The following is a 57,671-nucleotide window of genomic DNA, read 5'->3' on the forward strand; positions in this document are numbered from 1 at the left end:
TTCGTTCTACTGAGCGGACTTTACCTGAGCCCTTATTTTGCGGCTTTATCCATGGCGGTATGCCTGATTTTGCGCTTGCTGATCGGCGGCTTTGCCGTTGTTGTCAGCCCGTCTTTCGGTTTCCTTATTGCTTTTATCGTGGCGGCTGTTGTTATAAGTAAGGTTCGGGGCGATAAAAAATTGAGTTATGTCAAGGCTGTCGGGTTGTTGGTAATAGGCGAGATTATCCTGTATCTCATCGGCTTACCTTACATGACGGTGATTTTGAATGTCTACCTTGCTAAAAATTTAAGCGCTTTTACGTTGTTGAAAGTCGGCATGCTGTTATTTATTCCGGGTGATATTGTGAAATTACTTTTGGCGGCTTATGTCTATAAATGCTTGCCGCAACTGAAATTTTTGCAAAAATAAGGGCTTAAAGCCATTGGTCTTTTAATTCGGCCAAACATTTGGTCAGACTGAATAAGTCGGCAACGCCGCCGGAAGACAGATTGTTACTGAGATAGTAATTATTCAAGTCTTCGGCGGCTTTTATTTGTTCTTCTGCTGTTAAAAGCAGAATTTGTCCGGCTGTTTGCTGCACATAGCGCAATTTTTCCAAACCGCCGCGTTTGAAAGTCGTGGTGTCGTCCGTTGTGGCGATGAGATAAAGTGTCAGTTGTAAATCGGACCAATCGGACTGCAGATACAGTTTTACAGTATTAAGCAACGGTCTGAAACCGGTGAGGGGCAAATGCCGAATGTCGGCCAAACCGGCGAGGTGAGAGAGACTGCTTCTGGAATAAGGCATTTGCACATAGTCTTTTTGTAAATCTTGCGCGAAATTGCTGATGTGTTCGCTCAGTGCCGCCCAACTTGTATTACTGACCCAAGCCTGCCAGAGGAAAAGTACGAGAAAAAGTAAACCTTTTTGCGTATTGACACCGCCGGTTAACTGCAGCAGCCGCTGCTCACAGTCCTGTCCCGCTTGCCGTAAAGTAAGAAAAGAGGCGGCAGCCGTCTGCGGCATTGTTGCCAATTCCTGACAGATAAAGCGCCCCGATTGCTGAAAAAGTTGAAAGTCCATATCCGTATGACAGCCGGAACTTACCGAATTTACACAACCGAAAGACAAATTGCGCAGTAATTCTGCCGTCAAAGCGTTTTCCAAAGCGGCGATGAAAATTTTCAAAGAGGAAGTTCGGCAGTCGACAGGAGAATTTGAGCTTGAGCCGGGAACGGATAAATACATTAATTTGCCTTCTTTGCTATACTGATTTTCATAATTTAACATAAGGAGAGATTACATGACAAGCGAACTTTTTGCTGCAGGAGAAGCTGTGGATTTACTGACGGTTTTGCAGCGTCGGGAAGAAAGAGTGGCCGTATATGCCGCAATCTGGCGGAAAATTCCGACAGCTACTGTTATTTCTCTTAAACTTAATTTACCCGGTCCAATTAAAAATAATCATTTAATTCTGCACTGCTTCGATAAATTGCTGCTGCAGGCGGAAAAAGCGGCGGCAGAGGCCGGATTGACATATCAACAAATGACAGATTGGCGCAAGGCAATTACCGGACCGGAACTTATCTGGTGGGCGCAAGGCGCCGCTTCGGCCTGGAAACAGTGGGCGATAAATTTGGAAACAGCTACGCCGGCCGGTCGCCTGCTGGATATCGACGTTCTGACAATTAACGGGGCGCTCAGCCGCAAAGACTTGGGTATTGCGCCCAGACGTTGCTTTTTATGTCAGCAGGAAGCGAAAGTTTGTGCCCGCTCCCGGAAACATACGGTAGCGGCAATGCAGGCGCAAATTGATTTAATTTGTCGCCGGGACGGATTGTTTAAGTAAATTCTTTTTTTAGACAAGTTGTACAAAAGCCGTGTTTTTTCAATGCTTTTTCTCAGACATATTTGCTGTCGCTCCGTTTGAATAAGGGTATTTCTCTCTATAATGAAATGACACAAATACTTGTAAGGAGGCAACAAATTATGAAATTGTTGCAGGCTTCAATGGCCGGTACCTTGGAATCCAGTGATGCTTTAGTCACTGTGGAACCGGCAAAAGCTGAGGAGAATGAGGTTGAGATTGATAGTTCCGTTTACGCTCAATTCGGTGAACAAATTCGGCAAACCGCATATGATGTATTGACAAAATTAGCTGTCAGCGGTGCTAAAGTGCATATTCAGGACAAGGGTGCGTTGGATTGTACTTTGCGTGCCAGAATAGAAACGGCGTTATATCGTGCCAGCGGGCAAACGGAGAATTTACCGTGGGGGACTGAATTATGAGAAGAGAAATTCGTCGAACCATGATGTTTTTGAATTGCCAAAAAGCTTCTCTGGTTAAAGATCCTTATATTTATGAACCTGATTGTGTGATCTTGGATTTGGAAGATGCCGTTGCGGCGCAGGAAAAAGATTCTGCCCGTTTCCAACTTTACAATACTTTGAAATATTTAGATTATCGCCAAACAGAACGCTGGGTACGGATTAACGGTGTCGATACGCCTTATTTTAAGGAAGATATTCGAGCGGCAGTTGCCGGTAAAGCCGACGGTATTCGTATCCCTGTCTGTGAGTCGGCAGCCGACGTGAAAGTCGTGGAAAATCTGGTCAGTGCGGCGGAAGAAGAATTCGGCCTGCCTGTAGGTAGTACGCTTTTAATGGCGGCCTTGGAATCACCTAAAGGTGTACTGAATGCTTTCTCTATTGCTGCAGCTACTCCCAGAATGATGGGAATTGCCTTGTCGGCCGGCGATTTTACCAGAACAATGCATGCCAAACATACCAAAACAGGCGAGGAACTGTTTGCCGCCCGCGGTCAAATTGTTTTAGCGGCCCGCGCTGCCGGCGTGATGTGCTTTGATACGGTGCATACGGATTTGGATGACTTGGACAGCTTGCGCCGGGAAACGGAATTAATTTGTAATATGGGCTTTGACGGCAAGTCGGTAATTAATCCGAAACAAATTGCCGTTATTCACGACGTTTTCAATCCTACAGCCAAAGAAATCAAGCATGCCGAACATATATTGTTGGCGCTGAGTGCCAATAAGGCTAAAGGTATCGGTGTCATGGTTGTTGACGGCAAGATGATTGATATTGCCATGAAGGAAGGCGCCGAAAGAACGCTTAAACTTGCCAAAGTGACAGGATTGTATAAGGGAGATTTAGTATGAAAAATAAAGTCGGGCGTGAAATACCGGAAGAGTTTTTGCAAAATGGAGTTGAGGTCTTTCAAGGGCAATATTATCGGGATAATTATGAGTATACTAAAGCCGCACCGACAGTTAGAGCTTATGTCAAACCGGATCGCAATAAATTGCAAAACAGTTTAAGAGAAACGATTCTCGCTTTGAATCTCAAAGATGGGATGACGCTCAGTTTTCACCATCATTTTAGAAACGGTGACTACATTTGTGCGCAGGTTATGGAGATTATTCACGAACTGGGAATTAAAAATTTGTTTATCTGTGCCTCAAGTTTAGGTAAAGCTCAGGCTAATTTAGTGCCGATGTTGGAGGATGGTACGATTACAGGTATATCTACCAGCGGCGTTCGGGACGAAATCGGACGGGCCATTTCGGAAGGCAAATTAGCTGAACCGGCTTGGATTCGCACCCACGGCGGTCGCGTCAGAGCCATTGAAACGGGGCAGATTAAGATTGATGTGGCTTTTATCGGCGCGGCTTCCTGTGATGTTTACGGCAACGCTTCCGGCAAAGGAGGCAAGAGCGAATGCGGCGTTTTATCTTACGCCGATGTTGATGCTAAATATGCCGATAAAGTTGTGGTGATTACCGATAATGTCGTTCCCGGTGTTAATATGCCGGCGTCCATTAAGGGAATTGATGTCGATTATGTCGTTAAAGTGGATCAAGTCGGTGATCCGGCCAAAATTGCCGGCGGTGCAATTCGGATGACAAAAGATCCGCGCGAGCTGAAAATGGCTGCATATTGTGCTCAGGTTGTAGCAGCAACGCAGTGGTTCAAGGACGGCTTTTCTTTCCAAACCGGTGCCGGCGGTGCCTCTTTGGCCGTGACGCAATTTTTGCGTTCCTATATGGACGAAGCGAATATCAAAATGGGCTGGGGCATGGGCGGCATTACGGAGCCGATGGTCGATATGCTGCATCAGGGATATATTCGGGCCTTATTGGATGATCAGGCTTTCGATATTCCGGCAGTCAAATCGGTGCATAGCGATCCGACCCATTATGAAATTTCCTGCTCCGAGTATGCCAATCCTCTGAATAAGGGCGCTTATGTCAATTACCTTGATTATGTAATTTTGGGCGCTTTGGAAATTGATACTAACTTTAATGTGAATGTTGTTCAAGGCTCAGACGGCTTGATTCAAGGTGCACCCGGCGGCCATCCGGATACGGCAGCAGGAGCAAAATGTACGATTATCGTCGCCCCGCTTTTGCGCAGCCGCTTAGCTACCGTCAGAAGAGAATTAACTTCCGTTACTACCCCGGGTGAGAGTGTAGATGTGCTGGTGACCGATTACGGAATTGCCGTCAATCCGCGCAGACAGGATATTTTACAACAACTGCAAAAGACCGATTTACCGTTATGCTCGATTGAAGAACTGGTAGAGACGGCGGAGAAAATCTGCGGTCGGCCGGAACCGATTAAATTTACGGATAAGGTTGTCGCTTTAGTCGAATATCGTGACGGTACATTGATCGATGTAATTCGGCAGGTAAAAAAATAATTTGATTAAGAAATATTGAGAAAAAACACGCATGCAGCGTCGGAGGTCAGCTGCATTGTGCAGGAGGATTTTATGGACGAAAAGAGGATTAATGCAGCCAAAGGTTTGAAACTTTTCGGCGCACCGTGGTATATAACTATAGTTGCCTGTATTGTTGTTTGGGGCGCTATGTTTACCGGTGTTTTAGGAACGGATATGTCGTCAACCATGGCTTTGATGTTGGCGATCGGTGTACCTCTTTATGAAATAGGTAAACGGATTCCTATTTGGAACAGCTATATCGGCGGCGGTATCTTATTAGCTTTCTTAGGTACGGCGGTTTTGACGCATTTTGCGGTTATTCCGGACAAATACGTTAAATCTATCGATGTATTTACGGGCAAAACCGGTTTTCTGACCGTCTTTATTGTCATTTTAATTACCGGCTCGGTTCTGTCATTAGATCGGCATACGCTTTTGAAAAGCTTTGTCGGTTATTTCCCGGCAATTTTAGGCGGCGTGGCGGCGGCTATGATTTGCGGAATAATAGCCGGACTGTTCTTTAATATCAGCCCTTATCGGATTATAACGCACTATGTTCTGCCGATTATGGGCGGCGGTAACGGCGGTGGAGCTGTGCCTCTGTCACAAATGTATGAAAGTGTTACCGGCAGAAGTAAAGATGAATATTATAATTTTGCTGTTATCATTTTGACTATTGTGAATATTTACGCTATTTTGACCGCTGCTTTTTTGAACAAATTAGGTAATTATAAGAAAAGCCTGACGGGTGATAAATTCACTTTATTGCGTAATGACAAGGCGGCTGTTAAAGAAAAGAAAGAGGAAATTGTTCCGAGTCTTGCCGATATCGCCGGCGGTTTCCTGTTATCTTTCACCGCTTATGCTGCCGGTTTACTTTTAAGTAAATATATTTTGCCGCTGGTAACAACGGCTCTCTTCGGCAAAGCAGTAAAAATTCACGCTTTGGCCTGTATGATTCTATTGGTTGTTATTTTGGCAGCGACCGGTGTAGTGCCGGAAGGTGTACGGATGGGCGCTAAGAGAATTCAAAACTTCTTCTCCGGCAGTATGACGTTGGTTATCATGGTCGGCGTCGGTGTCGATATGAGTATCGACGAATTGATTAACGCTGTTACTTCCTTGAGCAATATTGTAATTCCGCTGTTTATTGTTATCGGCGCAATTATCGGCTCGGCAGTAGTAGGATATTTTGTCGGATTTTACCCGATTGACACAGCCGTCACCGCCGGATTATGCATGGCCAACCGCGGCGGTTCGGGAGACTTGGCTGTTTTGGGAGCTGCTGAAAGAATGGGCTTAATGGCTTATGCTCAGCTCTCCAGCCGTTTGGGCGGCGCAATCATCCTGATTATCGGCTCGATTTGCTTTGCCTTTATGTTGTAAACTGTTATCAGCCCATAGTTTGCTTGGAGCTATGGGCTATATTGTGAAGGAGTGTTATGACAGAAATTTTTATCAATGATGTTACCGTGCGTGACGGCAATCAATCGCTTTTAGCAACCAGAATGGAAATGGCGGATATCCTGGCTTTAGTCGGCAAATTGGACAAAGTCGGTTTCCATGCGTTGGAAGTTTGGGGCGGTGCAACTTTTGATGCCGCTTATCGCTTTTTACATACTGATGCCTGGGATAATCTGCGGGCCATCAAAAAAGCTTGCCCCAATACTAAATTATCTATGCTTTTGCGCGGCCAGAACTTAGTCGGTTATCGCCATTACGACAACGATACTTTAGAGAGATTTATCAAACTGGCAATTCATAACGGCATGAATATTATTCGTTGTTTCGACGCTTTGAATGATCCGGAAAATGTAAAAAACGCTTTTAAATTTATTAAGAAGCATGGAGGCGAAGTGCAAGCGGCAATTGCTTATACACTCAGTCCGGTACACAATAATGACTATTATGCCGATTTGGTTAAAAAATACATTGCATTAGGTGCAGATTCTATTTGTATTAAAGATATGGCCGGTATTCTTACCCCGCAAAATGCCTTCGAGCTTATCAGCAGCTTGCGGAAAATTACTGATTTGCCGCTGGACTTGCATACACATGCGACAGCCAATACAAGCAGCCTGGTGATGGAGCAGGCGCTGGCAGCAGGCGTCGACATTGTGGACGGCTGTATCTCACCTTTTTCCGGCGGTACGGCTCATTTAGCGGAAGAAACCATTCTGGAAATTGCCAAATTAACGCATCGCAGCTGTAACTTGAATTTGTCAGCTTTATCCGAGGCTTATGACCTGGCCAATAAATTAGCCGATAAGTATATTAAGCGCGGCGATTATCGGACCAGAGCTTTAATACCCAATCCCAAAATTCTTACCTATCAGGTCCCAGGCGGCATGCTGACCAACTTAATCAGCCAGTTGGAGCAACAAAATGCCGTTCAACGCCTGGAAGAAGTGCTGCAGGAAGTGCCGCGGGTAAGAAAAGATTTGGGCTATCCGCCTTTAGTCACACCTTTGTCGCAAATGGTCGGAACGCAGGCGGTTCTGAACGTTTTATTAGGCGAACGTTATAAAATGGCACCTAAAGAAATTAAAGATTATTGTCAAGGATTTTATGGCCAGGCTCCGGCACCTTTGAATCAGGAAGTCAAAGAAAAAATCTTAAAAGGAGTAAAACGGGAAGTGCCTGTGCCCGTGGACGATTTGCCGTCGGCTTATCCGGCAGCTGAAGCGGAATTGACAGCTGAATTGGGACGGCAGGTAAGTGAGGAAGAAGTTGTCAGCTACATTGTTTTCCCGCAACAAGTTCTGTCTTACTTAAAATCACGCAATCAAACGGAAGCTGCTGTCGCCGGACAGGAAACGAAAAAAAATGAGGCGGGCGCGACGGAAACTTTTAATTTGTATTTGCCGGAAGGAGGAGATTGCGCATGATCAATTTGAATCATATGACCGTTCTTGAAGGCTTCGTCCTGTCCTTATTTATTATCCTGATTGTTTTTCTCATACTGTGGCTGCTGTCGCTGATCCTCAGTTTGTTGAAGTATTTACCGTCTGCAGCCGGCACTGAAACTGCCGAAAAAGCGAAAAAAGGCGGCGCAACGTTGCAAGCGGCAGCTGCCGGTGATACGGATCGGGAAGAATATATGGTTGCGGTATTGACGGCAGCCTGTGTGGCGAAACGGACGTTGCAGAAAGATGTTCGGATTATAAGTTGCAAGCGGATAAAGTAATGCAGTAAGAGATAGGAGTAAGAAATGAAAACATACAAAGTCAAGGTAAACGGTAAAGAATATTTAGTAGAGCTGGAAGAAGTCGAGAATGCTCCGGCAGCGACAGCTGCGCAACCGCAAGCGGCAACGCCGGCAACCAGCAGCCAAACAACGGCTCAAGGTGAAGTTGTCAAGGCCCCAATCCAGGGAACAGTTTTTAAGCTGTTGAAGCAGCCGGGAGATACAGTCGCAGCGGGCGACGCAGTCATGATTATCGAAGCGATGAAGATGGAAAATGAGATTCCGGCACCCCGTGCCGGCAAAATTACCGCAATTATGGTAACAACCGGACAACAGGTTGACAACAACGCTCCGCTTTTCAGCTTGATGTAGGTGACTGTATGATTAATATGTTGTTTGATTTTGCCCGTTCAAGCGGCGTGGCGGCTTTGACCTGGGGCAAACTTTTGATGATTGCCCTGGCCTGCTTCTTCCTTTTCTTAGCCATCAAGCGCGGATATGAACCTTATCTACTTATCCCGATCGCCTTCGGCATGCTTTTGGCCAACTTGCCTTTATCCGGTTTAATGGACAAAGGCGGCTTGCTGAATCTGTTATATTTGGGGGTGAAGTACGGTATTTATCCGCCGCTTATTTTCCTGGGTATCGGCGCTTCAACCGACTTCAGTCCGTTAATTGCCAACCCTAAGAGCATGTTATTGGGGGCGGCGGCGCAAGTAGGTGTGGTAATTGCCTTTTTGGGCGCCTTGTGTCTGGGCTTCAGCCCGAGAGAAGCGGCATCTATCGGTATCATAGGCGGAGCTGACGGCCCGACAGCCTTATATTTGACGCAACGCCTGGCCCCGCATCTGTTGGGAGCCATTGCTATAGCTGCTTATTCCTATATGGCTTTGGTGCCTGTCATTCAGCCGCCTATCATGAAAGCTCTGACAACTAAGGCTGAAAGAAAAATTCATATGAGCAACTTACGTCAAGTGAGTAAAAATGAAAAAATCATTTTCCCGATTGCCGTCACGATTATCGTTACTTTGCTCGTACCGTCAGCTGCGCCCTTAATCGGTATGCTGATGTTGGGAAATTTGTTGAAGGAGAGCGGAGTTGTACCGCATTTGGTGGAAACGGCCAAAAATGCCCTACTGTACACTGTAACTATTTTATTAGGTACGACAGTCGGAGCTACAGCCTCGGCCGAACGCTTTTTGACTTTGCAGACTTTAGGTATTGTTGCCATGGGCTTGGTAGCATTCTCCGCCGGAACTGCAGGCGGTGTGCTTCTGGGAAAATTGATGTGTAAACTCAGCGGCGGCAAAATTAATCCGCTTATCGGCGCTGCCGGTGTATCCGCTGTGCCCATGTCCGCCCGTGTAGTACAGAAAGTCGGCCAACAGGAAGATCCGGGTAACTTCCTCCTGATGCATGCTATGGGCCCGAATGTTGCCGGTGTTATAGGCTCGGCAGTGGCAGCGGGTTTACTTTTGAATCTTTTCAGTTAAAATTGTAAATAAGGGGCTGAAGTGTGACAGCTCCTTATATTTATAATTTTATGAATCGGAATAAAAATGGCAAAGAAATTGGAGAAAAGCAAATCCGCATCTTTACAAAAGAGTGATTTATTGTCCGACAGCATTTATGTGCAGTTGCGCAGCAAGATTATCAGCGGTGAATGGCCGATTGCTATGCGACTTAACGAAAAGCAGATTGCAACTGATTTGTTCGTCTCCCGGACGCCCGTGCATCGGGCCTTGGAGGCGCTATATGCGGAAGGTTTGCTGGATTACAGCAAAAATTGGGGTTACTTTATTAAGGCTGTCAGCCGGCGGGATATAGAAGAGATTTTTAAGATTCGTACAGCCTTGGAAACCTTGGCTGCCTGTGAAGCGGCCGTTAAAATGACGGAAGATGATTTTGCCGAGCTGGATCGGATTAACGAAGCGGCGCTGGCTGCCTGTCGAGGCAACTGCAATGAATTTGAAGAGTTATACGCGCTTTCAGGAACTTTTAACGCTAAAATCAATCAATTCTGCTCGATGCCGCGCTTGCATCTGCTGCAGGAAGCTTTAAGAGAATATCTGCTGCATTTCCGCACGCTCTCTTTCGAGCAAAAATCCCGGCGGCGCGAGCTGGCCGTGCAGGAGCATCAAGGAATAGTCCGAGCGATGCGCACCGGGGATGAGAATTTGATTAAGGCTAAAGTCAGAGAACATTTGCAGCATGCACAAGAATACATTTTAAGTTATTTACCGGCTGAAGCTGAAACTGAAAGGCACTGAGTCGGATTTGGACCGAGTTGCCTCGAGCGGCTTGGTTTTTTTGTGCTTGTTACTGTTGACATTATCGGTATAGCGCAATAAAATTAAACGCTATTGTAAATTTAAGGAGTTATTATGAAAAATGTAGTGAAGTCTTATGTACCGGTTTTATTGGCAGTTTTGCTGATTTTTACGGGCAGACCGGGCAATGTTGGCGCTTCGGAGCCGACAGGAGAAAAAACGGGAGTAATTCGCAGTATTTTCAACGCCGATAAATCAAGGGAAAGTGCCGTGACTCTCGACAGTAAGCCTAAAGGACCTGTAGATAAAGTGGGAGAAATTGTTGTTGCCGAAGGTCAGACGGTTACAGACGAAGGCTTTATTAACACTTTTTGGCGAGACGAAGATTTTGTCGGCAAATTGCAGTACGGCACGATGACTTTTTCAACATCAATTGCTGCCTATTATGATGATTCTTATAAAGACCTGGAAAATGGTCCATTAGACATGGGATATATGGACAGCTTTCGCCCGGAATATGATTCATCCGTCAGTGTTAATTATGATCTGAAAAATAATACCGGCGGGACAACCCCGATTAAATATTCCTTCATAGGCAAGAAATCCACGGGGAATAAGTATATTTATCTTTATTTCCATTATACTCTATTAGGTAAGGCAAAAAACGGTCAGCAGATTGCGGCTAGAGGTTATTTAGGTTATAAAATCAAAGTTGTACCTAATGAATATTCCGCTTTTTTAACTTATAATGCTAACGGCGGAAAGATAAATGGCGTCCCTGTTTACAAAGATGAAGCGAATAAACAGTATTCGGACAAGTTGGATACGGTACACGTACCTATTATTAAAGACTTACCTGTAAGAGATGGCTACAAATTTGTTGGTTGGTACGAACCGATTAGTTATAAATTTTTAAAAAACGTTTATAACAATGAGAAAAACCTGTTGGATACTTCGATTTATCCTGTGCCTAAAGAAAAAAATTTGACAGAATATGATCTTTGGCCCGAAGCAGGCGGAAAAACGAAAGAAATATTCGCAGCTTGGGATAAAATGTACCAGTTGACTTACGATGCTGACGGAGGTGAAACAACACCGCCTACGCAAGTGGGAACTTTCGGGCTGGATATGTCAAATATGACGCAACAGGAAACGGATAAAAAATTGCAGGTAGCACCCGCTATTGCTAAAAACGGTTTTGTGTTCAAGGGCTGGAAAGCGGAAGACGGCACGGTATATCAAGCCGGCAGTGATTTTATTATTAAATTTGCTGCGCCGGAGCAAAAACTGACAGCAGTTTGGGAACGCACCACACAGCCGCAGCCGCCTGTTGTTCCACCTGCACCTAACCCTGTGACTCCGCCGGTAACACCAGTGACACCACAGCCGCAGCTAACGCCACAACCGTCTACTATGCAACCGAGTGCAGGAAACGGAGAACCGGAAGTTAGTGCCGGGCATAAAGCTTATACTGTTGCTAAAACAGGAGAAACAAAAGCATTTTCTGTTTCATTAAGCTTAGTCATCTTGGCACTTACAGCTTTAGCAGCTTTAAAGCGTAGAGAGATTTAATCACTGATTTAGCAGCGGGACAGCTTCCGGTCTCGCTGCTTTTTTTACCTTCCTTATTCAGTGCGCGCAATCGTCGTAATCGCCGTAATCGCAGACTCGGGAAAACAGAATTGACAGCGAGCTGCAGAATGCTTAAAATTCTAATTAATCAATTCGAACAACGTTCAACAGCTGCACCGGCATTCAATATCAGCTCCGACGACCTACCGCAAAGTCCCGCAGTGACAGGCGAAACAGTCAGGCTGTATTAGCCGCTGATTCGTAGCCGGCAGATAAACGAAAATAATAAATATTTAGAAAGGTGAAAAATGAATACAGCTGTAACTTCAAGAGAAGAGATACTTACCGTGTGCCGTCAACTTGTCGCCGCATCCGGTTTGGCCGCTGTCAATATGAGAAAAGTAGCGCAGCAGTGTCAGGTGGCATTAGGTTCGCTGTATTACTATTTCCCTTCTAAAGATGAACTTCTATTGGCGACTGTCGAGAGCGTTTGGGACGATATTTTTAACTGTGCAGCACCGACGGATGCGGCTATACCGTTTGATCGCTATATTACGAATTTCTTTGAAAATATTAAGCGGGGAATCCTGAAATATCCCAATTTCTTTACGGTTCATTCGCTCAGTTTTTCTACGCGCGGACAGGCCGAGGGCCGGGCGAAAATGCAAAAATATTTGGCGAAGATGAAAGCGCATATGCTGCAAGTTTTGCAAAAAGATCAGGCGGTACGTCCGGATGCCTTCAGCGCTGCTTTTACAGAAGATAAATTTGTAGATTTTATTATTATGCACGTGATTTCGCTGCTGCTGCAGAAAAATTTTGATTGTACGACTTTGACTGAAATAATTAGACGAATTATTTATTGCAACTGAGAATTTTCCCGTTTTCCGGTTCGGCTGACGGCGAAAATTTTATTTTACAGTAAATTGAACATTGTTCAGATGATAAGGAGGAAAAAATGCAAGCTGTTTTTGAAACAATTTTTGATACGGCCTATTTGGTAACAGTAATCTGTGCGGGCCTTAAGTTAATTAAAGCAGCCGGTAAAAGCAAACAATTCCGTTTGTGCGGGATTATGGCGCTGGTTCTGGGTGGAGGAGATGCCTTTCACCTGCTGCCGCGGATAATTGCCTTGAATACATCAGGTACGGCCGCTTATCCGGCAGCCTTGGGCAGCGGAAAATTGATCACGTCTTTGACCATGACGGTCTTTTATCTGCTGCTTTACTACGTTTGGCGGGAACGCTATCAAATTAAGCGCCGGCAGGGCTTAACTTATTTCGTGCTGTTCTTGGCGGCGTTGCGGATCTTATTGGTGCTTTTACCGCAAAACGAGTGGTTAAGCGCAAACCCGCCTTTAATTTGGGGGATTTATCGCAATATCCCTTTTACTTTGCTTGGCTTGCTGTTGCTGGTCTTATTTTACCGTTCCGCCCGGCAGCAAAAAGATGCGGATTTTCGTTATCTTTGGTTGACAATTGCACTCAGCTTCGCTTTTTATTTGCCGGTAGTCGTGGCATCCGGGACCTTCCCGGCAATCGGGATTTTGATGGTTCCGAAAACTTGTGCGTATATGTGGTTAGTTCAGATTGCTTATAAATCTTGGAAAAAAGAGAGAAAGGAAGTTTTATTATGAACAGAAAGTATTTTAATTTAGCTTTGGGTTATGCGATAGCGGCGGCAGTTGCCGGCGTTTTTTATCGTGAGTTTACCAAATACTGTAATTTCAGCGGGATGACAAGTTTAGGTAAAGTGCATACACATCTTTTTATTTTAGGCATGTTTGTATTTTTGCAATTAGCTCTCTTTACCCGGACGCAAGTGTTGGAGAAAAGCAAAACTTTTCGCCTCTTTTTGTATATTTATAATCTCGGCCTGCCTTTGTTGGCATTGACTATGACCATGCGAGGCATCATTCAGGTCGCGGGAATTACAGTTTCGCAGCGACTGTCGGCAGCTTTGGCGGGCTTTGCCGGTATTTCTCATGTACTTGTCGGCGGCGGAATTGTTTTGTTGCTTCTGACTTTAAGAAAAGCGGCAGCGGCAACTTTCCCGGGAAAGCAGGGGGAATAGCCCCCGTGTCCGCCCTCTACGGAGTTTTATAAAAATGTTCAGAACAGCTGTACATGGGCAGCCGCACAGGCATCCAAAGTCGCCTGATCCCACAAGGAACATTGCACTTCGCCGATATGCGCTTTCTTTAAAAGTAACATACATAGACGGGATTGGCCGATACCTCCGCCTAAAGTCAGCGGTAAAAGTCCGTCGGCCAATTGCTTGTGGAAGGGCAGCTGCAAACGCTCCGAACAGTTGGCGGCGGCCAGTTGTCGCTGCAGGCTCTGCGGAGTCACTCTGATACCCATGGAGCTTATCTCCAGCGCCAGATCCAAAGGCTCGTGGTACATTAATAAGTCGCCGTTAAGTTGCCAGTCGTCATAATCCGGCGCTCTGCCGTCATGCGGCAAACCGTTGCTTAAAGGTGCGCCGATGCCGATAATAAAGACGGTTTTATATTCTTTAACTATTTTTTGTTCTCTTTCTTTCGGAGACAAAGCGGGATAAAGCTGCAAGAGTTCTTCCGCCGTAATAAATTTGACCTCCTGCTCCAAACGGCAGCGATTTTGCGGATATCTGACTTCCAGAGCTTCGTTGGTCCTGATTATGGCGGTGACAATGGCGCGGACAACGGCTTTGAGATAATCGAGATTACGGGTTTCAGGGGTGATAACTTTTTCCCAGTCCCACTGGTCGACATATATGGAATGGATGTTGTCCGTTTCTTCGTCTCTTCTGATAGCATTCATATCTGTATAAAGACCTTTGCCGGGGTGAAAAGCGTAACGGTAGAGGGCCAGACGCTTCCATTTAGCTAAGGAATGGACAACTGCAGCAGTTTTGCCGGAAGATTTGATATCGAAGCTTACCGCCCGTTCAGTCCCGTTCAAGTCGTCATTAATTCCGGAATTCGGGTCGACAAATAAGGGAGCCGAGACGCGGCGCAAGTTCAAAGCGCGGGCGAAATTTTCTTCAAAATCGGCTTTGATCAGACTGATAGCTGCCTGAGTTTCGTATAAATTCAAGGATGCGCGATAATGCGGGGGGATATAAGTTGCTGCCATATAAACTCCTTAGCTTCAACTGCTGATGCAGGTTAAGTAGATAAGCGCCATGCACCTTCAATATATGGAGGCGCAATCAGGGTCGGTATACAAACAGGGAAAAATAAAAAAATGGACTTGGAGAGGATCGAACTCTTGACCTCTGCATTGCGAACGCAGCGCTCTCCCAACTGAGCTACAAGCCCATAAGTTTTATTTAGCAACAATTATATTGCTACTGTTGACCGAGTGCAAGTGCTCGCTGCAAATTTGTTGTTAAGCTGTTAACAGAAGAAAAGATAAAATAAATCGGCGCAGGTACGGGCAGGGACGGAGAAAGCACACACTTTGACTTTTTTTGTTGAAACTTTTTATCTCGCTTTTTATTAATCTTAAAATAAATAAATGTAAAGATTGCTTAACAGGTGATTCGCTTTTCCCTCAGAGAACTATAATACGGACTACTGGAGAAATGGAAGTGGATATTATGAAAAAAATCAAAAAAGCAAAATCAATGATGAGTTTCGGTTTGGCGCTGGCATTAGCAGCAGGCTTGAATTTCGGGATGAACAAAGTCGCTGCCAAAGCTGATAAACCGGCTCCCAAACAACAGCCTGTCGTGGCTCAGAATGCTCCGATCGACGATACAACAGTCGGCGCCCTGGGTGACTTGGGATTATCTGTGCAGGAATTGGATAAGTTGTTGAAAGACCAACATAAAACTATTACTGAAAAACAACGGCAGGAATTTGTTAAGCGGGCGAATATTCATCGGGCAGCTCAACAAAAACCTTATGAGGAGGCAGTCGTAAATTCCCGGATTATTAATGAAGGCAAGGTAGCAGCGACAGCAGCTGAAAAATCTGCAGCTCGCGCATTCTTGCAGGTGCAGGCCGGTTTCAGTTCGAAAAAATTTGCCGAATTTACTTCCGCTGAAGCTAATAAAGCCGGCAGTGAAGCTCTTAAGTTCAATTCGCAGTTATCGGCAAAACTGAAGAAGGCCTTGCAGGAATATAAGAAAAAGGCGGGAACTGAACCGACTGCAACTAAGACAACAGGCTCACAGACTTCCGGCCAAAAAACGACTAATACCGGAAAAGTCGGTAAAACGGGTGAAACAGCCGCAACTGCAGGCTCGGAAATTTTAGGTATTGTCAGCCTCTTGGGTGCTGCTGTCATTAAACATAAGAAAGAAAAATTTTAAGGCGGCAGCTTGACAGCTGAAACGTTTTAACATAAAAAAGCTCGGGTCGGATCCGGTACTTGCTTCAGGTGCCGTTCCCTTCCGGGCTTTTTTCGGCTCAAAAACCCGCGCCGAGAAGTGATCGGAGACCTTGTAAGTTTCACGTTTAGTGTTAATATAAATATTGAAGAGATTGATGTGAACCGGATAATGAATTGAACAGGTTTCAGTTAACTTCAGATTGAATGTTTTTAGGAATATAGAATAGCTTGGATTAGCGGTATTCGTGCCTGAAATATAGGTCTATGAGGTCGGATTAAAGGTACGTTGAGATTCCTTTATTTATTTTTACTGTAAAAATAATTTTAATATATAAAATAAGAGGCTGAATAATGAGATTTATTTTTAAGTACGTCAGAAATTATAAAAAAGAAGTGCTTTTTTGTCTAGGCGGAGCTATAGCTTTAGTTGCAATTCTGCTGGGATTGCCACTGCTTTTAGCCGAATTCATCGATAAAGGAATTATTTTGCATGATGAAAAAATTCTGCAGGCGACAATTGTTAAAATGACGGTACTGGTTGTCGGCAGCTCGATTTTTCTTTTGCTTTCACGTTACGGTCTGGCAACTCTGTCTTCCGGTGTCACGCGGGATATTCGCAACGATGTTTATCAAAAAATGATTAACCTGTCACAGCACGAGTTTCAGGAGTTCGGCGTATCAACGCTCAGCAACCGGATAACTACCGATGCTTTTATTATTTTGCAGTTTGTGCAGAATATTTTCGGATTGGGATTGACGGCACCGTTGGTGATGCTTTTTGCGATCGGGATGATTGCCGAAATTTCTTTGCCTTTGGGTTTACAGCTTCTGCCGACTTTGCCGGTTTTCGTTTTGATGATTTGGCTTTTAAGCAAAGTAACTTTGCCTATTTCCGGCGAATCTCAGAAAACTATTGATGATATTAACCGGAATCAAAGAGAGGCAATTCGCAGCTTGCGAGTCGTTCGGGCCTTTAATCGGCAAGATTATGTCGCCGAGAAATTTGCGCTGATCAATGAACGTTATCGCTGCTTAACCGCGAAACTTTTCAAGATTCTGGCCGTACCGCCGGCAGCTGCCTGGCTGATTATCGATCTTTCGCTTATTTTGGTTATTTTTTCCGGGGCGCAATTTATCTCTTACGGCGACTTGCAATTGGGTGACTTGGTTGCTTTTATTCAATATGTCATGGAGGCTTTATTCTCTATTGCCTTATTTATTAACGTTATAATAATGTATCCGAAAGCTATGGTTTCGGCCGACCGCCTGCGGGAGGTACTGGAGACTGAAATTTCAATTAAAAATTGTGCCGCCCCGATTATGGCGACGGATAATTCGGGCAGATTGGAATTCAGGAATGTGAATTTCATCTATCCCGATGCGCAGGAGCCGGTTTTGCGCAATATAAGCTTTACGGTTAATCCGGGAGAAACTGTGGCCTTTATCGGTTCTACAGGCTCCGGCAAGTCGACTATTGTGAAACTTATTCCCCGTTTCTATGATGTTTCCGACGGCGAAATTTTGTTGGACGGAATTAATATTAAAGACCTTGATTTACATGTTTTACGGGCAAAAATCGGTTATACGCCGCAAAAGGCCAATTTGTTCACCGGGGAAATACAGGATAACTTGAAATTCGGTTATGAATTTGCCGGAATAAACGATATGTTGTATGCCGTTGATATAGCACAGGCACGGGAATTTATCGACAAAACGCCGGAGGGGTTTGAAACTTATCTGTCCGAAGGCGGCAATAATCTTTCCGGCGGGCAAAAGCAACGCTTATCTATAGCCCGTTCGATTATCGGCGAGCATGAAGTTTATATTTTCGACGATTCGTTTTCCGCTTTGGATTATAAAACCGATGCTCAGGTGCGCAAATCTTTGCATGAACGTATAAAAAACGCTTCAACAATTATTGTGGCGCAGAGAATTGCGACAATAATGCAGGCGGACAAAATAATCGTTCTGGATCGCGGTACCATTGCCGCTCAGGGTCGGCACGAGGAGCTTTTACAAACATCGCAATTATACAGAGAAATTGCACACTCACAGTTAAGCGAGGAGGAATTAAATGCCTAATTCGAAGGGAATAATGCGCAAGCTTGCCAAATATATTTTTCAATACAAATTACGTTTGTTTATTTCGTTGACCTGCGTTTTGCTTATGACCGTCTCAAGTGTTTTGCAGCCTTATATTATCGGTCTGGCCATTACCGGCATCGGGAAAGACCTGATGGAGGTGCATGCGGGCTTGCGTAGCGGCATTGACTTCCGCTATTTAGGAAAAATTTTATTGCTTATTTTTTTTAACGGAATAATAAATGTTCTGACCAATTTTTTCAGCCTTTCACTTATGGCGGATATTGTGCAGAAAGCGATGCGGGATTTAAGGCGGGATATCTCGCTGAAAATAAACAGAATTGCCGTCAGTTATTTTGACAGCAATAAATTGGGCGATATTCTTTCCCGGGTAACCAATGATGTTGATACTATTTCCAATGCCTTACAGCAGGGGGCGGTCAATATCATGCTGAATATTTTGTCCATTCTTGCGTCCATCTTGATGATGACTATATTTTCGCTGAAGTTTTCCTTGCTGATTTTAGCGGCTATTCTGCTCAACTTTTTGTTGGGAAAATATATCATAAAATTTTCTCAGCCGATTTTTCAAAAGCAGGCCAATGCTTTGGGCTCACTTTTCGGTTTCGTGCAGGAGCAGCTTTCCGGGCAGGCGGAAATTTGTGCGTTTAATAAGGAGCAACTCTCGTTTGAGGTTTTTGTGCAGAAAAATAAAAAATTGTTTCTGCTCGGCCGTAATTCCACCTTTTTCTCGCAGATAATAAGTCCTCTGAGCTCTTTGGTGCTGAATTTGGCGTATATTGTTGTTTTTTATATAGGTGCGAAAATGGTTTATGCCGGTCTCTTTACAATCGGTAATTTGCAGGCTTTTATTTCTTATGTCGGCAATATCAAGGGAGCAATTAACAGTTCTACCGGTTTGATTCCGTTGCTGCAGGCCGCTTCGGCTTCCGGTAAAAGAATTTTCGATTTCCTGGAAACGCAGGAGATGCCGTCGGAGCTGCAGTGTGAAAAATTGCCGCAGAAGGTGAACGGGGCGGTAGAATTTCGCCATGTCGCTTTCGGTTATCGTCAGGATAAAAAGTTGATGCGGGATGTTTCTTTCAAGGTAAATCCGGGTGAAAAAGTCGCTATTGTCGGGCCGACGGGCGCCGGTAAGACTACTTTGGTAAATTTGTTGATGCGCTTTTATGAAGTTGATCAGGGGGAAATATATATCGACGGGATAAATATTAAGGAAGTGAACAAGGCGGATTTGCGTTCGCATATGGGTATGGTTTTGCAGGATGCCCGTCTTTTCGCCGGGACTGTAATGGAAAATATTCGCTTCGGTAAATTAACTGCCGGCGATATGGAGGTCAGGGAAGCTTGTCGGATAGCTAATGTTGATAGTTTTATAAAAACTTTGCCGGGAACTTATGAGATGAAAATTACAGAAGGCGGGGCAAATGTGTCTCAAGGGCAAAGACAGCTTATGACTATTGCCCGGGCACTTCTTGCTGCTCCGGATATTTTGATTTTGGATGAAGCGACGTCATCTGTCGACACGCGCCTGGAACGTTTAATTCAGGAAGCGATGGACAGAGTTACTGCCGGGAGAACCAGCTTCATCATTGCTCACAGATTGTCGACAATTAAGAATGCCGATTTGATTCTGGTTCTGCAAGACGGAGATATTATCGAGACGGGTAAGCATGAGGAGCTTATAGCGCGAAAAGGTTTTTATTACGAGCTTTACAATGCGCAGTTTAAGCAGGCGGAAGAACCGGCAGATATTCATATTACATATTGATTACAGCGAACAAATTCAGCCCGAAAATTCGGCTTTATGTAAAGACTGTAAATTTTTTTGCGTTGCAATGGGGCGAGCGCCCTTGTTAAAATGTGAAAGTAAAATTGTATAAAATCTGATCGAGGTAGACGATGAAAAGAAGTAGATTAACCGTATCCATATTGAGTTTGAGTTTGGCTGTATTAGTAGGTGCAGCCGGTATATTCGGCGGGGCTGAAGTAGTTGTTGCTGCAGAGACACAAACAGCAGCGGCCGAGCAGACTGTGAAAGTCTTAAAGCAGGTGAAATTCACTTTTCAGGTGAACGGTAAAGATTATCAGACCCGAGAAATAGCTGAACTTTATCAAAAGGGTGATAAGTACGGTTTGGAGCAGAACGATATTCAGTATACGGTCGCTCAAATTATCGGCGGCCTTTTAGCCGGTGTCCAGAATGATATTATGCAGGATAATCAGGGTAATTTACCGATGATTCTCGATAATATCAAGTACCCTGAAACTATCAATGACGGTGAAAATAAGCTCACGCTTGCAATTATCAAAGAATCGGATTTAACCGATGCGGCAGTAGAATCTCTGGCCGCTTCCGGTATTTCACCTGAACAATTGGCAGAACTTTTGCAGAAACAAAATAAAAAAATTTCTCCGCGCCAGATGCAATTATTCTCGGCTGTCCCGATTCAACGTCTGGCCGCCCTCCAAAAGTTGTACAAGGAAGCTGTGGAATCGGCACAATTGATTGCTGCCGGTAAAGTTCAGGCAAGCGACTCGGAGAAAGCGGCTGCCGCAGAATTGCTGCAGGTCAAAGCCTCTTTCGGTAATAAAGAAGCGGCGAAGTTCACTGAGGAGGAAATTAAGAAGGCAGGTGCTGCCGCGACAACTTTCAACAGCAAAATATCTGCTACCTTGAAGGCTGCCTTGCAGGCTTATAAAGAAAATCCAACTGCCGAGGGACAGGAAAACGGCGGTAATCCGGCACCGGTACCTTCACCGGCTCCGGCTCCGGCACCTACTGACACAACTGAAACACAGAAAGTGACTAGCGGTTCGAGCGATAAGAGCGTCGAACTATTGGAAAAAACGTCCACACCTGTAACGCCGGACAACCCTTTCATGGCTCGCTTTGCCGCAGAACCTTCAGACCTGACAGAGGTCGAAGTCGATGGCGAAAAGCTTAACCGGGGCCTTGATTATACGGTTACGCACGGCAGCACCGTGATTACTTTGACCAAGAATTATTTGCAGACTTTGACTGCCGGTGAACACACTTTAACTGCTGTGTTCTCTAACGGTGTCGGCTCGGCCTCTTTCGTTCTTGCTGAAAATCTCGCCGGTATGAAAACTACCCAAGCGAAAAAACAGGTTGCCAAAACCGGTGAGCTTGCAACAAGCGTCGGTGCCGGATTCATGGGAATTATCAGCTTGCTCGGGGCAGCTGTAATTAAAGGAAAAAAAGATAAGCTCGTAAAATAAAATTACGGGCCGGGCATAAATAATACGCAAAATAAAAGCTTGCTTATAGTTCCGATAACGGAATGAAGGCAAGCTTTTTTCTTGACCGGACAATATCGCAGTTACTTGGCGTAGATAGGGAATTTTGCCGTTAAGTCCAACGCTTCGGCCGCCAACGCCGTCAGAATGCTATCTGCAGTCGGATTACTTAAAGCTGTCACAATCATTTCAGCTACTCTTTCAGCCTCTTTTTCCTTAAAACCTCTGGTTGTAATCGCCGGTGTGCCGATACGAATACCGCTGGTGATAAAAGGCGATTGTGTTTCGCCGGGGATCGTATTTTTGTTCACGGCAATATGAATACTGCCGAGAATTTCCTCTGCGTCTTTGCCGGTTAAATTAAATTTAGTAACATCCAGCAGCATTAAATGGCTGTCTGTTCCGCCTGTTATAATTCTGGCCGGATTATTACCGTTAAAAACTTTCGCCATGGCTTGAGCGTTTTGCAGTATTTGGCGGCAATAGGTAGTGAACTCAGGTTGTAAAGCTTCATAAAAAGCAACAGCTTTGGCAGCAATTACATGCTCTAAAGGTCCGCCTTGACAGCCGGGGAATAAAGCTGAATTCAGTTTGCGGGCGTATTTTTCCCGGGCGAGGATCAGGCCGCCGCGCGGGCCTCTTAAAGTTTTGTGCGTGGTAGAGGTGACAACATCGGCGAAAGGTACAGGATTAGGATAAAGTCCGGCTGCAACCAAACCGGCTACATGGGCCATATCCACCATTAAAACGGCCCCGACTTCATCGGCAATCCGCCGAAATTCGGCAAAATCAAGCTTGCGGGAGTATGCGGAAAAACCGGCGATAATCATTTTGGGACGACATTCCAAGGCGGTTTGGCGCAGCTTAGCATAATTAATTCTCTCTGTTGTCGGATCAAGGCCGTAACTGACGGCGTGATATAGTTTACCGGAGAAATTGGCACTCGAACCGTGGGTCAAATGACCGCCGGCGCTCAGATCCATCCCCATGAAAGTATCTCCCGGCTGCAAAAAAGCCTGAAAGACTGCATTGTTCGCTTGGGAGCCGGAATGCGGTTGGACGTTGGCATATTCGGCGGAGAACAATTTTTTGGCCCGCTCAATCGCCAATTCTTCGATTTGATCGATAATTTTGCAACCGCCGTAATAACGTTTGTGCGGATAACCTTCGGCGTATTTATTGCTCAGAACGCTGCCTTGCGCCTGCAATACCTGACGGGAGACATAATTTTCGGAGGCAATTAATTCGATTTCCTCTTCCTGTCTTTTGCTTTCGGCGGCAATTAAATTAAATATTTCCTGATCTACTTCCTGATCGTGCTTTCTTTCTTCCGGCATCTTGTTTCCTCTTATTTCATAGATTTTAAGTCTATTATAAAGGAGCGTTGTGTATGAAAGAAAGATAAGTTTTGAATAATCAGCCGGCAATACCTATTTACAAACGGCGGGAGCGGAACAGGCCCGATGCGCCGGCTTTTGTAATTGGTGCCAAAGAAATAAGGTCTATTTTGTTATACAATTTAAAGGCTGTATTTCAGAGGCTGTAAATATCATTACACAGAACGCTGAAAGTTTATTAAATAAGGAGAAAAGCATGATCAAAATGCGACTTGTCCGGCTCTTGCAAGGAGCAGGGAAAAATATAATATATCAAATCATTTGGCAAACTGCGGTACTTATCGCGCAAATAGTGATAGTCCAAGCTTTGGCCGATTTTATCGCTGCCATCAGGCAAGAGGAACTACTCGGGCAGCAAATAGCAGTAACATTAATAACAATATTAATAGGCAGCAGCATTTGCTTTTTCGGGCACCGCTTATATTCTCGGGCCGGCTATCGGGCGACGCGTGACGTTAAACGCCTGCTGCGGCAGAAAATTTACGAAAAAGTCCTGCGCTTGGGCCCGTCCTACAAAGAGCAGAGCAAAAGTATCGCTATTGTGCAAATGGCAGGAGAAGGTGTAGAACAGCTGGAGACGTATTTCGGGCAATATCTCAGTCAATTTTTTTATGCCCTGATAGCGCCGTTAATTTTATTCGCCTACCTGTCATTTACCGTCAGCGTAAAAGTTGCGCTTACCCTGTATGTAACAGTTTGGCTGATTCCGCCGGTAATTATGATTGTGATGATCGTCGCCAAAAAATTATTGAGTAAATATTTCAAATCTTATTACAACTTAGGCGGCAATTTCCTGGAGAAGCTGAGAGGCATGACAACCTTGAAAATCTATCAGGCGGACGAAGCGGCAGCGGCGAGCATGGACGAAGAAGCGGAAAATTTCCGCAAAATTACCATGAAAGTATTATTGATGCAGTTAAACAGCATTTCAGTAATGGACGCTATTACCTATGTCGGTGCTTGCGGCGGCATAATTGTAGCTTTGCATCTCTTTGCCGCCGGTACAATTTCTTTGGCGGCGACAATTGTCGTGCTGTTTTTAGCCTTGGAATTTTTCTTGCCGATGCGGGCTCTGGGCAGCTTATTTCATATCGGTATGAACGGAATAAAAGCCGCAGACAGGATCTTTGCTTTCCTGGATTTGCCGGAACCGACTACGGGAGAAAAAGAATTAACGGCGGACAGGATTGCAATTGAATTGCAGCATCTCACCTTTGCTTATGAGCCGTCGCGGACAATTTTGCAGGATGTCAATATTGCGATTGCTCCCGGTTCATTTATCTCATTAGTCGGAGTTTCCGGTTCGGGTAAATCGACAATTGCATCTTTAATAATGGGTAAGCATCGGACATATAACGGTCAAATTAAATTTAACGGCACTGAACTGAGCGATTATACCTGTCACAGTATTATGGACAATATTACCTTAGTCGGCTCGAACAGTTGGATATTTCAAGGAACAGTCAGAGATAATCTCCTGCAGGGAAAGGCGACAGCAACTGTGGCGGAGATGGAAAAAGCTTTAGAAGAAGTTAATTTGCTTAACTTTGTCAGAGAAAGAGGCGGCTTGGATATGCCCGTTATGACCAACGGCAGCAATCTCTCCGGCGGTCAGAAACAGCGCTTGGCCTTGGCGCGGGCTTTGTTGCATGACACGCCTGTATATATTTTCGACGAGGCGACATCCAACGTGGATGTGGAAAGTGAAACTCTGATTATGCAGGTCATTCATCAGTTGGCAGCAAGGAAAACAATTCTCTTTATTTCGCACAAATTAGCTAATGTTGCGGACAGCGACAAAATTTATCTGCTGCAGAACGGTAAAGTTGCAGAAGCGGGAACACAGGCGGAATTAATGGACTTACAGGGAACATACTATAAATTGTTTACGGAGCAAAAAAGGCTTTTACGTTTCAGTACGACAAAGGAAGGTGAACAGGCATGAAAGAGAGAAGATCGGGCTTAGCGATTATGCGGCGTTTGATTGTTTTGGTCAAACCTTTAAGCGGGGTGATGGCTTTAGCGATTTTATTAGGTGTTACAGGCTTTTTGTGCGCGATATTTCTGCCGATATTAGGAGCTGTAGCTGTCGGTGATATAGCGACGGCGGCCGAATATATAAATTCGCCTTTTGCTTTCAGACTGTCATGGCGGCAAATAGTGCTGATAATGGTAATTATCGCAGCTTTAAGAGGCGTTTTGCATTACGGCGAACAATATTGTAATCATTACATAGCATTCCGGCTCTTAGCTCTCATTCGGCATCAGGTCTTTGCCAAATTGCGCCAATTGTGCCCGGCTAAGCTGGAGGGTAAAAATAAGGGTGATTTAATTGCCATCATCACAGCAGATATCGAATTGTTGGAAGTCTTTTTCGCCCATACGATTTCACCGATTGCGATAGCTTTTTTGACCTCGTTGATCATGTTGCTGTTTATCGGGGCGCAACATTGGCTGGCCGGAATAATCGCGCTGGTCGCTTATATTGTTGTCGGCGTCATTCTCCCTTTGTGGAACGGTAAACGCGGCGCGCAAAACGGTCTGGCTCTGCGTAATACGGTAGCTGATTTGGACACTTTTGTTCTCGACAGTTTATATGGTATGGATGAGATAATTCAGTACGGGCAGGGCGAGCAGGAACAGGCGAAATTAACGGCAAAAACGCAAAAATTGTCGCAGTATCAACAAAAAATGAGTGAGTTTAGCGGTTCGGAAAAATCAATCAGAAATTTGATTATCCAATTTTTCTCCTGGCTGCTGTTTTTCGTGATGTGCGTGCTTTACAAGCAGGGAACGGTATCTTTTACCAACGTACTTTTAGCGACAACGGCTATTTTCAGTTCTTTTGGACCGTTAGCGGCTCTATCTTCGCTTTCTAACGGCTTAAATCAGACTTTGGCAAGCGGCGAACGTGTTTTGAGTTTGTTGGAGGAAAAGCCGGAAGTTGAGGAAGAGACACAGGGCTTGGAGATGAATTATACCGGTACGGAAATTAAGCAAGTTTCCTTCGCTTATCAGGAAAAACCGGTATTGAGCGATGTTTCACTTGCAATTAAACGAGGGCAAGTATTGGGAATTTACGGTGCCAGCGGTTCGGGCAAGTCGACCCTGTTAAAATTATTAATGCGCTTTTACGATGTAAATAGCGGCGAAATTCTCGTTTCACAGGAAAATATTAAAGCGATTAACACAAGTTCTTTGCGCCGCATGATGAGCTATGTAACTCAGGAAACGCAGATTTTTTCTACAACAATTCTTGATAATATTAAGGTTGCTAAATTAAACGCTACAACGGCGGAAGTAGAAGCGGCAGCGAAAAAAGCCGGTTTGCATGACTTTGTGCTGAGCTTGCCGCAGGCTTACCGCACGCACATCGGCGAATTAGGGGATACGCTGTCCGACGGGGAAAAGCAGCGAATCGGTTTGGCGCGCGCTTTTTTGCATGCAGCCGATTTGATTTTACTGGATGAACCGACAAGTAATCTGGATGCCCTGAACGAGGGAATTATCCTGGATTCATTGGAGTCCGCTGTTGCCTCGGCAAGCGATAAAACTATCGTATTGGTTTCGCACAGACGCTCAACTTTGTCGATTGCCGATCGGATTTTTACCCTGAAAAAAGCTTGAGCCGTTGCTGCAGCCTCTGTCCCGGCCGCCTTTTACTTGAAGGAGAGAAGTATTTTTATACGCTATGCATATAAATAAAACTTAAGACTTTCTAATGGTTATAGCGGTTACCGTTACAAAATTATTCTTTTGTGCTAATATGGTTGGCGATATATTGCTGCGAACCGAAATTAGGCGGTTGGCAGGGAAAAGAGGCAGGTTGTATGAACAAATTACAGACGTTTTTGCGAAAAAAAGATGTAATTATTTCTTGGAAACGCTACGGCATTGACGCTTTGGGTGCAATGGCTCAAGGCTTGTTTTGTTCTTTGTTGATCGGAACAATTATTAACACAATCGGCACACTGTTTCAGTTGCCTTTTCTCACGCAAACTATTGCTACCATTTCAAAAGTTAATTACACTTTGGGCGGCTTGGCGATGGTTATGAGCGGCCCGGCGATGGCTGTTGCAATCGGTTTTGCTTTGAAATGTCCGCCGCTGGTCCTGTTTTCCTTGACGACAGTCGGTTTCGCATCCAATGCCTTAGGCGGTGCCGGCGGTCCGTTGGCAGTTTTGTTTGTGGCTATTATTACGGCTGAAGTGGGTAAGTTGGTGGCCGGAGAGACTAAGATCGATATTCTGGTTAGCCCTTTGGTCACAATCGCCGTGGGTACTTTTCTTTCCTGGTTGATTGCCCCGTCGCTGGGTAAATTGGCGATGTCTTTAGGACGAGTAATTATGTGGGCGACGGAATTGCAACCTTTATTGATGGGAATTTTGGTTTCCGTTCTGGTCGGCGTAGCTTTAACTTTGCCCATTTCTTCCGCCGCTATCTGTGCTGCGTTGGGCTTAACGGGTCTGGCAGGTGGAGCTGCATTGGCCGGTTGCTGTGCGCAAATGGTCGGATTTGCCGTTATTTCTTTCAAAGTTAACGGTTGGGGCGGAATTGTTTCGCAAGGTATCGGAACTTCGATGTTGCAGATGCCCAATATTGTGAAAAATCCGAAAATCTGGCTGGCACCGACTATAACATCCGCAATTACCGGCCCGTTGGCAACTTGCGTTTTCGGTTTGCAAATGAACGGTGCAGCGATCAATTCCGGGATGGGAACTTGCGGATTATGCGGCCAAATCGGGGTATTTACCGGTTGGGTCAAAGATATTGCCGGCGGTGTGAAGGCGGCGATTACACCTTTTGACTGGCTCGGCTTAATTCTGATCAGCTTTGTTTTACCGGCAGTAATTGCTGTTATTATTAACAGTATTTGTAAGAAAATGCACTTGGTGCAGGATGCCGATTTTAAATTGTAAAATAAGGCTTCGAGCACTTATGCCGGCGGCACATGGATGTGTCGCCGTTTGCAAATGGCTTAATATCCTTTATCATAAGGATATTATTTAAGACGGGAGTAATATTGCAATGGCGCAAAATGAGACGATTTATTTAGCCGGCGGCTGCTTTTGGGGTTTGGAACATGCTCTTAAAATGTTGGACGGAGTGAAGGAGACTACGGTCGGCTATGTCAACGGTCAGACTGCCGATCCTGATTATGAGGCTGTTTGCAGCGATACCACCGGTTACAAAGAGGCGGTTAAAGTTATCTATGACGCGCAGGTTATTACGCTTGAGAAGATTTTGCGGGCGTTTTTTATTTGTATTAAGCCGGAGCAGAAAGACGGTCAGGGCTATGACACGGGTACGCAATATCAGACGGGTGTTTATTATATTGACCCGCAAACAGCTGCTGTCTGTGCCCGCTTTTTTGCCGCCGAGCGCCTCAAACATCCGGCGTTCTTCACGGAACTTGACGCTATGCATAATTTTTATCCGGCCGAAACTTATCATCAGGATTATTTACAGAAAAATCCCGGAGGTTATTGTCATATTTCCCAACATGAATTTGCTGCGGTTAAAGCTTTAAATCAAGAGAAATAGGACGGGGCGCCTTCTGCCTTCTTTCGATTAAAGTATAATTATGATACAATTGACTTAAATCTGCGGCAGACAGGCATTAATATTGCCGTTTGCCGGAAATTAGGAGCACGGGGGTGGAATTTATGAGTGATTATCAGAAATTTCAGGCGGAAATTCTGGACGTCAAATTGACCGTAGAAGCGGCAAATACTTTTACAGCTGATTTTATTAATTGTAATGCAGCTGATTTTGCGATTGAAAAAGTCGGCGACACGATTAAACTTATTCAGAAAAAAAGAGTGCAAATTAATCGTAATTGGCACACTTGGATTATCGAAGGTATGTGCGAAGTGAAAATTACTTTGCCGGCGAGTTTGGAATTTTGCCGGATTGCAGCGGCAAGCGGCATTGTTATTGTGCAGGGCCTGCAACTTAAGCAATTAGAGGTTGAAGTTAGTGACGGGACGGCGACAGCTAAAGATGTTCAGGCGGATGATGTGAGCTTGTTTTGCGAGGACGGCATCGCCAACGGCAAAAATATTATTGTCAGAAAGTTGTGTAAAATCAGCACCGATAACGGGGTCAGTAAGTTGAGCGGCAAACTGAATTTTCCTTATGAGCTCAGTGTTGTTTGTGAAAACGGCTTGACGGACAGCGAGGAAGAAGAGCAGCGGGAGCTTTATGCGGCGGATAATCTGCCGGCTGCGGCAGCTATAGGCGGAACAGCGGCAAGCCCGGCGCAATATCGGGTTTACTGCGAGAACGGCATCGCCACTTACAATCTGATTTAATTCTTTTCGATATTTATTTTTTATAGGAGCGGAAATCCGGTCGGCGCCCGGTGTTTCCCTCTTTTTTTATATTTTGCGGCGGTGAATGTTACAGCCGAATGATTGCGCGGGCAGTGCAAATAAGCGATAATTGGGAGGGAAAATTAATATGAAGTGGTGATTCGATGAGCAAGTTGAAAAAAACGGCAGTTATTTTTGCCCTGATTACATCTATTATTTTAGGTGTTTTAGGCAATTTTGCGGTTAAGGCGCAAGAGCCCGATACCGGTAAATATACTTTAAACTTGGAGTACACTGATGATCAGCAGGGACAGCCGATTAATAAACTCAGTATAGCTGATGAAAGCAGAACGTCAGTTACTGTTGATATCAGCGGCAGCCGCACAAGTTTGGAAAAACCCTATATCAGTATTCGCGGACCTAAGGCTTTTATTAAGAGCTTGAGTGTCACCGATATTCCTTCCAAGTCTTCTTCTTATACTTTAAGTTTAGTGAAAGAAGGCGATAATACCTGCTTGCAGATAACTTTCGCTAAATTGCAGGGAGGCGATAAGTTCAGCTTTTTCGTCACAGGCAAATATCGGGAGTATTTTACCCCCGACAAGCAACAGGTTCCGTTGGAGGCGGAATTGTTTGACGCTAAAGGCCAAAGTCTAGTCAAGTCGCAAGTTTTAACGTATACGATTGAGGTGAATAAGCCGACTTTTACTAAGAGCGTTGACAAGCAGGAACAGGAAGCGGGAGAAGATGATAACGGCTATGTAAAAAGCGGGACGGAGCAGGCAATTCCGTTCAAATTTAACTTTGGCGGCAAGGAGTTCGGCATGGACATCGACCGCGCAATTACTGCCGGCGAAGTTAAGGATATTTTGCCGACCTATACGGATAAGAACGGGCAATTGCAAGTAGCAGAAGTAGATACGGCGAAAAGTAAAGGTTGGAAAGTAAGCGCGGACAAAAAAACGGCTGTCTACAAATTTGAAAAGACTTGGGATCAACTTTACGGTTTTACATCCTATTACGATATTGAAGTTGCGCCGTTGTATCTTAAATTCCCGCTGGCAAAATTAAACACGGCAGTCAGCAACAAGGCAAATTATAAACTGGTTCCGAGCTCCAAACAGGCCGGTGAAAACGATTATACAGGCGAGAGTGTCTGCCAAGTGACTTTAATTCCAGTAGCAGCGCAAAAAGAAGTAAATATCACACTTTATAAGTATGCCGATAAAGATCAAGTCCAGGATACGACAGCGGAGAAAGCCAAAGAACAGACGTGGACCGTCAGGTATGAGGCGGATCAGGAGTCGCAGAATGTTATCATGTTGGAAGAGCCTGATAAACGTTTGTATATTACTGAAATAAAAGACCAAGGCTATCCGGCTAAAATCGTTCCGGCAATTACTAAAGTTGAAGGACGCTTGGCTGACGGCAATTGGGAAGCAGCCGAGAAAAAAAGCAGCGGCTGGTTCCTTTTCGGCAACGACAATACGTACAAAATTAAGGATGCGAGCAAATATCAGGCTTTGAGAATCAGCTTTAAGAAATTGCCGCCCAATCTGCAGCAGTTCGGCACCGATGCTCCGATTTTGCAAATTAAGACGAAATTCCGGGAGCCTGATAAAATCAAGGCGGAAGCCGACGATACGGCGAATATTTACAAGAATACAGTAAAAATCAAGGACAAATCGGTTGAAGCAAGCTTCAAATTGCAAGCCTTCTCCGCCCCTTTCGGCTTTTCTCTCACATCGGAAAAAGCCGGCCAAAGCGTGAGTAACGGCGAAGAAATAAAAGCGGAAATCAAATTTGCCAACACCGTAGCGGAGCAGGATAAGACGAAGCAACGCAAGATTGTCGTTATTATTCCTGACGGCCTGACTTATACCGGTTCCGATCGGTGGAGTGCGGAAATATATCCTTATACCAACAAAATTCGTAAAAAAGAAATTATCCCTGATTATCACGCTTCAGGAAAGACGGCACTTGTTTATACTTTGAACGATTGTGCCAAAACAAATTTAGTTGATGATCAGGAAGCAAAAATCAGTATGCGCTTTGCGGTCAAGGACCTTTATCGGCGCCAAAGTTTGGAACTGCGTGCTTATTACAGTTTTGAAGGCGTGGAAACGGCGGAATTGACTAATTTGCCGTCTGCTTTATTTAATAATAATGCGGAGAAAGTTGCCGATAAATATGACATTAATGATAACGGCAAAAAAGACGACCTCGTTGCCACTTGCGCCGTTACTTTCAATCCGCAACTGACGCGCGGTTTATGGGCGAGAACTTTAGTCGGGAGGACGGAAGACGGCTTATCGCCCGACAGTATCGCTTTGAAGGCGAATGAACCGACGATTCTGGCTTTATGTTTAAATAATTCTTTGAGGACAGCACAAAAAGGTTTGGTAATGTACGCAACTTTACCGCATAAGGACGATAAGACTATCATGCCGAATCAGGCAGGAGTTTATTCGCCGCGCGGCAGCAGTACGGACTTGCATTTGACAGGAGCGGTTAAGACCCCCGTCGGCTATGATGTGTATTATTTGACGGAAAATCCGCCGGAAAAGGCGGAAGAGGCGCTGGCTTTATCTTCCTGGACGAAAAATGTAACTGATTGGAGTCAGGTTAAAGCCTTTAAGTTGGTAGCGCAGGCGCAGACGGAATTAGCTGTCAATTCCGAACTGCTCGTCACGGCACCGGTACAAGCCGCGCAAGCTGAGGCTAATGATGTGGCAGTTGCTTCTTTTGCTTACAAGGTAGAGCAACAGCCTAATTTAGTAGAGGCGAATAACGTCAGACTTATCATGCCGAAAGAGTATACTTTGAAGAAAATTTGGCAGGGTGCCGAGTGGTATAACAAAGTTAAAGCCGGATATACGGGAGCGGCAGATTTACCGGCAGTCAAAATTCAAATTAAAGAAGCTAACACGGCGGAGAAAAAGGTGATGCAAACAGTCACCCTTTCAGCGCAAAACAAGTGGGAGCAGAAGGTGCAACTGCCTGCTTATATCGGGGCGGAAGCGGCAAAATACACATTTGCGGAAGAAAAACCGACAGAGCCGGGCTTTGCCGACTCAACGACAACAATTAATGTCAAGCCGACGGAAGTTGAGATTGTCAACACCCTGAATATCAAAGCAAGCATAAGTAAGACCTTTACTAAGGAAAAAGACACGCTGAAAATGGACGAGTATCCCGGTGCGACTTTGATTTTACAAAAAGCTCATACCGGCAAAGATGATTGGCAGGAATACAAACGTTATGTCGTTGCGGCCGGGCAGGAAAAATTCAGACAGGAAGAAACTTTGCCCATAGCAGATAAGGACGGCGAATTGACTTATAAACTGACAGAAACCGCAGCGAAAGATGGCTGGGAATGTCAAGGCGGTCAGTTGCAATTGGACCAGGCAACGCCATTTAAGGCCAACTTGTCTTTGACAAATACCTGGAAGAAAAAAGCAGGCCCGGTTCAATATGAGATTAAGGGGCATAAGCTCTTAAAGGCGAACAAAGACCAAGCTCAATTGCCGGAAATTACGGGTAAATATCAGTTTAAGCTGGCAGGAGAAGCCGGTGCTCCGTTGCCGGATAATCTGCAGGCGGAAAATCAGGCTGACGGCAGTATCAAGTTTTCCCCGATTACTTTCAAGTATGAAGATTTGGCCGGCGCTCAGAGCAAAACATTCACTTATACCGTGACGGAGAGCGGCACTGTCAAGGATGTGCAGAATGATGCGGAAAATGAAAAATCTTTCGCTTTAACTTTAAGTTTAAAGGCAGACGGGAACTTGCAGGTGGAAGCGACAGCGGATGCTTCTGCCAAGGCAACTGTGCAGCCGGGGTTATTCTGTTTCACCAACGTTTATCAGGTAAAAGCACCGGAGCCGACGCCTTCAGCCAAGAAACCTACTGTCAAGCCGACAAATAAGCCGACAAGCGGCCCGACACAGGCACCTGTGCCGGAAAAAGAAGATTCCTTGCCGCACAGTGATCAACATAAACCGATAGTCGCCAAAACCGGCGAAAGTAAAGCTGCAACCAAACTGCTTGCTCTGTTCCTCTTCGGGACAGCCGGAGCTTTGCTAAGTAAGAAAAACGAGGTGCGAAAATGAGAGAAAACGAATTGCCGCTTCTGGAATATGATGACGATAAAAATGCCGTACTTATGCCGAATCACGATAACTTACAACTGCACTTGCCGCCTAAGGCTATTTTCGCCTTTTTAGGTTCTGAAATTGATCATTATGCGCAAAGCCGAAAGGCGAAAATTGTAGCGAATTTTGTTTCGGCGACTAAAAGCTACCCTATATATTTGTTGCAGCTGCAGGGGACGGAAGTCTGTCTGGTACAAGCGCCCGTCGGCGCCCCGGCAGCGGTGCAGATTTTTGAATGGTTAATTGCTTACGGGGTTAAAGAAGTTATCAGTGCCGGCTCCTGCGGCGTGTTGGTCGATTGGGCGGAAAATTCCTTTCTTATTCCCGTAGAGGCTGTGCGCGATGAAGGAACATCGTATCATTATCTGCCGCCGAGTCGCTCTGTCTCTGTTTCCAGGCAGGCGGTAGATGCCATCAGGCAAACTTTGCAGGCGCATAACTTGCCCTACAATGAAGTTAAAACTTGGACGACGGACGGCTTTTTCCGGGAGACTGCAGCTAAAGTCGAGCGCCGGAAGGCTGAAGGCTGTCAGGTTGTAGAAATGGAATGTGCCGCTTTGGCTGCCTGCGCTCAAATGCGGGGAATTGTTTGGGGCGAAATTTTATATACCGCCGATACTTTGCATGATCCGGCAAATTATGACGGACGCAGTTGGGGTGAAGATTCGATTGCCCCCGCTTTGCAATTATGTCTGGAAGCTGTTATGAAAATTTGAATTGGCGGTCGGTTGCGCCCGGTTGTCGCCGGAAATTGCGCTTTCGGCGACAATTGTCAATCGCACTTGCTACTATGCAACTGCTGTTTCAGCTATAATTTCGCCATAATCATCATGATGAATTTGAGTTGGAAACGGAGCATTTTTATGATTTTGGCAGATAAAATATTGGAACTGCGTAAACAAAACGGTTGGTCGCAGGAGGAATTGGCGGACAAATTGGGTGTCAGTCGCCAAGCTATTTCTAAATGGGAAGGCGCACAAAGCATCCCGGATATGGAACGGATAATTGCCTTGAGCCGTTTGTTCGGGGTTACTACGGATCTTCTGGTGAAAGATGAACTTGATATTATGGGGAAGAACGGCGACGCAGATGAAAATATCTGCAAGGAAGAAGCCGGCGTGCGGATGCGAGTAATTGAGTTGGAAGAAGCAGCCGCTTATATTGCTCACAGAATATCATATGCCGCCTACGTTGCTTTAGGGGTTCTTCTTTGTATTCTGGCGGCAATCCCGGTAATCGGCAGCGAGTTTTTGCTTTTTCCTGCAGTCAAGGCGCAAGTCACTGAAACTTTGGGTTTAGCCTTCAGTGTTGCCATTATTACCGTAGCTGTAGCTATTTTTATTATTCAGGGTTTCCGCGAGAAGCGTTATCAATATTTGGAAAAAGAGGACTTTGAAACGGCTTACGGTGTTGACAGTGTGCTCAAAGAACGCTTGGAACGTTTCCTGCCGTCATATCTGCTGCAGACGGTCAGCGGCGTCGTTTTATGTATGGTTGCCTTTATTTTTCTGATAATTTCGGATGTAGTGCCGCAGTTTTATCAACTTTCATCCGGGCTTTTTGTAGTCATTGCGATTGCTTTGGTGGCAGCAGCTGTTTATTTATTCGTGCAGGCGAATATTATCCGCTCGTCCTATTACTGTTTATTAAAGCCGAAGAAAAAAACTGTCTATCCGGAAAAGATTAGGTTATTGCTCCAAGCTTACTGGCTTATAATTATCTGCATTTATTTAGCCTACAGTTTCATCACGTCCGATTGGGGAAAAAGCTGGATTGTTTGGCCGTTAGCCGCATTGATTTACGGAGTAATAGAAGCAGTGCTCAAAGCGTGGAGGCTCGGAGAGAAATAAGTGACTTTCAGTCGCCGGCCGCGTTTGGAGAGCCGTTCACAACTTTTGTGACGAATAACAGGTGCCGGTCGGACGAAATATGGTATGCTTGCGCCTATATTACCTTAAAGGAGGCAACCTTAAGTAATCAAAATCATTGATAATGGTGATTGAATATGTTAAAATATACTTATAGAGTATATTGCTATGAACACATCTAATATCACTAATTACAAAAAATGATAATCGTCAGATTGTTATTTATGCCGGAGTATCTACAAGAAACTTTCGTAAGTATAAAAAGCAAATAGAAGGGGATGAGGAAATTGCTAAAGAGCTTCAAAACGGAAATAAATCCGACAGTTGAGCAAAAAATCAAGATTAACAAGACTATCGGCACTTGCAGATATGTTTACAACTTCTATCTTGATCACAACAAAGCCTTATACGATAAAGGCGAAAGGTTTATGACCGGCAAGAGCTTTAGCGTCTGGCTCAACAATGAGTACATTCCTAATAACCCTGAAAAAGTATGGATTAAAGAAGTGTATGCAAAAGCTGTAAAAAAGTCTATTGAAGATGGATATACTGCATTTACAAGATTTTTTAAACATCAAAGTGCTTTTCCTAATTTCAAAAAGAAAGGTAAATCTGATGTAAAAATGTATTTCGTAAAGAACAATCCTAAAGATTGCAGCTGCGAGAGACATAGGTTGAACATCCCCACTTTAGGTTGGGTACGCATTAAAGAAAAAGGCTATATACCGACAACTAAAGACGGCTGGAAAATCAAAAGCGGTACAGTATCCATCAAAGCAGGCAGATATTATGTGTCGGCTCTTGTGGAAATTCCCGCCGCTAAGGCCGCTAAGATTGCTGATAACAGCAATGACGGTATAGGAATTGACCTTGGTTTGAAAGACTTGGCGATTGTTTCTAACGGTAAAACCTATAAAAATATCAACAAGTCGGCAAGAGTAAAAAAATTGGAAAAGAAATTGCGCAGAGAACAAAGATGTCTCTCACGCAAGTATGAGGATTTAAAGAAGGGAGAGTCCACTCAAAAGAATATACAAAAGCAAAAGCTCAAAGTGCAAAGACTTCATCATAGAATGGATAATATCCGTACTGACTACATCAATAAATTAATAGTCGAGATAGTGAAAGCCAAGCCATCTTATATAACAATTGAAGATTTGAATGTATCAGGAATGATGAAGAACAGACATCTATCCAAAGCCGTTGCATCACAAAAGTTCTATGAATTTAGAACTAAGCTTAAAGCTAAGTGTGATGAAACCGGTATTGAATTAAGAGTCGTAGACAGATGGTATCCATCATCCAAAACATGTCACTGCTGTGGAGCTGTCAAGAAAGATTTGAAGCTTTCAGATAGAATATACCGTTGTGATTGTGGCTATGTCGAGGATAGGGATTTTAATGCAGCACTTAATCTGAGAGATGCTTTAACTTACGAAGTTGCATAATGAAAGCAAACGTAAGTATGTACTGCGGGCTATCGCAGGAATTTACGACTGTGGAGTGTACAAGAACTTGTGAGTAGCGCATTGTTTACAATCGCCAAAGCATACACGTTGAAGCAGTAAGAAGTATCCGCAAGGACTTCAATTTCTCGATGTGTTTGAGTATATTTCAACACATTTTGAGTGGCAGTGAAAGTATGATTAAAAATGTAGCACATATAGGCTTTACCGTCAGTAATTTGGAGAGAACCGTCGCTTTTTATCAGGATGTATTGCAAATGGTTTGTGTCGGCCACTTGGAAATGGCAGGCAAAGAAACTGAGGCATTATTTGCGCAGCCGGGAACTAAAATTAAAGTGGCATACATGAAAAGAAGCGCCGATGCTGCTGATCCGGCTGTCGAACTTATCGAATTTATCAGTCCCGCAATTGAGAAGCGCCCGTGCAGTTTATTCCGAACCTCAATCTCCGAGTTATGCTTTCAGGTGGAAAATATCGATGCTTTTTATCAGCGCTTGTTGGATAATAACGTGGAAGTCTTATCAAGTCCGCAATTTTATGATGCGACAGCATACGACATGGGTAAATCACGCACTATTTATTTCAAAGACCCCGACGGCATTATTCTGGAAGCTACGGAAGAAGTTTAAGCTCTCCCCGGCGACAGGGCCTTTCGCCGTTATCCTTTTAAGTTGTAAAATGGCGGTAGGTACTTTGTCGTAACCTGAAACGGAGGGAAATGCTGATGGTAAAAAAAGAACGTTGTGCAGTATTTGCAGGGGCGCCGATCGCTGACTATAAGCGGATAAAAGCCTATTTGCGGCCCGATGACTATATTGTTTATTGTGACCGCGGCTTAAGACATAAGCGGTCCTTGGACTTGCCGGCGGACTTAATTGTCGGCGACTTCGATTCCTGTACTCCGGCCGGGGAAACTTGTGAAATTATTGCATTACCGCGAAAAAAAGATGACACGGATACCTTGGCGGCAATTAAAGTTTTATTGCAGCGCGGCTATCGCGATTTTTTGTTAGCGGGAGTTATCGGGGAACGCCTGGACCACAGCTTGGCGAATTTGGCAATTTTATTGTACCTGGAAGAAAGACAGGCTGAAGGAAAAATAATCGACGATTACGGTGAAATCAGTCTTATCGGCAGACAAACGGCGGAAATTGAGAACGACTATTCCTATTTTTCTTTAATTAATATTTACGGCACAGCCAAAGGTATCAGCATCATTGATGCGGCCTATCCTCTAACTGATGCTGAAATTACCTGCAGTTATCCTTATGGAGTCAGTAACGAAGTGCTGCCGGGGAAAACGGCAAAAGTTAAAGTGGCGGAAGGACATCTTTTGCTGCTTAAAATTAGATAAAACTGAGTAGCGGTACTAATAAAAAGCCGCCGGACGAGGCCCTTGTGCATTCGTCGGCGACTCTTTCAGCTGTTAATTAAGCAGCATTCGATTTACATAAATAACATTTTCTCCGCCCCGTAAGTACGCTTTTCCGCCTGCAAAGCCAAAGTGCAGATGGCATGCCAGGGACCGACATATTCCGGTTGGAAGAAGAAATCCTGCATGGATAATTCCGCCAAAGTGTTTTTATTGAAAATAGCCAAAGAAATAATATTGGCATATTGGGTAATATCGAATTGCGACATAAATTGAGCGCCCAATATTACCTTAGTTTCAGCATCATAATAGATTTTGCTGTAAAGCGTATTCACAGCTTCTGCCGGTTGGTCCAAGAAAGTCGGGCGGACTCTTTGCACGAGATAAGTAGAAGCAACTTTGCCTTGATAGGAACTGCAGTTGGCGGAATTAATACCGCTTGTAGCAAAATGATAATCGAACAAAGCCAGAGCCGAAGTGCCGGAAACAGCCTGGACAGTTGCTTTCTCACCCATAGCATTCTTAGCTGCGACTATTCCCTGCCGTCTGGCGTTTGTCGCCAAAGCAATGGCGGCTTTTTGCCCGGTGGGAGCATATTGAATATAAGTGGCATCACCGGCAGCATAGACATCCTGCGCGGAAGTTTGCTGATAAGCGTCGGTTAAGATGAAACCGCGTTGATCCAAGTCAACTAAACCCTTAAGCCAAGCAGTATTCGGTTTAATACCGACAGCGATAATGACTGTATCACAAGGATAAGTTCCCTTGTCGGTTTTAACAGCCGTAACTTGACCGTCAGAACCGGTAAATTCAACAACACCTTCGCCGCCTCTGAAAGTTAAATTGTGCTTTTGCGCATCAGCGGTCAAAATGTCGGTGAATTCCTGATCCAAATAAGTCGGTAAGATTCGCTTTTGGAAATCAATAACGGTAACTTCCTTGCCGGCCTTGGCATAAGCTTCAGCCGCTTCAATGCCGATATAACCGCCGCCGATAACGACAACTTTCCGAGCAGAGGCCATTCTCTTTTTAATTTTGTCAGCCCAAACTTCACCGCGCATGTAGTAAACATTAGCCAAATCCGCACCGGCAACTTTGAGGGGAGCAGGAATTGCGCCGACGCCCAAAATCAATTTGTCGTAACTTTCGCTGCCTGCACCGTTGGCATCAGTGTATGTCAAAATGTGCTTGGCTGCGTCAAAACCGGTGACAGTTGTGTTGACGTGAATATGGACACCCTGATTTTTGTAGGATTCTTCATTCGCGTAATGAATTTTGCTCAAACAGGAAGACTCACCTTCCAAATAGGATTGAATACCGCAAGAAAGGAAAGAAGCTGTTGCCCCGGCTTCATACAGATGGATTTCTGCTTGCGGTTCTCTTTCCAAAATGGTTTGCACGGCCTCGTAGCCGGCGTGAGATGTGCCGATAATTGCATATTTCATATATTAAATACCTCCTGATATTGTCTGATTGCTTAATTCTAAAGGGGAGGTACAGGCAAGTAAGTGGCAGCAATCACTTGTTCAAATATGCGCCGATATTAGCCGGCTGTTTGTGATTAGCGACACGGAAGCAGAAAAAAGTCGCCTGATTGGAGGCGACTTTAAGTATAAGCACTGCAGCCTGTTGCACCGGAGATGCCGGAGGTTAAGCGGAAAAGTTGCCGCTTTCCACATCCCGGATAAAATCAGCCAAATGCTTGTAATAGACAGCCGGATTATCCACCATGTGATGATGGCCGCCGTCGGGGGTCGTTACAAGCCGGGCGTGCGGAATTTCCTTCTGCATAATCGCCGCACTGCTCAGCGGCATCGTTTCAATTTCGCCGAAAGTCAGGAGCGTCGGAACTTGAATATTTTTCAACTGTGAACGGAAATGCCAGTCTTTCAGCTTACCGGTAATCACGAATTCATTGTCCCCCTGGAAAGCGTTATAAACGGCAGAACCGCCCAAATCATACAGATGAGAAAGCTTGGAAGGCTGTTTACGATCAACAAAATTAATGTTCAGGATATGGACATCCTCCTGATAACGCTTGTTGCTGTAGTCGTTAGCAGCTTCACAACGGCGCATGAAATCAATTTCCGTCTGCGGCAGAACTTCCTGCCGGCGCCGATTGACCGCCGCCACATATTCATCAATTTCATCGACCATGGAAGAAATAATTGCTCCCTTGAGGTGTTTCCCGTATTTGACGGCATACTCCTGCACCAATAACCCCCCCCAACTTTGACCGATAAGATAGAAGTTATCCAAGCCCAACTTCTCTCTAACTTCATCCACTTCGTCTAAAAAATATTCGTATGTTAAATATTCGGCGGCAATCTTCGGGTCGGAATAATCCGGCTGATCGGAATAAAGCGAGCCCAACTGATCGTACATAGTTACTTGAACGTCCAAGCCCTGCTGCTTAAGTTGATAAGCGGCATCTTCCCAATATTCGTGCGTGCCGCCCGGGCCTCCGTGCAAAGCTAAAAGATGAATGTTGCCTTGGCCTTGAGTGTTGGTCCATAAATGGTAACCGTTGTTTAAAGTAATAATTTTTGTGCCGACTTTCATAATAATCTCCTTCTGTCCGGAATTACTTTATTCTACCGCTTTTTGTGATTGAAAAAAACTATGAAAACAGCAGGATAATTACGCATAATTATAAACAACCGTTATTTGATATTAACTTGAAAATTCCGGGAAAAGTGAATAATATTATTGAGTAATAAAGCCTTTATAGGCAACAATATTCAACGGAGGAGAGCACATATGAGAATTAAGCGGGATAATTATCTGCAACAGCTGATAGCCTACCGTTTTGACGGATTGGTAAAGGTTATTACCGGTATCCGGAGATGCGGTAAATCCTATCTCCTTAAGAATATATACAAAGATTACTTAATTAGTGACGGGGTGAAAGAGTCGAATATTATTGTGATTGAACTGGATTTAGCAAAAGATATTAAATATCGCAATCCGCTGATTCTTTCATCTTATGTTAGAGAAAAAGTGGAAAACAGCAAAGAGGAATATTATCTTTTTGTGGATGAGATACAAATGTCGGACAAGGTGCCCAATCCTTATAATTCTGACGGTAAGAAAATTACTTTTTATGATGCCCTTAATGATTTAAGAAGTTTGACGAATTTAGACATTTATGTCAGCGGCAGCAATTCGATGATGTTGTCGAGCGACGTTCTGACGGAATTTAGAGGTCGAAGTGATGAGATAAGAGTACATCCGCTCAGCTTTTCCGAATATTATTCGGCTGTAGGCGGCGAGAAAAATGCCGCTTTTGATGAATACTCGTTTTACGGAGGTATGCCGCTGGTACTGTCAAGGCCGAATAAAACGGCCAAGATGAATTACCTTAAATCATTATTATCTGAGGTATATATAAAGGATATTGTAGAGCGTAAAGGCATAGAAAGACAGGATATATTGGAACAGGTTCTGGATTTACTTTGTTCGTCGCTCGGTTCTTTAACCAATCCGAGCAAAATTGCCAATACGCTGAAATCACAATGGCGGGAAGCGGTATCGGCCAACACTATCAGGGCATATATAGGACATCTGGAAGATGCTTTTCTTTTTTCGGAAAGTAAGCGATATGATGTAAAGGGTAAGGCCTATTTTGATTCCCCGAATAAATACTATTGTGAAGATATAGGTTTGAGAAATGCAAGAATAGGTTTTCGACAGCAGGAAATAACTCATATTATGGAGAATATTATTTATAACGAGCTTATTATCAGGCAATTTTCTGTTGATGTAGGCATTGTTTACTCCAGAACCGTCAATAAAAACGGCAATTCCGTTCGGACAGCGAGAGAAATAGATTTTGTAGTAAATTCAGGTGATAAAAGAACTTATATTCAATCGGCTTATGCTATGTCTACTGCAGAAAAAAAAGAAACCGAGCTCAAGCCGTTTACGCTTACAGGTGATTTTTTCCCGAAAATTGTAGTCGGAAAAGATGTCGGTAAGAGGTGGTATGACGATTGCGGCATTTTGCACATTAATGTAATTGATTTTCTTTTGGATCGAGAACTTATATAGAGCTTACAATAACTTTTTGTGATTGAAAAAAACTATTTTCGAGTATAAACTGGTATTGAGGGGTTCTTTATCCACAGAATTGTGCGATAGCAAGCGGCCCGATTAAAGAAAGAGATAGGCGAAGATGGTTATGAGTAATTCAAAGTTGAGTAAACGCAATTATAAGCGCCGGACTGATAAGGCGACTCAGTCGTCGAGTGCTCAGATTAAAGATGCGCATAAGGCAGCGGTACTGACGGTAGGTGCTGCAGGTGTACTTGTCGGAGCCTCGTTGGTATTCAATCCGACAGCGGTTATGGCGGAAAATGCCGATCAGCCGGTTAAGCCGGTCAAGCCGCAGGAATTGAAAGAACAGGTGCAGCAGCAGAATGTTGCCGCGGCCACGTCCGGGAGTAAAGTCAAGGTTGTAGACAGGCAGTCTCAAACTGAAAAAGCAGCAGCTTCAGGTTCACAGGATAATAAAGCTGCGGAAGATAGGGCGACTGCACCGAAAAATGATGCAACCCAAGCCGATAAAACTATTAATATTTCACAGCAAAATAAAGACAAAGTTCCCAATATGTATAGTTGGGGCACGGCCGATAATGTTTTCAGTAAAGACGGCAACAAGCTGGATGTAACAATTAACATTGCCAAGCCGGAAGAGGGTAAAATCAGCCGGGTGGTAGTTTTCCCGGCCGTTAATAATGATTTAACCTCCAAGAATATAAAAAACTCTATTGATTATGATTCCAGCGATAAAGATGCCCATCGTAACTATTCGGGCGTTTATGCATTTACTAATAACGCCGACGGCAGCGCCTGCCTGAAAATCAACGAGAATTTCCGTGACGGGCAAATCGGTGCGGCGACTAAATACGCCGGCAATAGAAATATTGCCGTTTATGTAACCAAAATGGTCAACGGCAAAGAACAGGAAGTTCTGCTGTACCGGACGAATGTCTGGCGGGCAGGAACCTTGGTTCCACCCAAATCCGCCGGTTCTATTGTCCTCAAATACAATGAGAAATTAACGGCAGACAAGCTGCAGGAGCAACTGAAAGAAGCAGCTGCAAATCAACCGACGGAAGCTGACAATAATAAAACTGTCAACGAGCAAATTGTTGCAGCAAGTACAGCACCTAAAGTGGGCGTAACTAGTAAAGATAAGAAATTTACTAATACACCGGATAAGCCGGAGGAGAAGCTGCCGCAGAGCAAATATGCTTATGATCAAAAGGCGACAGATGCCGTTAATCAGGTGCAAAAAACTGAAACTACGGTTGCCGGTAAGCAGGAAAATACTTATGCCACGGGCACTTCGACAGTTAATACCAATTTAGTTACCGATCAGGGCCTCAAATCTCCCGATATTCCGGTGACTGTAGCACGTTATGATGACAGAATAGAAAAACCGGTTGTCGATGATCCGACAGCTTTGACGGAAGAACAACGGAACGAAATTAAGCAAAAACTGGCGAGATTGAACAAAGTGGCCACCGATGCCGTGCAGTTTGATGATCAGGGCAACGTAACGATCAAGTTCCAAGGTGTGGAAGAAAGTAAACTGCCGAAGTTAAAAGTGAGCGACTTGGTAATTAAGCGCTTACAGGAAAAAGAGATTGTCGTTCCTGCCAAAGATAAGGCGACAGTAATTTACAATCCTATTGGCTACTCCCAAGCTGAATTGGAACGGATGAAAGACGCAATTTATCAGGCCAACAAGGATAATCCGAATTTGCATCTGACCTCCAAGGACCAAATTAAGCTCAGTTATGTCGACGGAAATACAACCGTAGGTAAGAACATACAGGGTATTTCCAACGGCATGGCAGAAAATACAATCACCGTTGAAATTAAAACGGACAAAGCTCAGGTTTCTTTCACTTCCGATGTGAAAAATGAGAAATTGACCCGTTTGGTTGATATTCGGAAAGATTATGATGTCAGCTGGACCAAGCAGAAAATGGACGGCCGTGAGAGCGATGAGGGCTTTGAGTGGAGCGAGGATCATAAGACTTTAATTTATCGCTATGATTCGTCCAAGGCTATAAGCTTCAAGAGCGGAGAGGTGTTGAAGCTGTTGCAGGCAACTGCGAAAAAGGGTAACGACGGTCAGCCTTTAGTCCAAGGCTTAAGAGATTTAAAGGGTGATGAAGGCAGAACTTTAGAACGCGAAGGTAGAAACGGCAAGCCGACAAAGTCACATATGCATTATGTGCTGGATGAAAATGATCAACCTACCGGCGTTTTGGATCTGGGCGTGATGGGCGGACCGTATTGGAACGGTGATCCGGCAGTTACAAATTCGGATAAAGACTTAGGTGAGAAAGAAGCGAAAGTCGGCAAATATACTTGGGATAAAGAGGCTCAACCTATTGAAGTAGCGGCTAAAGACAATCAGGTGTTTAAGGCCAGATTGTTCGTTGCGCCTTATGAAATGAGTTATTATACCTCACTATACGGCAATCCGCGCAATACTACGAAAGCCATTAATGTGATTTTTGTGCCGCAGACGAAAAATAAGAAAAAGGATTTGGCTGCTGCCGTTGATAAGTATAAATTGGCGGAAGATACGAAAAAACCGACAAATTCGGCTTACTATAATGCCGATCAGGACAAGAAAGATGCCTATGATCAAGCTTTAAAGCACGCCAAAGAGGTTTTGGAACGCCAAGCTGTTAAAGGCAATGATGACGACAGCAAGTTAAGTGAACAGGATAAGGCCGATATTGATAATGCAGCCATTAAGTTGCAACAGGCTGAAAAGGAGCTCAACGGTCAAGCGACTGCCAAAGCCGACCTGCAAAAATCCATAGACGCTAACGGCAAACGTCCTGAAGGCTCAAATCCGGCAGTAGCCGGGACTGTGACGGCGCCGGAATATCAGAATGTTACGGACGGTGTTTTCCTGCAGCCTGACGGTCAGCCGGATACGGCAAAGAATAATAAAGCACAGCAGGCTAAAACCAAATACGATCAGGCATTGGCGGCAGCGGAGAAAATAAATAAAGATCCGAACGCTACGCAAGCGGAAGTGGACAAAGCCAAAGCCGAGTTGGATACGGCCAGAGAAGCTTTGAAGGAGTTCAGCACTAATAAAGACAAGCTGAACGCTGCTTTGGGACGATTGGGCAAGGTCAATACCGGTAAGAGCGAAACGGGTGTAGCGGACGAAACAAAGGCGGATCCTATTTATCAAAATGCGACTGACGAAGAGAAAAGAGCTTATGCCGACGCTTTGGCCAAGGCCCAACAATTGGCAGCCGATCCGAACGCTTCCCAAAAAGATGTCAATCAGACGGTTGAAGCTCTGAAGCAGGCGAAAGCAGCCCTGGACAAACGTGCTACCAATAAGCAAAAATTGGATTCCGGCATCCACCAAAGCTTCGACAATCCCGAACCTGACAATGAGTCAAAGCGCAGCGTTTTCTACAAAAACGCTAAAACCAAGGCGGATAACAACGATCAGGACGCACAAACGGCCATCGATAATTACGATCAGGCTTTACAGGCGGCCAAAGAGCAGTTGAAAAATGACAAAGCGACGCAGAAACAGGTGGATGAAGCTTTGCAGAAGTTGCAGGATTCCGAAAAAGTTCTGCATGAAAAGTATCAGACGAATGTCAACGATTTAACTAAAGCTTTGGCGGATAACGTTACGAATTATTTGAATCCGGCTTATTTCAACGCCTATAACAAAGCCCAAAAAGGTGATGAACAGGCGAAAAAGGATTTCCAAGCCTACAATGAAGCTTATCAAAAAGCCAAGGCTTTGAAGAAAAAGTTGGAACAAATGCAGCAAACGCCAGCCCAAGCTCCGACGCAAGAGGAAATTGATGCGGCGAAGAAGCAACTGAACGATACAAGAGCAATAATCGATAAGTATTCTACAGATGATAAAGACTTGCAGAATGCAGTTGATGACGATACTACAGTGCAACAAACTCCTGCTTATAAAAATGTAACAGCATGCAGTAACGATAATTCGGATCCTGAGGCTAGTGAAAAAGCCAAACAGGTGCTGGAGCGTTATGAGAATGCGCTGGAGCATGCCCGGGCAGTTTTAGGCAATAAATTGGAAAAGGATATATACAAGAGCGGAGACAAGCAGGGGCAGGAAATCCCGACAAGCAATATCCCGAATAAGGACGGTGATGTTCTCGACCCGCATTATTTAGACGATATTCAATCGCATGCCAAGGGTGAAGCTTTGCAGGCGGACGTGGAAGCGGCGCTCAAAGAATTGCAGGAGGCGACACAGGCATTTGCTGCTTATAACACCGATACGCAGAAGCTGCGCGATTCTGTCAATAAGGATGATCGGACGAAGGCCGGAGTAGGCTATAAAAACTCCGCCGATCCGAATAAAATCTTTACCAGCGGAGCTGACAGCGGCAAAGAAGATCCGTCGACCTATGATCAAAGTAAAGCGTTGGCGAAAAAATATGACGAGGCTTTGGCTACAGCTAAAGTCGTGTTGAATAAGTCCGATGCTACTCAGGCAGAGGTCAATGCTGCTTTGAAAGCTTTGGAAGATGCCCGGAAAGATGTGGAAGGAAATGTTTCTTCGACCGCTGATTTGAAGGATTTAATCAATACAAACAACTTGGATGATATGAAAGATTCGCCGGCTTATCGGAATATGGCGGAGCAGAGCTTCAGAAAGCTTAAAGCTGACGGCAGCGGCTATGAGCCGGACACGGAGAAAAATGCCAAGGCGAAGGCGGCAAAGGAGAAATTTGATGCCGCTTATAAGCAGGCTAAGAAATTAATGGCCAAAAACGAAGATGAGCAGCCGGCAAATCGCCCGACGCAAAAAGAAATTAATGAGGCCTGGAAGGCGCTGAATGAGGCGGCGAAAGGTTTATCGGCGTTCAAAAATGAAGGTGAATTTGCAACCGATACGCAAAAACTGCAAGATTTGGTGCAAAAAAGCGAGAGCAATGATCCGGCTACAGGTTTCCAAGTCGATCCGGCGTATTTGAATGCTTTGTATGACAAATCTAAATCGCAAGCGAATCCTGCCGCATTAACCGCTTTTAATGATGCTTTGACGGCGGCGAAGAATTTGTTGGATTCGACCGGAAATACCTGTTCTGATACTATGTGCAGCAGAGCGTTGCCGTCGCAAAAAGCCGTCGATGAAGCTTTTGATAATTTGCAAGATGCGATCAAGGCGCTGAAAGAGCAGTACAAGACGAATACGGAGGCCTTGCAAAACGAGAAGGACTATTGTAACGACAGCTTACCTGCTACACCGGAGTATAAAAACGCCGTGAAGGATCAAAGTCAGGAGGCCCAACAGGCAGTAGCGACATTTAACGAGGCTAAGCAGAAAGCGGACGAATTGCTTAACAATCCGAACGTGACTCAGGAAGCTGTAGATAAGCAATTGCAGGCTTTGCAGGCAGCACGTCAGGCCTTAGAAAAATATCAAACTGATGTTAAACCTTTACAGGATGAAGTAGATGATAAAAACGGGCAGCTTAAATTTGAAGATTCCGTTCCTTATAAGAACGCTTTGGCGCAGGCACAGACAGCTCAAGGCGATGATGCTAAAGCCAAACTGGCGGATTATAATCAAAAATTACAGGCAGCCAATGATCTTATTCGGAAAGTAAAAGAACCGGATGCTAATTTGCCGGCAGATCAATGCCCGACCAATGAAGATGTGCAAAAAGCTTTGACAGATTTGCAGGCGGCAAAAGAGGCGATCGGTAATGCTTTCAAGACGGATATTACCGTTTTGCAGAAGGAAATTAATGATCAGGACGATACGGGTGCAGCTTATGTGCCGCAGTTTGCCGATACTGTTCAATATAAGAACTTATTGGCCAAAACTGTCGACGGGCAGAAGCATCCTGATTTGACAGCTTATGAGCAGGCTTTGCAAGTTGCCAACGATTTGATTAAGCAACAGCAAAAGCCGGCTGCCGGTCAACAGGGACCGACACAGGCGCAGGTTGATGATGCCTTAAGTAAATTGCGGGAGATAAAATCTAAAATCAAGCAGAATCATAATACGACGACGGTTGATTTGCAGAATGAAGTTAATACGGACGATGATTTCCAAAACAGCCCGACTTACAGGAATGCTGCAGCTGCTGCAGATCCGGCCGGCAAGCAGGCAATTAACGCCTATCAGCAGCAATTGCAGGCAGCGCAAGAACTGTTGGATCTCTTTAATAATCCGCAGACACAGGATGACAAACGCCCGACGCAAGCGCAAATTGATGCAGCGTTGCAGGCCTTGAAGCAGGCAAAAGCTGAAATTGATAAGTATCAGACAAACGTTGCGGCTTTGGCAGCTGAAACGGCCAAGTCATCCGATCCGGCTGTTCAACCGCCGACTGCAGGCAGCTTTGAAGCAAGCGTGGAATTCAAGGATGCAAAAGACAGGAAAGATCCGGCTTCTCAAGCTTTGGTGCAAAAGTACGAAACAGCTTTGGCCAATGCGCGGGACATATTGCAGAAACATAAAGATCCTAATGCTTCAGCAAAAGATAAGCCGTCTCAGGCTGAGGTTGATGCGGCCCTGAAAGCTTTGCAGGAGGCCAAGTCGGCAATAGTTAATTCTTATACGCCGCCTTTTGTTGCTATCCCGGCATCTTTCTACGCCGAAGAGATTGCGCAACAGACAGCTGATGGCGGCAGCCTCCGTCAGGTTCACGGTGAACTTTTGAAAGGTAAAGTGGCCAAGACCGGAGAACAAGCCGGTATGTTCAGTGGCTTAGGCGGATTAAGCGCTTTGTTGGGTATAGGTTTGGGAGCAGCGAAAAGGAGAAAAAGACGTTAAGTTTTTGAAACTTTAATTATCTTCGCTTTCAGCGCAGCGTTCGTTTGAGGACGCTGCGTTTTTTGTGTGAAGTGCCGGTTCAGTAAGACGCGGGCAGGCATTCGGTAAAAGTTTTATAATTTGCTCTTTTAACAAATTTGTTATATAATGCGATAAAAGTTGACGATTTGTTAAACAATAAAAGATTTGTGGAGAGCGGAGGATTATATGGAAATAACAAGTTTGAGCTTAAGTGTACGTGATTTCGGCTGTAATGTGGTTTTCGCACCGGAATTGCAGAAACCGGTGGAGATTGTCAATTTTGCTGAATATTTCACGGTAAGCGTGCAGGATGGCAGACTGAAAATTGAGCAATCCGCACCGTATGTCCGTAAAGTTACAAACTTAACAGATTTTTTCACTTCTCGCCGGGTACTGATTCGTTTGCAACAATCAGCTTTTGAATTGCTTACGGTTAATTGTTGTGCCTATGTGCAAATCAACAAGCTGCAACTGCAGCAATGCTCCGTTAAGGCCGTTGCCGGCAGTGTCCGTTTACATGATTGCAAGGTGAATAAATTGCTGCTTAAAGGTAATGCTGCTTCTTTTAATTGTGAGACTTTGGGAGAAATGGAAAATGTTAATGTTAATGTCAACAGCAGTTCCCTGCATTTCAGCGAGCTTTCTGTACGGGAAGCGGAATTTAACGTAGATTGTTCAGCTTGTAATTTTCATAATGTGCAGATAACGGAAAAGTTGAATCTGGAGTTGTGCAACACTTCTTTTTCCTGGAATGATCCGCCGCAGGAAGCTAATGTTGATGTCAGTAATGATAATAGTGTCGTGCGCTATTATGGCCGCTTGTTACATTCCGGCAGGTCGACCTGTCAAAATGATGATGTTTTACGTTTGAATATCCGGAGTAACAATGTCAACAGTTCGGTGAAATTAGGTTAAAATTTGCTCTTTCAGGTGCCGCAGGGGCGGGGCAGTCTTTGCCTGCAAGTCACATTGTCACAAGCTTGTAATAGCTTAAAATCGATTTTGCTCTTACAATGACCTATATATTGAATTGAAGTAGGTTTGTCGGCATGAATTTCAGGCAGAGTAATAAAGTTGCAGTTATTGTTTTAATCAGTTTTTTGGCGGTATTAAGCGCTTCGCCGTGTTTGTGCGCGGCAGCAACAGATCCGGGCGCTCCGGCAGATCCGACGGCGGTCCTTTTGGACGCTGAACCGGCGGATAATCTGGAGAAAAAAGAGGAAAATGATACTTCTATCACCTTTCACCGCAAGCAGGATTTAGCGGTTAAAAATCCATTCCCGGAGATTATTTCGGAGGCGGAAATTGAAGCGTTGGATGATAAAAAATATGAAGCAGCAATTACAAAGTTCTTTTTTACAAGGGATGGAGCGAATGCTCAACCTGAGCCTTTAACAAAGCTCGATATGCCGAAAGTCAAGGGAAAATTAACTGTATATATGGCGTTTAAGCATGCTGATGAGCATGGACGCCCGCAAGGTGTATTTGCTACCTGCGGTCAAAACAGGCACGTGCCTCCGTTGCAAGATGGCAGTATTTACGCCGGTTCGGATACTTTGACAAAATATGATACACAATCTTTCACTATGGAATTTAACGGAAAAGTTGTAGCGCAAAACAGCTTAAAGGCTGTACAAATAAATGTTGATACCTTTAAAAATAATGTATATATGAAAATGACATATGATGTTGATCCTGCTGCTGAACGTTTGCTTTTTAATTTGGGCTCTACAGGAACTGTAGGAGGATATACGCAGACCTTTATACATTTAGAGTTCAATCCGCCGACCAAAGCCACCTTCCATTTTGTCGACGATTTTGCTTACAGACACTTACAGAATTTGCCGCTTGCTGCCGCCCTGCCGGAAAGAGGCAACAGCGACAGACATCCGTTGTTAAGTGCGGAGGAAAATAAGAAGGGCACAATCTTATCGGCTCTGCCTTTCACACCTATCGCCGGTCTGCCCGATTTGATAACAGCACAGGATACAGGAATTGCCTATTATATGAGAAATACATCCGGTGATGTCAAAACTCCGCTGCTGTCCTATGCCGGAGAGGGTAAGGCTGATGCATCCAAACATCCGACTTTAGAAGCATTGACCGGGCAGCAAGTTCCGGGATATATCTATTATGCTAATGATATCGACAAGCCGGAGGGCGGTGTTTTTGCTGATAATAACGAGACTAAAGACAAGCCGGGCAATCATTATTTGTCTTTCGCTTACAAAATGAAAGACGGCAAGCCGGTAGAGCGCCTGACAAACAAGCATTACTATCTCACATATCGTGCCATACCGACTAAAGTGGCAGTTCAACAATATGTGGAAGAAGACGGCAAGAAAAAGCCGATTACGCAAGGTAAATACGATCTTTACCGCAAAGACGGCGTGAAAGAGACTTTGGTTTGTCGGAATACAGCTCTCAGTTCTGATTTTGCCCAAGACACGGCACCGGACTTATCTGAGCTGGTAAATGTCGTGAAAAATACGGCTGCTTATAAGCAAGAGGGATATTATCAAACAGATAAAGGCTTGTATTTAATCCCGGGCGATTATATTTTACGGCAAACAGAAAAAGTCGCAGGTTATGCAGCGGTACCCGATCTTAAATTTACGGTTAAGCGGCAACTGCAAGCGGGGCAGCTCGGAGACTTAACCGGCGAGGAATCTACTTTGAAGACTTTAAGTGTTAAGTTGAAGAAAGAGACGCCGGCAGATTTACCGCGAGAGACTTCCGAAAAGACGCCGAAGCAGACGCTTTTGCCGGGAAATTACACAGCTGTTACAAGCGAAAAACGAGAGAATAAAAAAATTGTAGCCAAAACCGGGGAAACGGCAGAAGTCTTTAATTTCGGTTTATACTGTGCCTTGGGGGCGTTGGCGGCTTTGAAGCGCCGCAAATAACTTGTTGCCCGAGGTGATGAAATGAGAAAATGGCGTTTGCTGCTGCTGTCCGTGCTGTTCAGTTTTTCCTTGCTTTTGTCGGCGTTAAATACGGTTGAAGCGGGAGAGCCTAAAGGCACGCCGGAAGAGTTGGCAAGCGGATTTTTCATTGAAGCCCATGATATTACCGTGCCGCTGCATACTAACTATGACCCTTTAGCGCCGATTGATCGGATAAATATTAAATTGCCCGATAAAGACGGTAAAGAAGTTTGGCAGCACTTTAATAAGGGGACAAATTTCATTTACTATTCTACTTATGTCAGCTTTGACGGCAAAACAATGACAGCCCCATATAGCGGTTTCTGTAAGTGGTTCAGCGACGGCTTCGGTCGGGCGGGTTTTGCTTTTGACAAGCCGGGGACTTATCCGGTTTGGTATGTTGCTGAATATGACAGCAAACGGTGTAAAGCTAAAAAAATCAACATTACGGTAGTTGAACCGGAGAAGGCGCTTGCAGCCGCGCAATATGCTTATGAACTGAAAACTGACGGTTTGGATTATAAAACGCCTTTAACGCCGCAAGAACAGCAGATATCAAAAGTTTTGTTCGATAATTCCTCGCAGTGTCGGCAAAAAGCGGAAATTAAGCGAGTTGTTCACTATGTGGATGAAGCAGGAAAGCAGCTTTTTCCGGATACCGAGCAGTTGATAACTTATAATTTTCAGAATAGAGTGGGCCGCAATATGGCCTGTATTGATGTCACCAACAAACCGGACAAGTCGGTTGCCGGATTTTGGCGGGACTTTTGGACGTGTAAACAGGATACTTTTGCCGCTGTAACTATTCCGGAAAAAGAAGGGTATACGCATGATTTGACGGCAATTCCCGCCTGTAAGGTAACTTTGGCCGGGGCGAGTGAAACGGAACTGTTTGCTGTGGCTAATTGGCGTGAAAATCAAAATATGCTATCAGCTAAAGGTCGAGTTCTGGTCCCGTATGCCAATAAAGTGTGGTTCAATTTTTCTGCCGGAACAAGAGAGTACACGGTTGTTTATAAGAAAAAAGCACCTACTGCTACTACTACCGGTAAACCTGCAGCAACTACAAGCAAAATTGTTCCGTCGGCAACGACAATAGCTGATAATTTCAGCCGTACGCCTGATGAAACGGGGCTTAATTCTACCGGCATGGCCAAAAAGACGGTAGCCAAAACCGGTGAGAGCAAACAAGGTGCAATTCTTATTCTCGGAGGATTGTTATTAATATCAGCGGTGGTGTACAGAACGGGAATTGAAGGACGAAATGACTATTGACTATGTCGCCTGATATTTTACGCAGCAGACGGACTTTACCGTTGCCTTTACTTTTACTGATGTCCGCCATTACTTTCATGGCAATTTTGTGCGAACTTGTACCTTCAGGTTTGTTGCCGGTTATGGCAAGGGGGATGCATGTTCAGTTGACACAGGCCGGGCAATTAATCGGCATTTATGCTTTGGCCTCGGCTGTTTGCGGGCTACCTTTAGTTTCGTTGACTGTAGCTTGTAATCGCAAAACTTTATTATTATTTTTATTGAGCGGATTTTCCCTATCCAATTTTATTGTTGCTTGGGCGCCGGATTTTACTGTGGCTTTGGTCGGCCGGGCTTTAGGCGGGGTGTGTGCCGGCACCTTGTGGCCGATGATTACCGCTTACGGTATGACTTTAGCTCCCGTAACGGCTCAGGGCAGGGCAGTTACGATTATCATGGGAGGAATTACAGCAGGTATGGCTGTCGGCGTACCTTTTTTGACTTTTATCGGGAATTATTACGGTTATCGGGCGGCTATCCTGATTCTGGCTTGCCTGATTTTATTAATCGCAGTATTGTGCTTCTTTTACCTTCCGAGTGTGGCAGGCGAAAAAAAGGCGGCAGCCAATTCACCTTGGACGATGTTAAAGAACCAAGGTGTTCTTTTGGTTGTTTTGCTGACCTTTTTGGCAGTCGGAGCTAATTACGGCGTTTATACATTTATTACAGATGTGGTGCGGGATTTGGGCTATCCGGGCGTAAATCAGGCGCAGTTGCTCTTCGGTGTCGGCTCAATTATTTCCGTTTGTTTAGCAATTAAGCTGATTGATCGCTATTTGCCCGTGCTGTTAATCGGGATATATGTTACCGGAATCCTTGTCTTCCTCGGCTTCGCTCAGCTCGGACAGATATATTTGTTGGATGCCGGTTTCCTTCTGTGGGGCATAAGTTTCGGCTCTTTGAGCAGCATTTTCCAGACGGCGACAAGTAAACAGGTAAGTTCCGGGGTGGCGGTAGCTAACGCGTTGCAATCGGCATCGTTCAATTTTTCTATTATGTTCGGTTCCTTCGGAGCCGGTAAATTGCTGGAGCAAAGTAACAGTAAAATTATGCTTTATGCAGCAGCGGTGCTTTTAATTAGCGGTTTGTTAATTGCGCTTGTTAATCGGCGCAAAATGGCCTGAAAGTAATAAAAGCGACCCGCATAGCAGGAAATAAAGCGACAGGTAACTTGGTGTTTGTTCTGTTTCGCCGGTTTTAGCTACTTTGCCGATTTGCTGCGCTTGTGTGGGAGCTGCCGTAGTTAAAGGGGCGTCCGTCGCTTGCTGTTTGCTCGGCGTTGGCGGCTGTGATGGCGAATTTTGTTTATAAGTGAATGTTATAGTTAATTTTTCGGCAGCGGAACTTTTTGTCAAAGTGCCGACGGTAAAATCCTGTTCCGGCGGAGCGGCGGTAAGACCGTTTATTTTATTATTAGCTACTAATTTGTATTTACCCGGCTGTAAGAACAAGCGCTTACCGACTTGGCGTAAAGAGCCTTTGACCGCTTCACTGCCTCGCAGCAGAGAAGATAATTCCTTGCCGCTTAAATTTGCTGTTGCTGCAACTTCACGATTATCGCTCAAATCGGCAATTATCAGTTCCTTTTCGCCGGCAGAATTAAGAGCATATAGAGAAAATTTCCCGTCAGCATAATTTGCCGGAGCGTCGGCTTTAATAATTAATTCGGTCGGAATCGCGGCATAAGTCAAATAATAATGTTTAGCGGTCAACTTTTCTTTATTTTTTCCGACAGCGAAAGAGAAACAGAAATTTCCCTTATTTTTTACGCTGTTTTCATCCCAAACGTTATTTTCCGGTTGGTCAATGTCGTTATCTATGTAGATATAACCGGGTATTGGGGTGCTTATAAGCTGCTCAAGGGTCAGCTTGCGGTTAAAACGCTCCTGTCTTTCAACAGTATCACCGGCAAAAGAAAGAAAAGGTGTAGCGAATTTTGAAATCTTATCACAATCAAAAGGTGCCGGGCCGCTGACGTAAGGAGCTTTTAAGTCCTTCAGGGCTAAAGCGACGAAAGGCTTGGCAGAGAAACGGTCATTCGAGTCCCCTTGACTGCGCGGCGACAGCTTAGCTTGCGGCTGTAGGTTGGATAGTTGTCTGTAAGCGGAGTCTTCAACGAAGTGGAAATTTGCCGTTACCAACGGGACAAAGGCGGTAAAAGTAGGAGATGCGCCGCTGCCCTCCTGATTTATAGCATTCGAGCCTATAATAGTGTCACACTCAGGCGGCACGTGATAAATAATGTGGATAAAGGCTTGATTCTCGCTCATATTATAGGTAAATTTTTTATTTTCTGTCAGTTTTTCGCCTACAAGTTTACCGTTGATATAGAGCGTAAAAGGAAGATGGCCTTCAACAGCGGTATTTTCATCAAGCGGAATCGAACCGTCCGCTGCCGCCTGAGCATAAGAATATTTTAAATTCCTGATTTCACCGTCAACTTCAAGAACATAATCCTTTTTCACACGGGGAATAAAAATGAAACTGTCGATACGACTTAACGATTTTTTATAATAATTTGTCCACGAAGTCAAATTCGCTTCGTGGGAGGTTTGCAGAGAGAATTCCTGTCCGATTTCCGTGTAATAGATTTTTTCTATCCAGGGAAAAGGTCGAGAACTGACTGTCGTACGTTGCAGTTCTTCTACTTCAGCCGGCGTGATAACCTCGGGGAAAGGGTTAATGATATTTTTGTCGCCCGTGAAATCATATACGGTATTAGTAGCGCCGGCAGCGCGGCTTATCTCGATTTTACAAAACATAAGAAGTGCGATAATTGAAACGAAAACGAAAAAATGAGAGCGCCGATTCATAGGCCTTCCTCTTTTCTTTGTTAAATTACATTAAATTTATATTAAGATTAGCATAAAATTTTCCCCCGGGAAATAAGCTAATATTTCACTTTTGTTACAACTGAACAAAAGCAGCAAGGGCAAGAAGCCGTGCTCCGTGCTATAAGCACAAAATGTTATACACTGCGATTAAAAAGCTTGAACAAATTTATGAATTAAATTAATATTCTTCATATTTTACAATTATTAACAGAATAAAGGAGAAAGCTATGAAAAAAATCAGCATGGCATTAGTGCTTGCCGGTATACTTTTTTTCAACAACGTGGCCGGAGTGACACTGTTGGCGGCAACCGATAAGGGAGCAGAAAAGAACGGACAGGCAACAACTGCAAGTGCAGCCGAAACGAAAGAAGAAACCGTTCGAGTTATTATTCAGGCCGCAAGTAGCGACACGAAAGAAGCACTGAAGCGTGAAATAGCCCTTTTACCGGCAGCTAAATTAAGAAATGACTTCGATATGTCTTTTACCGGATTCTCTGCCGATATTAAAGAAAGTGATTACTGGAAATTACAATTTGACAGCCGAATTGCTAAAATTACCAAAGCTAAACTCTTTTATCCTGTTATGGCATCGGCGAAGGCTATCGGCCAGATTGATGCGGCCGTCAGCAAATTCCACAATAAGGGCGAAGGAACGGTTATTGCCGTAATTGATTCCGGTCTGGATGTGACGCATAAAGATTTTCAGAATCTGGATGATCCGAGCAAGGCTAAAGTTCAGACGATTATGCCGTTCGGCGGGGAAAACAAAGATACGAAATTTAATCTGAAAGTTCCCTACGGCTTTAACTTTGCCGATAACAGCTACCGGATTAAAGGTTATGCTTCCAATCACGGTATGCACGTGGCGGGAATTGCCGGTGCCAATGCGCCTGACAGTGATTTAGCTAAATTTGCCGGAATTGACGGCGTAGCGAGCCAGGCACAAATAATGCCGATGGTTGTTTTCAGCAACAATAAAGAAGCTAAGGGCGCGCAGGAAGACGATATTATCGCGGCAATCGAGAAAAGTATCGAGAAAAAAGTTGATGTCATCAATATGTCATTGGGCAGCGGCTCGGGTTTCAGTGACCCTGAAGATCCTACGGCCAAAGCTATCAATAAGGCGAGAGAAGCGGGAATAATGGTCGTTGTAGCAGCCGGTAACGATACGGCGGCATTCAGCAACAAAATGAGTAAGGGTGTGGAAAATATCCACGGCCGTAAGGATATCGGTATTGTCGGTTCACCTTCAACTTCTCCGGCTGCTTTGTCGGTCGCTTCTATGGAAAACACCCATACTTTTATCCGCAAAATGACCTTCATGGAAAAACAGCAGAAAGTAACATTTCCGTATTCCCTGGATAATGGTAAAAATGACGGTTCAGCGCATAGCGTTGTCGACTGCGGTCTGGGTTATGAGAATGATTTCAGTGGTAAGTCTTTGCAGGGCAAGTTGGCTTTAATTAAACGCGGTAAGATTACTTTTACGCAAAAGGCGAAGAATGCCAAGGCGGCAGGTGCTGCGGGCGCAATTATTTATAACAGTGATGATATTAAAACCAATTATGCTATTGAAGGCATGGGCGATTTCCCGGTATTTAATATTTTGAATCGCGTCGGTGTGCGCCTGTTGCAAGCTTTGCAAAGTGACCCGAATTTGCAGGTTACATTTAATTTGCAGGAAGAGCAGGATGTTAACGAAAACAGCGGCAATATGAGTTCTTTTACCTCGTTCG

44 protein-coding genes and 1 tRNA gene (2 of these 45 running past the window's edge) are annotated in these 57,671 nt (G+C 44.6%); 38 read left to right on the forward strand and 7 right to left on the reverse strand.

What is annotated here, in order from left to right; translation table 11 throughout:
* Positions 1 to 411: the 3' portion of a biotin transporter BioY gene (locus PYS60_RS00930; protein ID WP_315570011.1), read on the forward strand. 138 nt of this gene lie to the left of the window's left edge; the window shows 411 of its 549 coding nt (coding positions 139-549); its start codon lies off the left edge, out of view; it ends in the stop codon at positions 409 to 411.
* Between the two features lie 4 nt (positions 412 to 415).
* Here PYS60_RS00930 and PYS60_RS00935 read toward each other — a convergent pair whose 3' ends face one another.
* Positions 416 to 1,273: a triphosphoribosyl-dephospho-CoA synthase gene (locus PYS60_RS00935; RefSeq protein WP_315570013.1), complete on the reverse strand. Its 858-nt coding sequence runs from the start codon at positions 1,271 to 1,273 to the stop codon at positions 416 to 418.
* A gap of 13 nt (positions 1,274 to 1,286) precedes the next feature.
* Here PYS60_RS00935 and citX point away from each other — a divergent pair, with 13 nt between their 5' ends.
* From citX to PYS60_RS01010, 15 genes are all read left to right on the forward strand, one after another.
* The gene (gene citX, locus PYS60_RS00940; RefSeq protein WP_315570015.1) at positions 1,287 to 1,832 is read left to right on the forward strand and encodes a citrate lyase holo-[acyl-carrier protein] synthase; all 546 of its coding nucleotides are present in this window, start codon (positions 1,287 to 1,289) and stop codon (positions 1,830 to 1,832) included.
* Between the two features lie 140 nt (positions 1,833 to 1,972).
* Positions 1,973 to 2,272 (forward strand): citrate lyase acyl carrier protein, encoded by a 300-nt coding sequence (citD, locus tag PYS60_RS00945; RefSeq protein ID WP_315570018.1) that lies wholly within the window; start codon positions 1,973 to 1,975, stop codon positions 2,270 to 2,272.
* Positions 2,269 to 3,162: an aldolase/citrate lyase family protein gene (locus PYS60_RS00950; protein WP_315570020.1), complete on the forward strand. Its 894-nt coding sequence runs from the start codon at positions 2,269 to 2,271 to the stop codon at positions 3,160 to 3,162. Before citD ends, PYS60_RS00950 begins: the two co-directional genes overlap by 4 nt.
* Positions 3,159 to 4,703, forward strand: a complete 1,545-nt coding sequence (gene citF / locus PYS60_RS00955) for a citrate lyase subunit alpha (RefSeq protein ID WP_315570022.1) — start codon at positions 3,159 to 3,161, stop codon at positions 4,701 to 4,703. Before PYS60_RS00950 ends, citF begins: the two co-directional genes overlap by 4 nt.
* 72 nt (positions 4,704 to 4,775) lie before the next feature.
* Complete coding sequence (locus PYS60_RS00960; protein ID WP_315570024.1) at positions 4,776 to 6,110, forward strand: 2-hydroxycarboxylate transporter family protein; 1,335 nt, start codon at positions 4,776 to 4,778, stop codon at positions 6,108 to 6,110.
* A 56-nt stretch (positions 6,111 to 6,166) separates the two neighbouring features.
* Complete coding sequence (locus PYS60_RS00965; RefSeq protein ID WP_315570026.1) at positions 6,167 to 7,612, forward strand: pyruvate carboxylase subunit B; 1,446 nt, start codon at positions 6,167 to 6,169, stop codon at positions 7,610 to 7,612.
* Positions 7,609 to 7,911 carry an OadG family transporter subunit gene (locus PYS60_RS00970; protein WP_315570028.1) on the forward strand — a complete coding sequence of 101 codons (303 nt, stop codon included), beginning with the start codon at positions 7,609 to 7,611 and terminating at the stop codon, positions 7,909 to 7,911. Before PYS60_RS00965 ends, PYS60_RS00970 begins: the two co-directional genes overlap by 4 nt.
* A 24-nt stretch (positions 7,912 to 7,935) precedes the next feature.
* Positions 7,936 to 8,283 carry an acetyl-CoA carboxylase biotin carboxyl carrier protein subunit gene (locus PYS60_RS00975; RefSeq protein WP_315570030.1) on the forward strand — a complete coding sequence of 116 codons (348 nt, stop codon included), beginning with the start codon at positions 7,936 to 7,938 and terminating at the stop codon, positions 8,281 to 8,283.
* 8 nt (positions 8,284 to 8,291) lie between these two features.
* A complete protein-coding gene (locus PYS60_RS00980) occupies positions 8,292 to 9,404 on the forward strand; it encodes a sodium ion-translocating decarboxylase subunit beta (protein ID WP_390866532.1) in 1,113 nt (370 codons plus the stop codon).
* Positions 9,405 to 9,470: 66 nt separating this feature from the next.
* A complete protein-coding gene (locus tag PYS60_RS00985) occupies positions 9,471 to 10,181 on the forward strand; it encodes a GntR family transcriptional regulator (protein ID WP_315570032.1) in 711 nt (236 codons plus the stop codon).
* A gap of 114 nt (positions 10,182 to 10,295) precedes the next feature.
* A complete protein-coding gene (locus PYS60_RS00990; protein WP_315570033.1) occupies positions 10,296 to 11,753 on the forward strand; it encodes an InlB B-repeat-containing protein in 1,458 nt (485 codons plus the stop codon).
* Positions 11,754 to 11,881: 128 nt separating this feature from the next.
* Positions 11,882 to 12,004 carry a hypothetical protein gene (locus PYS60_RS00995; protein ID WP_315570035.1) on the forward strand — a complete coding sequence of 41 codons (123 nt, stop codon included), beginning with the start codon at positions 11,882 to 11,884 and terminating at the stop codon, positions 12,002 to 12,004.
* Positions 12,005 to 12,061: 57 nt separating this feature from the next.
* Complete coding sequence (locus PYS60_RS01000; RefSeq protein WP_315570037.1) at positions 12,062 to 12,625, forward strand: TetR/AcrR family transcriptional regulator; 564 nt, start codon at positions 12,062 to 12,064, stop codon at positions 12,623 to 12,625.
* 86 nt (positions 12,626 to 12,711) lie between these two features.
* Positions 12,712 to 13,389, forward strand: coding sequence for a hypothetical protein (locus PYS60_RS01005; protein ID WP_315570039.1), 678 nt, complete (start codon positions 12,712 to 12,714; stop codon positions 13,387 to 13,389).
* Positions 13,386 to 13,826 carry a DUF2871 domain-containing protein gene (locus PYS60_RS01010; protein ID WP_315570040.1) on the forward strand — a complete coding sequence of 147 codons (441 nt, stop codon included), beginning with the start codon at positions 13,386 to 13,388 and terminating at the stop codon, positions 13,824 to 13,826. Before PYS60_RS01005 ends, PYS60_RS01010 begins: the two co-directional genes overlap by 4 nt.
* A 38-nt stretch (positions 13,827 to 13,864) precedes the next feature.
* Here the strand turns inward: PYS60_RS01010 and asnA are convergent, their stop codons facing one another.
* A complete protein-coding gene (asnA, locus tag PYS60_RS01015; protein WP_315570042.1) occupies positions 13,865 to 14,872 on the reverse strand; it encodes an aspartate--ammonia ligase in 1,008 nt (335 codons plus the stop codon).
* Between the two features lie 112 nt (positions 14,873 to 14,984).
* Positions 14,985 to 15,057 (reverse strand) — tRNA-Ala (locus PYS60_RS01020).
* 281 nt (positions 15,058 to 15,338) lie between these two features.
* On the opposite strand from PYS60_RS01020, the gene PYS60_RS01025 reads away from it, so the two are divergent.
* The 4 genes from PYS60_RS01025 (at position 15,339) to PYS60_RS01040 (ending at position 21,421) form a co-directional block, all read left to right on the forward strand.
* Complete coding sequence (locus PYS60_RS01025; protein WP_315570044.1) at positions 15,339 to 16,055, forward strand: hypothetical protein; 717 nt, start codon at positions 15,339 to 15,341, stop codon at positions 16,053 to 16,055.
* A gap of 371 nt (positions 16,056 to 16,426) precedes the next feature.
* A complete protein-coding gene (locus PYS60_RS01030; RefSeq protein ID WP_315570046.1) occupies positions 16,427 to 18,157 on the forward strand; it encodes an ABC transporter ATP-binding protein in 1,731 nt (576 codons plus the stop codon).
* Positions 18,150 to 19,949 carry an ABC transporter ATP-binding protein gene (locus tag PYS60_RS01035; RefSeq protein ID WP_315570048.1) on the forward strand — a complete coding sequence of 600 codons (1,800 nt, stop codon included), beginning with the start codon at positions 18,150 to 18,152 and terminating at the stop codon, positions 19,947 to 19,949. Before PYS60_RS01030 ends, PYS60_RS01035 begins: the two co-directional genes overlap by 8 nt.
* 131 nt (positions 19,950 to 20,080) lie before the next feature.
* On the forward strand, positions 20,081 to 21,421 hold the full coding sequence (locus PYS60_RS01040; protein WP_315570050.1) for a X2-like carbohydrate binding domain-containing protein: 1,341 nt from the start codon (positions 20,081 to 20,083) through the stop codon (positions 21,419 to 21,421).
* Positions 21,422 to 21,522: 101 nt separating this feature from the next.
* Here PYS60_RS01040 and PYS60_RS01045 read toward each other — a convergent pair whose 3' ends face one another.
* On the reverse strand, positions 21,523 to 22,776 hold the full coding sequence (locus tag PYS60_RS01045; RefSeq protein ID WP_315570052.1) for a serine hydroxymethyltransferase: 1,254 nt from the start codon (positions 22,774 to 22,776) through the stop codon (positions 21,523 to 21,525).
* A gap of 256 nt (positions 22,777 to 23,032) precedes the next feature.
* Here PYS60_RS01045 and PYS60_RS01050 point away from each other — a divergent pair, with 256 nt between their 5' ends.
* From PYS60_RS01050 to PYS60_RS01100, 11 genes are all read left to right on the forward strand, one after another.
* The gene (locus PYS60_RS01050; protein ID WP_315570054.1) at positions 23,033 to 24,781 is read left to right on the forward strand and encodes an ABC transporter ATP-binding protein/permease; all 1,749 of its coding nucleotides are present in this window, start codon (positions 23,033 to 23,035) and stop codon (positions 24,779 to 24,781) included.
* Positions 24,778 to 26,463, forward strand: a complete 1,686-nt coding sequence (locus PYS60_RS01055) for an amino acid ABC transporter ATP-binding/permease protein (protein ID WP_315570056.1) — start codon at positions 24,778 to 24,780, stop codon at positions 26,461 to 26,463. The genes PYS60_RS01050 and PYS60_RS01055 overlap by 4 nt, the downstream gene beginning before the upstream one ends.
* 203 nt (positions 26,464 to 26,666) lie before the next feature.
* Positions 26,667 to 27,755, forward strand: coding sequence for a PTS transporter subunit IIC (locus PYS60_RS01060; protein WP_315570058.1), 1,089 nt, complete (start codon positions 26,667 to 26,669; stop codon positions 27,753 to 27,755).
* A 109-nt stretch (positions 27,756 to 27,864) separates the two neighbouring features.
* A complete protein-coding gene (gene msrA, locus PYS60_RS01065; RefSeq protein ID WP_315570060.1) occupies positions 27,865 to 28,380 on the forward strand; it encodes a peptide-methionine (S)-S-oxide reductase MsrA in 516 nt (171 codons plus the stop codon).
* Positions 28,381 to 28,502: 122 nt separating this feature from the next.
* Positions 28,503 to 29,150 carry a hypothetical protein gene (locus PYS60_RS01070; protein ID WP_315570062.1) on the forward strand — a complete coding sequence of 216 codons (648 nt, stop codon included), beginning with the start codon at positions 28,503 to 28,505 and terminating at the stop codon, positions 29,148 to 29,150.
* Between the two features lie 164 nt (positions 29,151 to 29,314).
* Positions 29,315 to 33,262: a Spy0128 family protein gene (locus tag PYS60_RS01075; protein ID WP_315570064.1), complete on the forward strand. Its 3,948-nt coding sequence runs from the start codon at positions 29,315 to 29,317 to the stop codon at positions 33,260 to 33,262.
* Positions 33,259 to 34,020, forward strand: a complete 762-nt coding sequence (locus tag PYS60_RS01080; RefSeq protein ID WP_315570065.1) for a nucleoside phosphorylase — start codon at positions 33,259 to 33,261, stop codon at positions 34,018 to 34,020. The genes PYS60_RS01075 and PYS60_RS01080 overlap by 4 nt, the downstream gene beginning before the upstream one ends.
* Positions 34,021 to 34,167: 147 nt before the next feature.
* On the forward strand, positions 34,168 to 35,154 hold the full coding sequence (locus tag PYS60_RS01085; RefSeq protein ID WP_315570066.1) for a helix-turn-helix domain-containing protein: 987 nt from the start codon (positions 34,168 to 34,170) through the stop codon (positions 35,152 to 35,154).
* A gap of 305 nt (positions 35,155 to 35,459) precedes the next feature.
* Positions 35,460 to 36,620, forward strand: coding sequence for an RNA-guided endonuclease InsQ/TnpB family protein (locus PYS60_RS01090; protein ID WP_390866560.1), 1,161 nt, complete (start codon positions 35,460 to 35,462; stop codon positions 36,618 to 36,620).
* Positions 36,621 to 36,814: 194 nt separating this feature from the next.
* Positions 36,815 to 37,267: a VOC family protein gene (locus PYS60_RS01095; protein ID WP_315570070.1), complete on the forward strand. Its 453-nt coding sequence runs from the start codon at positions 36,815 to 36,817 to the stop codon at positions 37,265 to 37,267.
* A 95-nt stretch (positions 37,268 to 37,362) separates the two neighbouring features.
* Positions 37,363 to 37,992, forward strand: coding sequence for a thiamine diphosphokinase (locus tag PYS60_RS01100; RefSeq protein ID WP_315570073.1), 630 nt, complete (start codon positions 37,363 to 37,365; stop codon positions 37,990 to 37,992).
* Between the two features lie 92 nt (positions 37,993 to 38,084).
* Here the strand turns inward: PYS60_RS01100 and PYS60_RS01105 are convergent, their stop codons facing one another.
* Both PYS60_RS01105 and PYS60_RS01110 read right to left on the reverse strand, forming a co-directional pair.
* Positions 38,085 to 39,455, reverse strand: coding sequence for an NAD(P)/FAD-dependent oxidoreductase (locus tag PYS60_RS01105; protein WP_315570075.1), 1,371 nt, complete (start codon positions 39,453 to 39,455; stop codon positions 38,085 to 38,087).
* Between the two features lie 205 nt (positions 39,456 to 39,660).
* On the reverse strand, positions 39,661 to 40,572 hold the full coding sequence (locus PYS60_RS01110) for a proline-specific peptidase family protein (protein ID WP_315570077.1): 912 nt from the start codon (positions 40,570 to 40,572) through the stop codon (positions 39,661 to 39,663).
* A 198-nt stretch (positions 40,573 to 40,770) separates the two neighbouring features.
* Between PYS60_RS01110 and PYS60_RS01115 the strand changes: the two genes are divergently transcribed.
* The 6 genes from PYS60_RS01115 (at position 40,771) to PYS60_RS01140 (ending at position 54,224) form a co-directional block, all read left to right on the forward strand.
* Positions 40,771 to 42,060, forward strand: coding sequence for an ATP-binding protein (locus tag PYS60_RS01115; RefSeq protein ID WP_315570079.1), 1,290 nt, complete (start codon positions 40,771 to 40,773; stop codon positions 42,058 to 42,060).
* Positions 42,061 to 42,190: 130 nt separating this feature from the next.
* Positions 42,191 to 48,838 (forward strand): LPXTG cell wall anchor domain-containing protein, encoded by a 6,648-nt coding sequence (locus PYS60_RS01120; RefSeq protein ID WP_315570081.1) that lies wholly within the window; start codon positions 42,191 to 42,193, stop codon positions 48,836 to 48,838.
* Positions 48,839 to 49,045: 207 nt separating this feature from the next.
* Complete coding sequence (locus PYS60_RS01125; RefSeq protein ID WP_315570083.1) at positions 49,046 to 49,774, forward strand: GIN domain-containing protein; 729 nt, start codon at positions 49,046 to 49,048, stop codon at positions 49,772 to 49,774.
* A gap of 134 nt (positions 49,775 to 49,908) precedes the next feature.
* A complete protein-coding gene (locus PYS60_RS01130; RefSeq protein WP_315570085.1) occupies positions 49,909 to 51,765 on the forward strand; it encodes a hypothetical protein in 1,857 nt (618 codons plus the stop codon).
* 21 nt (positions 51,766 to 51,786) lie between these two features.
* Positions 51,787 to 53,061 (forward strand): mucin-binding protein, encoded by a 1,275-nt coding sequence (locus PYS60_RS01135; protein ID WP_315570087.1) that lies wholly within the window; start codon positions 51,787 to 51,789, stop codon positions 53,059 to 53,061.
* A gap of 2 nt (positions 53,062 to 53,063) precedes the next feature.
* Positions 53,064 to 54,224 (forward strand): MFS transporter, encoded by a 1,161-nt coding sequence (locus PYS60_RS01140; RefSeq protein ID WP_315570089.1) that lies wholly within the window; start codon positions 53,064 to 53,066, stop codon positions 54,222 to 54,224.
* Here the strand turns inward: PYS60_RS01140 and PYS60_RS01145 are convergent.
* Complete coding sequence (locus PYS60_RS01145) at positions 54,189 to 55,913, reverse strand: hypothetical protein (protein ID WP_315570091.1); 1,725 nt, start codon at positions 55,911 to 55,913, stop codon at positions 54,189 to 54,191. The genes PYS60_RS01140 and PYS60_RS01145 overlap by 36 nt on opposite strands.
* Before the next feature lie 248 nt (positions 55,914 to 56,161).
* Between PYS60_RS01145 and PYS60_RS01150 the strand changes: the two genes are divergently transcribed.
* Positions 56,162 to 57,671, forward strand: partial view of a S8 family serine peptidase gene (locus PYS60_RS01150; protein ID WP_315570093.1) — the beginning only. 3,704 nt of this gene lie beyond the right edge of the window; only the first 1,510 of its 5,214 coding nucleotides appear in the window; its start codon is at positions 56,162 to 56,164; its stop codon lies off the right edge, out of view.

Source organism: Amygdalobacter indicium, from assembly GCF_029101545.1.
Taxonomy (GTDB): domain Bacteria; phylum Bacillota; class Clostridia; order Saccharofermentanales; family Fastidiosipilaceae; genus Amygdalobacter; species Amygdalobacter indicium.

Excerpts from the sequence above, each read along its gene's own strand:
- PYS60_RS00935 (WP_315570013.1), bottom strand. The coding sequence starts at position 1,273 with ATGTTAAATTATGAAAATCAGTATAGCAAAGAAGGCAAATTAATGTAT.
- citX (WP_315570015.1), top strand. The coding sequence starts at position 1,287 with ATGACAAGCGAACTTTTTGCTGCAGGAGAAGCTGTGGATTTACTGACG.
- citD (WP_315570018.1), top strand. The coding sequence starts at position 1,973 with ATGAAATTGTTGCAGGCTTCAATGGCCGGTACCTTGGAATCCAGTGAT.
- PYS60_RS00950 (WP_315570020.1), top strand. The coding sequence starts at position 2,269 with ATGAGAAGAGAAATTCGTCGAACCATGATGTTTTTGAATTGCCAAAAA.
- citF (WP_315570022.1), top strand. The coding sequence starts at position 3,159 with ATGAAAAATAAAGTCGGGCGTGAAATACCGGAAGAGTTTTTGCAAAAT.
- PYS60_RS00960 (WP_315570024.1), top strand. The coding sequence starts at position 4,776 with ATGGACGAAAAGAGGATTAATGCAGCCAAAGGTTTGAAACTTTTCGGC.
- PYS60_RS00965 (WP_315570026.1), top strand. The coding sequence starts at position 6,167 with ATGACAGAAATTTTTATCAATGATGTTACCGTGCGTGACGGCAATCAA.
- PYS60_RS00970 (WP_315570028.1), top strand. The coding sequence starts at position 7,609 with ATGATCAATTTGAATCATATGACCGTTCTTGAAGGCTTCGTCCTGTCC.
- PYS60_RS00975 (WP_315570030.1), top strand. The coding sequence starts at position 7,936 with ATGAAAACATACAAAGTCAAGGTAAACGGTAAAGAATATTTAGTAGAG.
- PYS60_RS00980 (WP_390866532.1), top strand. The coding sequence starts at position 8,292 with ATGATTAATATGTTGTTTGATTTTGCCCGTTCAAGCGGCGTGGCGGCT.
- PYS60_RS00985 (WP_315570032.1), top strand. The coding sequence starts at position 9,471 with ATGGCAAAGAAATTGGAGAAAAGCAAATCCGCATCTTTACAAAAGAGT.
- PYS60_RS00990 (WP_315570033.1), top strand. The coding sequence starts at position 10,296 with ATGAAAAATGTAGTGAAGTCTTATGTACCGGTTTTATTGGCAGTTTTG.
- PYS60_RS00995 (WP_315570035.1), top strand. The coding sequence starts at position 11,882 with ATGCTTAAAATTCTAATTAATCAATTCGAACAACGTTCAACAGCTGCA.
- PYS60_RS01000 (WP_315570037.1), top strand. The coding sequence starts at position 12,062 with ATGAATACAGCTGTAACTTCAAGAGAAGAGATACTTACCGTGTGCCGT.
- PYS60_RS01005 (WP_315570039.1), top strand. The coding sequence starts at position 12,712 with ATGCAAGCTGTTTTTGAAACAATTTTTGATACGGCCTATTTGGTAACA.
- PYS60_RS01010 (WP_315570040.1), top strand. The coding sequence starts at position 13,386 with ATGAACAGAAAGTATTTTAATTTAGCTTTGGGTTATGCGATAGCGGCG.
- asnA (WP_315570042.1), bottom strand. The coding sequence starts at position 14,872 with ATGGCAGCAACTTATATCCCCCCGCATTATCGCGCATCCTTGAATTTA.
- PYS60_RS01025 (WP_315570044.1), top strand. The coding sequence starts at position 15,339 with ATGAAAAAAATCAAAAAAGCAAAATCAATGATGAGTTTCGGTTTGGCG.
- PYS60_RS01030 (WP_315570046.1), top strand. The coding sequence starts at position 16,427 with ATGAGATTTATTTTTAAGTACGTCAGAAATTATAAAAAAGAAGTGCTT.
- PYS60_RS01035 (WP_315570048.1), top strand. The coding sequence starts at position 18,150 with ATGCCTAATTCGAAGGGAATAATGCGCAAGCTTGCCAAATATATTTTT.
- PYS60_RS01040 (WP_315570050.1), top strand. The coding sequence starts at position 20,081 with ATGAAAAGAAGTAGATTAACCGTATCCATATTGAGTTTGAGTTTGGCT.
- PYS60_RS01045 (WP_315570052.1), bottom strand. The coding sequence starts at position 22,776 with ATGCCGGAAGAAAGAAAGCACGATCAGGAAGTAGATCAGGAAATATTT.
- PYS60_RS01050 (WP_315570054.1), top strand. The coding sequence starts at position 23,033 with ATGATCAAAATGCGACTTGTCCGGCTCTTGCAAGGAGCAGGGAAAAAT.
- PYS60_RS01055 (WP_315570056.1), top strand. The coding sequence starts at position 24,778 with ATGAAAGAGAGAAGATCGGGCTTAGCGATTATGCGGCGTTTGATTGTT.
- PYS60_RS01060 (WP_315570058.1), top strand. The coding sequence starts at position 26,667 with ATGAACAAATTACAGACGTTTTTGCGAAAAAAAGATGTAATTATTTCT.
- msrA (WP_315570060.1), top strand. The coding sequence starts at position 27,865 with ATGGCGCAAAATGAGACGATTTATTTAGCCGGCGGCTGCTTTTGGGGT.
- PYS60_RS01070 (WP_315570062.1), top strand. The coding sequence starts at position 28,503 with ATGAGTGATTATCAGAAATTTCAGGCGGAAATTCTGGACGTCAAATTG.
- PYS60_RS01075 (WP_315570064.1), top strand. The coding sequence starts at position 29,315 with ATGAGCAAGTTGAAAAAAACGGCAGTTATTTTTGCCCTGATTACATCT.
- PYS60_RS01080 (WP_315570065.1), top strand. The coding sequence starts at position 33,259 with ATGAGAGAAAACGAATTGCCGCTTCTGGAATATGATGACGATAAAAAT.
- PYS60_RS01085 (WP_315570066.1), top strand. The coding sequence starts at position 34,168 with ATGATTTTGGCAGATAAAATATTGGAACTGCGTAAACAAAACGGTTGG.
- PYS60_RS01095 (WP_315570070.1), top strand. The coding sequence starts at position 36,815 with ATGATTAAAAATGTAGCACATATAGGCTTTACCGTCAGTAATTTGGAG.
- PYS60_RS01100 (WP_315570073.1), top strand. The coding sequence starts at position 37,363 with ATGGTAAAAAAAGAACGTTGTGCAGTATTTGCAGGGGCGCCGATCGCT.
- PYS60_RS01105 (WP_315570075.1), bottom strand. The coding sequence starts at position 39,455 with ATGAAATATGCAATTATCGGCACATCTCACGCCGGCTACGAGGCCGTG.
- PYS60_RS01110 (WP_315570077.1), bottom strand. The coding sequence starts at position 40,572 with ATGAAAGTCGGCACAAAAATTATTACTTTAAACAACGGTTACCATTTA.
- PYS60_RS01115 (WP_315570079.1), top strand. The coding sequence starts at position 40,771 with ATGAGAATTAAGCGGGATAATTATCTGCAACAGCTGATAGCCTACCGT.
- PYS60_RS01120 (WP_315570081.1), top strand. The coding sequence starts at position 42,191 with ATGAGTAATTCAAAGTTGAGTAAACGCAATTATAAGCGCCGGACTGAT.
- PYS60_RS01125 (WP_315570083.1), top strand. The coding sequence starts at position 49,046 with ATGGAAATAACAAGTTTGAGCTTAAGTGTACGTGATTTCGGCTGTAAT.
- PYS60_RS01130 (WP_315570085.1), top strand. The coding sequence starts at position 49,909 with ATGAATTTCAGGCAGAGTAATAAAGTTGCAGTTATTGTTTTAATCAGT.
- PYS60_RS01135 (WP_315570087.1), top strand. The coding sequence starts at position 51,787 with ATGAGAAAATGGCGTTTGCTGCTGCTGTCCGTGCTGTTCAGTTTTTCC.
- PYS60_RS01140 (WP_315570089.1), top strand. The coding sequence starts at position 53,064 with ATGTCGCCTGATATTTTACGCAGCAGACGGACTTTACCGTTGCCTTTA.
- PYS60_RS01145 (WP_315570091.1), bottom strand. The coding sequence starts at position 55,913 with ATGAATCGGCGCTCTCATTTTTTCGTTTTCGTTTCAATTATCGCACTT.